The sequence below is a fragment of the Chitinophaga sp. W2I13 genome (assembly GCF_050434005.1).
GTDB lineage: Bacteria > Bacteroidota > Bacteroidia > Chitinophagales > Chitinophagaceae > Chitinophaga.
In genome coordinates, this window is record NZ_JBNPWD010000001.1 from 1,440,565 (window position 1) to 1,498,235 (window position 57,671).

At 45.8% G+C, this 57,671-nt stretch carries 38 protein-coding genes (2 of these 38 only partly in view); 9 read left to right on the forward strand and 29 right to left on the reverse strand.

Translation table 11 applies throughout. The features are described from left to right. The 8 genes from QFZ48_RS05775 to QFZ48_RS05810 form a co-directional block, all read right to left on the reverse strand. Positions 1–1,857, reverse strand: the 5' portion of a protein-coding gene (locus QFZ48_RS05775) for a TIM-barrel domain-containing protein (protein WP_429061538.1). Its footprint begins 1,020 nt before the window's first position; the window shows 1,857 of its 2,877 coding nt (coding positions 1–1,857); the start codon lies at positions 1,855–1,857; its stop codon lies off the left edge, out of view. 128 nt (positions 1,858–1,985) lie between these two features. Then, the gene (locus QFZ48_RS05780) at positions 1,986–6,083 is read right to left on the reverse strand and encodes a two-component regulator propeller domain-containing protein (RefSeq protein ID WP_429061540.1); all 4,098 of its coding nucleotides are present in this window, start codon (positions 6,081–6,083) and stop codon (positions 1,986–1,988) included. A 226-nt stretch (positions 6,084–6,309) separates the two neighbouring features. Next, positions 6,310–8,658: a beta-L-arabinofuranosidase domain-containing protein gene (locus QFZ48_RS05785; RefSeq protein ID WP_429061542.1), complete on the reverse strand. Its 2,349-nt coding sequence runs from the start codon at positions 8,656–8,658 to the stop codon at positions 6,310–6,312. A gap of 110 nt (positions 8,659–8,768) precedes the next feature. Continuing rightward, a complete protein-coding gene (locus QFZ48_RS05790) occupies positions 8,769–9,785 on the reverse strand; it encodes a zinc-binding alcohol dehydrogenase family protein (RefSeq protein ID WP_429061543.1) in 1,017 nt (338 codons plus the stop codon). A 9-nt stretch (positions 9,786–9,794) separates the two neighbouring features. Beyond that, the gene (locus QFZ48_RS05795) at positions 9,795–10,130 is read right to left on the reverse strand and encodes an L-rhamnose mutarotase (RefSeq protein ID WP_370909472.1); all 336 of its coding nucleotides are present in this window, start codon (positions 10,128–10,130) and stop codon (positions 9,795–9,797) included. 14 nt (positions 10,131–10,144) lie between these two features. Further along, positions 10,145–11,161 (reverse strand): aldo/keto reductase, encoded by a 1,017-nt coding sequence (locus tag QFZ48_RS05800; protein ID WP_429061546.1) that lies wholly within the window; start codon positions 11,159–11,161, stop codon positions 10,145–10,147. Between the two features lie 17 nt (positions 11,162–11,178). Continuing rightward, positions 11,179–12,447, reverse strand: coding sequence for an L-fucose:H+ symporter permease (fucP, locus tag QFZ48_RS05805; RefSeq protein ID WP_429061547.1), 1,269 nt, complete (start codon positions 12,445–12,447; stop codon positions 11,179–11,181). 46 nt (positions 12,448–12,493) lie between these two features. After that, on the reverse strand, positions 12,494–14,140 hold the full coding sequence (locus tag QFZ48_RS05810; protein WP_429045030.1) for an alpha-L-fucosidase: 1,647 nt from the start codon (positions 14,138–14,140) through the stop codon (positions 12,494–12,496). Positions 14,141–14,372: 232 nt separating this feature from the next. Between QFZ48_RS05810 and QFZ48_RS05815 the strand changes: the two genes are divergently transcribed. Further along, entirely contained in the window at positions 14,373–15,254 is an 882-nt protein-coding gene (locus QFZ48_RS05815; protein ID WP_429045028.1) for a helix-turn-helix domain-containing protein, read from the forward strand. A 22-nt stretch (positions 15,255–15,276) separates the two neighbouring features. On the opposite strand, the gene QFZ48_RS05820 is transcribed toward QFZ48_RS05815, so the two are convergent. Together QFZ48_RS05820 and QFZ48_RS05825 are read right to left on the reverse strand one after the other, a co-directional pair. Continuing rightward, positions 15,277–16,011 carry a PoNe immunity protein domain-containing protein gene (locus tag QFZ48_RS05820; protein WP_429061549.1) on the reverse strand — a complete coding sequence of 245 codons (735 nt, stop codon included), beginning with the start codon at positions 16,009–16,011 and terminating at the stop codon, positions 15,277–15,279. Positions 16,012–16,022: 11 nt separating this feature from the next. Next, entirely contained in the window at positions 16,023–16,358 is a 336-nt protein-coding gene (locus QFZ48_RS05825) for an immunity protein YezG family protein (protein WP_429045023.1), read from the reverse strand. A 457-nt stretch (positions 16,359–16,815) separates the two neighbouring features. On the opposite strand from QFZ48_RS05825, the gene QFZ48_RS05830 reads away from it, so the two are divergent. Both QFZ48_RS05830 and QFZ48_RS05835 read left to right on the forward strand, forming a co-directional pair. Next, positions 16,816–19,032: a T9SS type A sorting domain-containing protein gene (locus QFZ48_RS05830; protein WP_429045021.1), complete on the forward strand. Its 2,217-nt coding sequence runs from the start codon at positions 16,816–16,818 to the stop codon at positions 19,030–19,032. 97 nt (positions 19,033–19,129) lie between these two features. Beyond that, complete coding sequence (locus QFZ48_RS05835) at positions 19,130–20,191, forward strand: ArsO family NAD(P)H-dependent flavin-containing monooxygenase (protein WP_429045019.1); 1,062 nt, start codon at positions 19,130–19,132, stop codon at positions 20,189–20,191. Between the two features lie 11 nt (positions 20,192–20,202). Here the strand turns inward: QFZ48_RS05835 and QFZ48_RS05840 are convergent, their stop codons facing one another. Continuing rightward, on the reverse strand, positions 20,203–20,766 hold the full coding sequence (locus QFZ48_RS05840; protein ID WP_429061551.1) for a DUF1801 domain-containing protein: 564 nt from the start codon (positions 20,764–20,766) through the stop codon (positions 20,203–20,205). A gap of 157 nt (positions 20,767–20,923) precedes the next feature. Here QFZ48_RS05840 and QFZ48_RS05845 point away from each other — a divergent pair, with 157 nt between their 5' ends. Next, complete coding sequence (locus QFZ48_RS05845; protein ID WP_429061553.1) at positions 20,924–21,910, forward strand: NAD(P)H-quinone oxidoreductase; 987 nt, start codon at positions 20,924–20,926, stop codon at positions 21,908–21,910. Between the two features lie 58 nt (positions 21,911–21,968). On the opposite strand, the gene QFZ48_RS05850 is transcribed toward QFZ48_RS05845, so the two are convergent. Beyond that, complete coding sequence (locus QFZ48_RS05850) at positions 21,969–24,317, reverse strand: TonB-dependent siderophore receptor (protein ID WP_429061555.1); 2,349 nt, start codon at positions 24,315–24,317, stop codon at positions 21,969–21,971. Positions 24,318–24,896: 579 nt separating this feature from the next. Between QFZ48_RS05850 and QFZ48_RS05855 the strand changes: the two genes are divergently transcribed. Then, positions 24,897–26,822, forward strand: a complete 1,926-nt coding sequence (locus QFZ48_RS05855) for a LamG-like jellyroll fold domain-containing protein (RefSeq protein WP_429065468.1) — start codon at positions 24,897–24,899, stop codon at positions 26,820–26,822. 63 nt (positions 26,823–26,885) lie between these two features. Here QFZ48_RS05855 and QFZ48_RS05860 read toward each other — a convergent pair whose 3' ends face one another. The 10 genes from QFZ48_RS05860 to QFZ48_RS05905 form a co-directional block, all read right to left on the reverse strand. Then, positions 26,886–28,166 carry an HAD-IB family phosphatase gene (locus QFZ48_RS05860; protein WP_429061556.1) on the reverse strand — a complete coding sequence of 427 codons (1,281 nt, stop codon included), beginning with the start codon at positions 28,164–28,166 and terminating at the stop codon, positions 26,886–26,888. A 96-nt stretch (positions 28,167–28,262) separates the two neighbouring features. Then, a complete protein-coding gene (locus QFZ48_RS05865; RefSeq protein WP_429061558.1) occupies positions 28,263–30,071 on the reverse strand; it encodes an ABC transporter ATP-binding protein in 1,809 nt (602 codons plus the stop codon). Positions 30,072–30,171: 100 nt separating this feature from the next. Continuing rightward, positions 30,172–30,585 carry a c-type cytochrome gene (locus QFZ48_RS05870; protein WP_429061560.1) on the reverse strand — a complete coding sequence of 138 codons (414 nt, stop codon included), beginning with the start codon at positions 30,583–30,585 and terminating at the stop codon, positions 30,172–30,174. 9 nt (positions 30,586–30,594) lie between these two features. Then, positions 30,595–31,866 (reverse strand): PQQ-dependent sugar dehydrogenase, encoded by a 1,272-nt coding sequence (locus QFZ48_RS05875; protein ID WP_429061561.1) that lies wholly within the window; start codon positions 31,864–31,866, stop codon positions 30,595–30,597. 99 nt (positions 31,867–31,965) lie between these two features. Continuing rightward, positions 31,966–35,064, reverse strand: a complete 3,099-nt coding sequence (locus tag QFZ48_RS05880; RefSeq protein WP_429065471.1) for a lantibiotic dehydratase — start codon at positions 35,062–35,064, stop codon at positions 31,966–31,968. An 86-nt stretch (positions 35,065–35,150) separates the two neighbouring features. Then, positions 35,151–35,525, reverse strand: a complete 375-nt coding sequence (locus QFZ48_RS05885; protein ID WP_370909456.1) for a response regulator — start codon at positions 35,523–35,525, stop codon at positions 35,151–35,153. Positions 35,526–35,887: 362 nt separating this feature from the next. Further along, positions 35,888–36,640, reverse strand: coding sequence for a LytR/AlgR family response regulator transcription factor (locus tag QFZ48_RS05890; RefSeq protein WP_429045001.1), 753 nt, complete (start codon positions 36,638–36,640; stop codon positions 35,888–35,890). Positions 36,641–36,645: 5 nt separating this feature from the next. Further along, positions 36,646–37,443 (reverse strand): sensor histidine kinase, encoded by a 798-nt coding sequence (locus QFZ48_RS05895; RefSeq protein ID WP_429061563.1) that lies wholly within the window; start codon positions 37,441–37,443, stop codon positions 36,646–36,648. Positions 37,444–38,381: 938 nt separating this feature from the next. Then, positions 38,382–38,747 (reverse strand): hypothetical protein, encoded by a 366-nt coding sequence (locus QFZ48_RS05900; RefSeq protein WP_429044998.1) that lies wholly within the window; start codon positions 38,745–38,747, stop codon positions 38,382–38,384. Positions 38,748–38,764: 17 nt separating this feature from the next. Beyond that, positions 38,765–39,502 (reverse strand): glycine-rich domain-containing protein, encoded by a 738-nt coding sequence (locus tag QFZ48_RS05905; protein ID WP_429044997.1) that lies wholly within the window; start codon positions 39,500–39,502, stop codon positions 38,765–38,767. Between the two features lie 104 nt (positions 39,503–39,606). On the opposite strand from QFZ48_RS05905, the gene QFZ48_RS05910 reads away from it, so the two are divergent. Beyond that, on the forward strand, positions 39,607–40,503 hold the full coding sequence (locus tag QFZ48_RS05910) for a hypothetical protein (RefSeq protein WP_370909451.1): 897 nt from the start codon (positions 39,607–39,609) through the stop codon (positions 40,501–40,503). 4 nt (positions 40,504–40,507) lie between these two features. On the opposite strand, the gene QFZ48_RS05915 is transcribed toward QFZ48_RS05910, so the two are convergent. From QFZ48_RS05915 to QFZ48_RS05940, 6 genes are all read right to left on the reverse strand, one after another. Next, a complete protein-coding gene (locus QFZ48_RS05915; protein WP_429044995.1) occupies positions 40,508–41,398 on the reverse strand; it encodes a DUF1266 domain-containing protein in 891 nt (296 codons plus the stop codon). 300 nt (positions 41,399–41,698) lie between these two features. Further along, on the reverse strand, positions 41,699–42,943 hold the full coding sequence (locus QFZ48_RS05920; protein ID WP_429044994.1) for a DEAD/DEAH box helicase: 1,245 nt from the start codon (positions 42,941–42,943) through the stop codon (positions 41,699–41,701). Positions 42,944–43,234: 291 nt separating this feature from the next. Then, positions 43,235–43,642 carry a c-type cytochrome gene (locus QFZ48_RS05925; protein ID WP_370909448.1) on the reverse strand — a complete coding sequence of 136 codons (408 nt, stop codon included), beginning with the start codon at positions 43,640–43,642 and terminating at the stop codon, positions 43,235–43,237. Between the two features lie 743 nt (positions 43,643–44,385). Beyond that, positions 44,386–45,849: a RagB/SusD family nutrient uptake outer membrane protein gene (locus QFZ48_RS05930; protein ID WP_429061565.1), complete on the reverse strand. Its 1,464-nt coding sequence runs from the start codon at positions 45,847–45,849 to the stop codon at positions 44,386–44,388. An 11-nt stretch (positions 45,850–45,860) separates the two neighbouring features. Continuing rightward, on the reverse strand, positions 45,861–49,004 hold the full coding sequence (locus QFZ48_RS05935) for a SusC/RagA family TonB-linked outer membrane protein (protein WP_429061567.1): 3,144 nt from the start codon (positions 49,002–49,004) through the stop codon (positions 45,861–45,863). Positions 49,005–49,393: 389 nt separating this feature from the next. Next, the gene (locus tag QFZ48_RS05940) at positions 49,394–50,602 is read right to left on the reverse strand and encodes an alginate lyase family protein (protein ID WP_429061569.1); all 1,209 of its coding nucleotides are present in this window, start codon (positions 50,600–50,602) and stop codon (positions 49,394–49,396) included. A gap of 122 nt (positions 50,603–50,724) precedes the next feature. Here QFZ48_RS05940 and QFZ48_RS05945 point away from each other — a divergent pair, with 122 nt between their 5' ends. From QFZ48_RS05945 to QFZ48_RS05955, 3 genes are all read left to right on the forward strand, one after another. After that, the gene (locus QFZ48_RS05945; RefSeq protein WP_429044985.1) at positions 50,725–51,570 is read left to right on the forward strand and encodes a bifunctional helix-turn-helix domain-containing protein/methylated-DNA--[protein]-cysteine S-methyltransferase; all 846 of its coding nucleotides are present in this window, start codon (positions 50,725–50,727) and stop codon (positions 51,568–51,570) included. A 713-nt stretch (positions 51,571–52,283) separates the two neighbouring features. Further along, positions 52,284–56,216 carry a Pls/PosA family non-ribosomal peptide synthetase gene (locus QFZ48_RS05950; protein ID WP_429061571.1) on the forward strand — a complete coding sequence of 1,311 codons (3,933 nt, stop codon included), beginning with the start codon at positions 52,284–52,286 and terminating at the stop codon, positions 56,214–56,216. A 19-nt stretch (positions 56,217–56,235) separates the two neighbouring features. Then, positions 56,236–56,718, forward strand: coding sequence for an N-acetyltransferase family protein (locus QFZ48_RS05955; RefSeq protein ID WP_429044981.1), 483 nt, complete (start codon positions 56,236–56,238; stop codon positions 56,716–56,718). A gap of 11 nt (positions 56,719–56,729) precedes the next feature. On the opposite strand, the gene QFZ48_RS05960 is transcribed toward QFZ48_RS05955, so the two are convergent. Then, positions 56,730–57,671: the 3' portion of a DUF2264 domain-containing protein gene (locus QFZ48_RS05960; protein ID WP_429061572.1), read on the reverse strand. 315 nt of this gene lie beyond the right edge of the window; only the last 942 of its 1,257 coding nucleotides appear in the window; the start codon falls outside the window, past its right edge — the gene reads right to left on this strand; the stop codon is at positions 56,730–56,732.

The window sequence follows — 57,671 nt, forward strand, 5'->3', positions numbered from 1 at the left end:
GGATCGTGTCAGCAAAAAGACCCTTTTATCCGGATCCGTTGAGCGTTGTCCTTCATAAATTCCTTTTGCATTCTGCAGCGGATATGCATTCAGGAACTCTGCCGCGCTACCCAAAGCAGTGGGTGTCATTTGCAGCTTTCTTTTTTCCGGGTTTACGTTGGAAACTATATCCGGTTCGCTGGCGTCCATCCACCAGGCGTCAATTCCTTTACTATAAATTTTTTCGTTGATCAGATTCCAGAATCCTTTCCTGGCGGCGTTATTGAAAGCATCGTAAAAAGTAGAAACGTATCCTTTGCCTATCCAATCTTTTTGCTGATCGGCGATGTTTCTTTTATAAAGCCATCCATTTTTATCAAAGTCGTTATAGGCCGGTATACCATCATAAAATTTCGGCCATACAGATATCATAATCTGCGTGTTGTATTTTTTATGCAACAAATCAATCATGCTGTCGGGAGAAGGGAAACGTTTTTCGTCAAACTCCTGGCTGCCCCATTCCGCTTCTCTCCAATAATTCCAGTCCAGCACAATGTTGTCGATAGGAATTTTTCTTTTACGGAATTCATCAACAGTATTCACTATCTCCTCCTGTGTTTTGTATCTCTCCCTGCTTTGCCAGAAACCTAACGCCCACTTTGGCACAATAGGCGCCTTACCTGTAAGCGTACGGTAGCCGGCAATTACCTCGTCCATATTATTGCCATACACGAAATAGTAATCCACCTGTTTGCCGGCTTCGGAACAAAAACCAAAGCTGTTTTGCTGATCACGGCTCAATGGCTCCTGCCATTTTAAAGAAAGGTAGGACTCGCCCCCTTCCGGTAGCCATTCAATTTTCACCGGTACTTTTTCTCCTTTTTTGAAATCCCATGGAATCAATGCAGATGCGGGATTCCAGGCCTTTCGCCAACGATCCAGCACCAATTTTCCATTCAGCCATACTTTTACCGAACCGCCATAAGTGAAGCGGAACTGATGTAACCCCGACAGGTGACTGGAAAGGCTTCCCTCCCAGGTCACCATACCGGAAGCTGGGGTAAATTCCCGGGGCAGTAGAATTTTTGAATCTCCCAAAAACTCCATATCAATATTTCCCTCTGCTCTTTCAATGTTTATCTCCTGCGGTTTATGCATGTTATTGGAATAGGAGGCGGTAAGCCAGCCGGTTTCACCTTTCTTTGAAAAAAGCTGCATGGAAGAAAGCGGGTGAAGCGGCCTGATATCGCCGGCCCTGGTGAGGGAATAATTATCCCAGAGAATGCCATAGTTTTTATTGGAGATCATAAAAGGAATGGCCACTTCGGTATTGTTCTGGAAGAAGGTAACCTGTTGGCCCCGGTAATTCATTATACCGTCCTGGTGTTGTCCGAGTCCATACCATGCGTCCCCGTCGGCCGTCTGGAATGTTTGCGTAATGGCGTAATAACGTTTACCGTCGAATATGGCGGATTGAAAATCCCTGCCAAACGGCTGTTTTTCTGACAGGATTTTTTTACCTGCCAGATCCGTGAAAGTAACGGCGCCGGTTTTCCGGTCTACCGTGACGATTAATTTTTTTGTTTTGAGAGTCAGGTTTTCTTTAGAAGGAATGAAATCCCAGGTGAGCCCTGGTTTTTTATGATAAACAGTAACCAGGCTGATACCGGCCACTATTTCTTTCCCGGGAGCTGCCATCACCCTGATAATATCGTCCGACACTACTTCAAGTTTAACAGCATACGTTGAACCCGTTAGCAGGGAATCCGTAAAAACGATCACCCCATCAGGAAGAGTAATATAGGCAGGTGGCGCCGCAAATAAGTTATTTAGTAACGCAGAAGCCAGCAGGCTAAACAGCAGTAATCGCAATTTCATATACGTGGATTAGATGCTGTAAAACTATTGCTATGCTGTCAGAAACCGGGGCGTCAAATGATTCAACAAGGGGGCACAAATGTTACAAATGACTGAATATCACTGGTGTATTTTTGACAGGCGGTGCGTTAAAGACTTTTGTTTTTAAGATTTGCCACGTATTCGGAAGGGGTAGTTTTGAACTCCTCCTTGAATAACTTACGGAATACTTTCGGATTATTGAACCCGACTTGATAGGCAACTTCAGAAATGGACATCCCGCTTTTGTCCAGCAGTTGAACGGCTCTTTTCAAACGGATGGAACGGATAAAATCCAACGGCGACTTACCCGTTAACGAATGTATCTTTCTATATAAAGTAACCCTGCTCATATACATCTCTTTACTGAACTCATCCACAGAAAACTCCGGGTTGTCTATTTGCTTTTCAATAATTTCCAATGCCTGTTGAAGGAATTTTTCATCTACGGGCGTTATGGTCACTTCTCCGGGGTTGACTTCAATCTGCTTCTGAAACCTCTTTTGCAATAATCTCTGCTGCGCCAGCAGATTATTGATGCGGGAAGCCAGGATCTCAAAGGTGAAGGGTTTGGTAATGTAATCGTTTGCGCCTGCTTTCAAACCTTCCAGTTGTTTTTCCTCACTTCCCATGGCAGTAAGTAAAATAATAGGAATATGAGCAGTGAGTGTTTCGTTTTTAATTTTCCTGGCAAGTTCAACGCCGTCCATTAAAGGCATCATGATATCGCTTACCACCAGATCGGGGTTTAACAACTTTATTTTCTCCCAGCCTTCCTTTCCATTTGTGGCTTCTTCAACATGATATTGCCCTTTCAGGTTATCCTTTAAGTAAAAGCGCAGGTCTTCATTGTCTTCCACTATCATTATCGTCTTCTTCTTATCACCTTTTTTATTTTCCTCCGCCATTATTTGCTCCGTTTCGCCTGAAAATGCGGGATTAGCCAGGGTCCGGGGAGAAGAAACATAAATTTTTCTTGCGGGGAGCAATACCGTAAAACAGGTACCCTGATCCGGTTCGCTTTTTACGGTGACGATACCATTGTGCAATTTTACAAACTCTTTTGTAATGGCCAGGCCGATGCCGGTTCCCTGGTTTACCATACTTTCCGGAACATCCGTCTGAAAAAAGCGTTCAAATATCTTTTCGTGCTGATCGGCCGGAATACCAATACCGGAGTCTTTTACCTCGATAGCAAGTGTGCCATCGGACTCATTATCCGCCGGCTCCTTATAGATCAGGCCAACGCTCACCGTTCCGCTGTCATAAGTATATTTAAAAGCGTTCGACAACAAGTTGAATAAAATCTTTTCAATTTTATCTTTGTCAAAATAAATTTCGAGGCTATCCGTGTCAGATGAGAAAGAGAATTGGATCTTCTTTTTCTCTGCAATATCTGTAAAAGAATAACTGGTTTCCCTGCAAAACCGGACAATATCGCCTATGGAAGGATGCAACTTTACTTCCTGCACCTCCATCTTCCTGAAATCGAGCAGCTGGTTTACCAGGTTTAATAAGCGTTTGGCATTACGCTGTACCAGCCCTAATTGTTTTACCTGCTCTTCATCTGCCGTATTTTTAATGATCTTATCCAATGGTGCAATAATCAGGCTTAACGGCGTGCGGAACTCGTGACTTACATTGGTAAAGAATTTTGTCTTTAACTGCTCCAGCGCATGCGCTCTCTCCGCTTCCCTGCGCTGTTGCTGCACTTCAAAACGCATCCGTATCCGGTCTAATGTAATGCGCCGGATAAGCAGGAACAACGCTGCAGCGATCAACAGATATATAATGTAGGCAACAGGCGTTCTCCAAAACGGGGGTTCAATATTGATCTGCAACGTTTTTACCTCACTCCATAGGCCGGACCTGTTCAAAACTTTTACCTTGAAAACATAGTGACCGGGATTTAGATTTGTATAAGTGGCTCTCCGCTGGTTACCATCTGCATATAACCAGTCTTCATTAAACCCTTCCAGCATATATGCATATTTGTCATATGCGTTATGAGAAAAATCAAGCGCAGCAAAGTCAATGGAGAAAACATTTTCCCTATACTTCAGATCAATATGCTGAAGCTGGGATAAAGAACGTTTGAGCAGCACCCGGTTATTGACCAGCTCGCCGGGTTCAACATCTTTATTTAATATCTGAAAACCGGTGAAAACAATTTTAGGATGATAAACGGGTTTACCAATAGCAGCAGGATTGATAATATTAAAGCCCGAAGGGCCACCAAAGATCAATTCGCCGGTCTTCGTTTTTAGCGCTGCATTATCATTGAATTCGCGGTTCTGCAGGTTGTTGGTGGCATCATAGGTAACCACAGAAATAACCATATCCTTATTTTCCTGGTGGGGAGTAACGTTACATAACCCGTTAGGTGTGGATATCCAAAGCGCGTGGTGATTATCTTCCAGGATATTCAGGATCATATTATCAGGAAGTCCGTTGGACATGGTGAATGTATGAAACTCCTTTTTTTGTTCATCAAACAAATTCAATCCCTCCCTCGTTCCTACCCAAATCCGGCCTTTACTGTCTTCCAGAAGACAGATAATCCCATTATCACTTAAACCATTTTTTTTATCTGTTACCAGGTAAAAAACACTGGTGGCTTTATTCTTTTCCATAACGGCAATACCGTAAGCCGTACCAATCCATAAATTCCCCTTTCTATCCTGCATAATAGCAGAAAGATAATCGGAAAGTAAAACTCCCCGCCTGGCGTTATAATGGCTAAACTGGCTTGTTCTTCTGTCGAAACGATCCAGGCCGCCACCCAAAGTGCCGATCCATAAGTTCTGATCCCTGTCTTCAAATATCTCCCAAACCTTGTCATCTGCCAGACTTGAGGAATCATTATCATGATGCCTGAACCGGGTGAACTTCTTCCCATCAAAACGATTGAGGCCACCCAGGTAAGTCCCAATCCAGAGAACATCTTCATGATCGATCCATAAGCTCACAATGACGTTGTTACTCAGGCTGTTTTCATTTTTTGGATCGTATAAGTATTGTTTGAAAGTATTATTCTTCCTGTCAAAATAAATCAGGCCACCGCCATTGGTACCGATCCAGATGTTACCTGCCTTGTCTTCAACAAAACGGTTTACATCGTCGAATTGCGGACTGTTTTCATTTAGTTCCTGGTGATGGTAATATGGAAACTGAATGATGTTACTATTATAATAATTTATGCCCTGCTTATAAGTTCCCAGCCATATAATCCCCTGGTCATCTTTATACAAGGTGGTGATACTGTTCTGACTGATGCTCTTGGGATCATTGGGGTTGTTCAGCAGATAACTGGTTTTGAATCCGTTCTTTTTGTCGATCAGCGTTACTCCTCCGTGATCGGTTCCTATCCAGAGCAAACCATTACTATCCTGTACAACCTGGCTTACCAGTTCCGCATTCAATCTCGCCGGATAAGAATTCTTATCAAACTGTTTGATAGTATTATCTTCCGGGTGAAAAAGAAAAATTCCGAAGTTGTAACTCCAAAGCCAGATGTCATTATCATGATCTATAAAAAGATGATAGGGGTTATTAGCTTTATTCTTCTTCAGTAAAGCATTGGTAGAAAAAATTATTTTATCCAGCTTTATATCATATTCCTGCAAAAAACCTGATTGGTATACCAACCATAACTTCCCATCCGATGTTTCACTTACGGAAGTAATTTTCCCGGAAGCCGGCGGTGCTTTCTGATTAAATGGTTTTACAATTCTATCGTTTGCTGAATACAGGAACAAACCCTTATCATCATACAGGAACCAGTACCTGTTATTGTTCCCCTTCACTATATTGGTAACACCACCAGATGGCAAACCGATGGAATGCAAATAGTCATCAGCGTTGTCATTAAATTTCTCGGTATCGGGGTTATAAATACAGGGGCCACTCACGGTCGACAACCACATTTTCCTGCCCGGAAGCTCATAAAGTGACACAATATTATTGTCCCTTATTGAAGAGCTGTCATTGTGATCCTTATGAAATATCCTGCAGAAATATCCGTCATAACGATTAAGTCCATATGCAGTGGCAAACCATAAAAAACCATCCCGGTCTTTTAGCACTGCATTTACCTGGTTATGCGACAGACCTGTGTATGTATTGAGCTTCGAAAAATTATAATGCTCACTTTGCGATAAAACAACAAGGGACTGCAGTAGCAAAATAACCCCAAAAAGGTAACGCATTACTGTAGGTTTTAGATAAAAAAGTTTACGCCTCCCAGACATTCATACACTAGCGGCTGTTGCCGCTTTACCTGCCATTCCGCTGATCATTAAAGATGCCCGATAACGTTTTTACTTTTGTAAAAAGCAAAAGGTACTTCATTCCTGTGAGACAGACCCGATTTGGCAAAAAGCGGCAATAACCACGGTAGTGATTATTGCCGCTTTTTTTTTTCAGGATCATGACTTACTTTCTCAACAGGCGTATTTCATACACAGGACCTGCAATTGATCCTTTGTCCGCCAGGAATTTAATCCGCATAGATCCATCCTCTGCATAGTTAATATCCGTAGGCAATTCGTAATCGATGGCATAAAATGTATCGCTCTGCCCTTCCCGGAGATCGACCTTAGCCAGCTGCCGGTCGTTGACCCATATGGAGAACTTATGATTAAATTCTTTCCCGAAATAAGTAACACGTATTTTCTTACCCGTCTTGTTCTTATCTGTTAATTTATAACTGAACCACTCTCTCGCTGACCGCCAATGCCTGTTAAAGCTAACACCGGCAAAGGAACTCTCGTGTAAGATTGCGTGATCCGATTCGGGTTGCTGTTCCCCGGCCGCGATCACATCGATCGTATTGGCGGCGAGGCTTGCTTCCAGCGAATCTTCTTTAGCCAGTTTTGATTGTAAAGCCGCAAAACCGCTGCTGGATTCTTTTCGCCAGTATACGATATAGCGGGCATCCTGTATTTTATAGAACGGCACCAGCTTCAAATCCTTATACTTTGCAGGATAAATTATTTTTCCAGCCGTAAAAGACATGGGCGCATGCTTGTCCTCCTCAATCATAGCTGCGTCGTTTGTGGCATCGCTTACAAAAACAGGCATATCGGTCATTTTGTAGAGTTCACCGCCGGCAATGTGCCCCATCCGGCTGTCGTCGGCCTCGCGTGATTTCTGGAAAAGCGTATCAATTACAGCAGCCAGCAGGATAGGCCCGTGCAAAACAGCCTCATAGGGAGATCCGTCAGGAAGCGCTTCTGTGCTGGTTTGCATAGGCGTCTCCACTGTAATAACATCTCCCTTCTTCCATTTCCGTTTTAAATTTATATAAGAGGAAGGCTTACCGTTGACGGCTACGGATGCACCATTGATCTTTACCTTCAGTGCGCCTTCTTTTACCCACGAAGGATACCTGATGTTCAGGTCAAAACTGTTCTTATTAACACCCACTATTTTCAGCGTGGTAATGCCCTGTTCAGGAAACGCAGTTTCCTGCCTGAACAGCAGTCCCTTATCTTTCCACTTGAGTTCAGATGGAATAAACAGGTTAACAAAGAGCTGGTTATCAGAATGGGTGTAAATCATCTTTCCATATTTGGCGTGATTTTCCAACCCGCTGCCAACGCAGCACCACATACTCGTTTCCGGCTGAGAGTAAACCCGGTAATGACCGGGGCGCATGGGCGTAAAATAAACAAAGCCTCCCTTGCCGGGGCGCTGGGTAGTTAGAATATGGTTGTACAAAGCTTTTTCGTAGTAATCAATATAAGCCACGTCCGGATCTGATAAATATAAATCCTCCGTAAGCTTGAGCATATTGTAAGTATTGCAACTTTCCGGTCCCTCTACGCTGGACATCATGGTGGAGAAATCATTAGAGGGATTAAAATGCTCCCTGACGCTATTCCCTCCTGTTGCTATAGTGCGGTGATGCACGACCGTTTGCCAGAAAAACTCCGCGGCATGGTTATAAGCAGTGTCTCCACTATAATCGGCGATCCGCTTAAACCCGATTATTTTGGGTATTTGCGTATTGGCATGTAAGTTATCCAGCTTATCCTGGTCCCTTTCCAGGGGTTGCAAAATAGCCTGGTGCGAAAAGCTGTAAGCGGCGTTCAGGTATTTTTTATTGCCCGTAATGCCGTATACATCCGCCAGCACTTCATTGACACCGCCATGTTCATTTCCAAGCAGCTCCTGCATCTGCTCCCTGCTGAGTTTAGCAGTCATTTCACAAAACCAGTCCGCAAACCGGATCAGCATCTGACCGGCAGTTTTATTATCTGCATACCAATAAGCATCCCGGAGGCCCGCAAAAACTTTATGTATATTGTAGAAAGGCACCCATTTCCGCTTATAATCCGCGAAATTTCCTTCCAGTACTCCTTCCCAAAGTTTTCTACTGCCCGGAACGCCGCCCAGGTAACCATTGGCGTTTTTGTCCTGGCAAAGTTTCAACTCACCTATCATATAATCCAGGCGGCCGGACATTCTTTTATCACCCGTGGAGGCATACATCATGGCTAACGCAGAAAGATAATGCCCGCAGATATGACCATCCAGCCCGGAGCTTTCCCAGTTTCCATAACTTCCGGATTTTTCAGGAAGACCAGCCTCCCTGCGAAACGGCGCCAGCAGCTTGTCCGGGTTTAGGGCAAGGATATAATTAATGTCAGTTTGCTCCTGCTCTTTGAAAATACCGGGGAGCAGCCGGACATCATTTAAAGAAAAAAATTCCAGCGCTTTATGGCTTTGCGCATGTATGGATAATGGAATTATGAAAATCAATAACAATATACGTTTCATAAAAAACACTTAAAATTTCCCGTGGACAGAATTTTAATAAGTGTCAAAATAACAATAATAATTGTTAAAACCAATGCCTGTTTTATATTAAGGAGAAATTAAATTTGTAATCATTCCAGTTCTATGATAGCCTTAATGACCCCGTTAGCCGGATCCAGTAAACCTTCAAATTCACCGGTAATGTTTTCAAATGCTATACGATGCGTGATATAATTAGCAGGCTGCACCCATCCTTTTTTAATAGAGGCGATGACATGTTCAAAGTCTTCCCGCGTAGCATTACGGCTGCTCATTAATGTGGCTTCCCGCTTGTGGAATTCCGGGTGACTGAAACTGATCTCGCCTTTTTGCAAACCAACAAGCACATATCTGCCGCCATGCGCTATATATTGAAAGCTGTTATTGATCGCCTTCAAACTGCCCGTGGCATCTATTACTACTGCAGGCATATCGCCGTTCGTTATAGCAGCCAGTTGCGCTGATACATCTCCGGTGGATACGTTTATAACATGCTCAACGTTCAGCTTTTCTTTGCAAAATTCCAGTCTTTTTGCATTCATATCCATGGCAATTACCTTCCCGCCCGCAATGCGGGCAAACTCCATGATCCCCAATCCAATAGGGCCGGCGCCAATAACCAATACGAACTCACCTCGCTTTACCTCTGCCCGCCTGATACTATGTGCCCCGATAGCCAGCGGCTCCACCAATGCCAAGTCGTCGTAGCTCAGTCCTTCCCCATGTATTAACGAATAGACAGGCACATTCAGGTATTCCGCCATTCCTCCATCTATATGAACGCCACAAACATTAATTTTAACACAGCAATTCGGTTTTCCTGACCTGCAGGCAATGCAAACCCCACAGTTAAAATAGGGGATAAACGTTACGATCTCCCCATTTGCAAACCCTGCTGCTCCATTGGCTTCCACTAATTCTCCCGAAAGCTCATGTCCTAAAACACGCGGATAATTAAAATAAGGTTGTGTTCCTTCGAACGCATGCAAATCCGTACCGCAAACGCCAATTCTGCGGATCCTGATCTGGGCGTAGCCTTCCCCGGGCAGCGACCGGCTTTCTTCTTTAAGCGTTAATTTCCCGGGCTCATCACAAACTATTATTCGCATATTAGTATTTTAAAGTTGAAATATCTGTTCCATCATCACCCATTTCTCTTCTCCCTTTGCCCAGGGCAAAGGCTGCTGAAACTTCCACATTAACTGCTCCCATTCCTGCACTTTGGGATTGGCAGCATCTGAAGCATTTTTTGCTGTCTCATTATAGAGATCATTGGTTTCCATGATCATCATCAGGCGGTTACCTGTTCTGTAAATCTGCATGTCCACGATCCCTGCATCAAGAATGCTTTTTCTTACTTCCGGCCAACCATTTCCGGCCCTGTGCCAATAATCATATTCTGCTATCAGCTCCGGATCATCCTTTAAATCAAGGGCTAAACAATATCTTTTCATAGTGCTAATTAACTTTACAAATAGCTGGCAGCATAGGACTGGTCAATCAGTCCACGCTTTTCCATTTCTTTCCAGAACCCTTCCGGGATAATGGAGTGGGGCAATGCAACATTCTGTGCTACCCTTTCTGCCTGTGTTGTATTCAAAGCGATACTCCTTACGCCGGGTGCATTCATGCCAAAAACTGCGCAGGCGGCTACCGGTTTTATTTTATAATCCTGGCACAACTGGTAAAACTGCTGTCGCCAGTGATATAAATTTTTGTCTTTTTCCGGGTCTGTTAACTGATAATTATAATAAGCAGATCCTGTTAGAAAACCTCCGTTAAAAACAGAAGAATTTATGACTGTGATGCCCTGTTGCTCAAGTTCCAGCATAAAATCCACCAACGCCGCGGGATGACTGTGAATAGTCATGCTATTCGCAATCATTACCCAGTCGAGCTTTACATCCTTAACTATCCGGGCTATTACCCGCCAGTCTTTTGCCCCCACGCCGATAGCCCTCACCCTGCCCGCTGCTTTTAATTCATGTAAAGCACGGTAAGCATCCAATATATCCTGGTAGCGTTGCTTTTGCTCCTGCTCATCCTTTGATGCGGCGAGGTATTCATCGGGATCATGTACAGATACCAGCTGCGCGTTATAGTTACCGAGCAGTTTATTTCCCTGCTCATAGCATTCCAGGATACCATCATAGCTTATATGCTGAATGGCATCATGTTCCAGGTTTTTCCATATCCCCGGCTCAAAAGTGGGTTCGGTTGTTTTTAATGCCGTGCGCAACCAACCCAGTTTGTTGCTGATCAGCACATCCGAAGGACTGATCAGCAATTGTTCCAGGCTGCGGCCCAGCGCCTCCAGTGCCAGGCCGGCGCCATATTTACCGGCCGAATCAAATACAACTGGCTTTGGAGAGTGTTTGATGCTCTCCTTAACGATAGATAACTTCACTTCATCCGGTAGCGCCACATATAAATTTCCTAACCCGCTGGTACCAAAAATAACTTTGGGCAATATGAGTTCCTGCATATAAAAGCCACTTATTTTCAAAGAATAGTTGAAACAGATAATTGCTCCTGCTTCATTTTTACCAGATGACCTTTAAATCCGAAATAAGCCACCACAGCAAAACAGGCCAATGGCACTGCGTAACCATATTGGATATTACCGGTTACATCGCTTATATAACCGAATATCCTCGGTAACACGGCGCCTCCAACAATAGACATAATGATTAAACTACTTCCAAATTCAGTATCGCCGCGTAATTCCTTTATGCCCAGCGCAAAAATGGTAGGGAACATAATGGACATAAAAAAGCAAATGCCAATAACCGCATAAACAGTGATGATACCGGTTCCCCAGATGGCGATCAAACAAAGCAGCATACTGATAACTGCATACACGGCCAATAACCTTGCGGAACTGTAGTATTGCATTAAATAAGTACCGATAAATCTTCCAATTAAAAATGCCAGTCCGCATAACCCTAAATAATCAGCGGCCTTTACCTCCGATATACCAGCCGCCTTTGGTGCGTACAGAATAAACAAACTAAACACACATACCTGGGCGCCTACATAAAAGAATTGCGCAACAACGCTCCAGGTTAAATGACGGTGTTTAAACGCATGAAAAATATTCTTACTGGCCACATGACCTTCATTTGTTTGAATAGCCGGCAAACGGGTAAAGGCAAAAATCACGGCGATTAATACAAGTACGCTTCCGAGAATAAAATAAGGCATTTTTACGGTGGCCGCCTCGGCGGCAAGGGCCAGCTTCCGGCCTTCTTCCGTCATGGCACTTAACTGCGCCGCTGTGTAGCCTTTGGTTAGTATCACACGCGCACCAATCACGGGCGCGAGTGTAGTAGCCAGGCCATTAAATGACTGTGCGAGATTAAGCCGTTGGGTAGAGGTGGCAGGATCTCCGAGTGAGGAAGCATAAGGATTCGCCGCCGTTTCCAGGATAGTTAATCCGCAGGCGATTATAAACAGCGCTATGAGAAAAAACGCATACTGCTGCGTATTGGCGGCCGGAATAAATAAAAATGAGCCCAATGCAAACACCAGCAGACCGGTGATAATGCCCGCTTTATAGCCATATTTTTTCATGATAAAACCGGCTGGCAGTGCCATCAGGAAATAAGCGATGAACACAGCAGAATCAACGAGCGTAGCCTGAACGGTTGTCAGCGTAAATGATTTCTGCAAATGCGGGATAAGTATGGGATCCAGGTTATGTGCAAAGCCCCATAAAAAAAACAGGCTTGTAATCAATATAAACGGGAAAAGAGTATGGGACTTTGCCATATGAACGTCTTAAATTTTACAGGTAACTGGTTGGGTGAAAAAACATCTATACAATCGCTCCTTCAATTTTTAACACAAATGCCTCTTTGCACGGCGGTTGTTCCGGCAACTGCACCTTCAACCCTTCGGATGTTTGTTCAAAACTCAGTCGGTCATTTCCCAACAGGCTTACCTGGCTTACTTTTCCAACCTGACCATTCGCTAATGTTTTAACCAATGCAGTTTTATCTGCCGGCCATCCCAGCATCACCGCATAAAGCGTTTTGCCTTTCGCCGTAAAGCGAATATCTCCCGGTCCAAATGGTTTGCCCTTTCCTTCGTTAAAGCCCTGTGCGCTCAAAGCTACCACCGATTCCATGGCAGGCCCTTCGCCAAATACTTTCCAGGGACGGGTGCTGTAAATGGCTTCGCTGTTGACCTTCATCCATTCTGCCACCTGTTCCACTACAGCCTGTTCTTCACTATCGATGCTGCCGTCACCACGTACAGGCACGTTCAGCAATAGGTTCCCGTTCTTACTTACCACATCGGCAAGCGTATGTATCACCGTTTTGGCGCTTTTATATCCTTTGTTATCATACAAACGGCGATCGTAGTGCCACCCGCCAATACAGGTATCCGTTTGCCAGGGCAGAGGCTCTATCTGGTTACTCTGTCCACGCTCAATATCCCAGATCATGCATTTGCGTTGCTGTTCGTCTAACATTTTACCGAACAACGCAGCCTGCAATTTTCCGTGTTTTTTGATACTGGTGTTATAAAGATGTGCTGCTACTCTTAATCCGGCATCACTCACCGGCCAAAGCGGCAGCGCATTATCATCAAAATAAACGAGTTCAGGACCATACTTATCGATGAGGTCAATAGTCCGGTTTACAAAATTATCGCAGTACGCCTTGTCAGGCACACTTGCTCCATTCCCCCAATACCAGCGGTCGCCCATACTGCCATCATTCAGGCTGTCCTTACTCAACGCATGATTTTGGGCATATAGTTCCTGCGGATCATAACCATTCCACCATTTATTGCTGCCATCGGCTTTAGTCAGTTTGCCATCATAAGGCACACCTGCATAAGGACCGGATTTGTCGGAACGCTGCGCCACCTCATACCAGGTCCACGCGTGAGAGGCATGAACCGTTACGCCAAAGGGCAGTCCCTGTTCTTTCGCTGCTTTTGCCCAGCCTCCGATAAGATCTTTTTTGGGTCCCAGTTTAGTGGAATTCCACTTGTGATATTTGCTGTCGTACAGATCAAAATTATCGTGGTGATTGGCCATGGCCATAAAATATTTGGCGCCGGCTTTTTTGTATAAGGCAACCAATTCTCCCGGGTTCCAGTTCTCCGCCTTCCAGTCGTTTATGACATCCTTAAAACCAAATTTTGAAGGGTGTCCATATTTCTGCAGATGAAATTTATACTGATCGCCACCTTCCTGGTACATACCACGGGCGTACCAATCGCCGCGTTCCGGCTGGCATTGCGGCCCCCAGTGAGCCCAGATCCCAAACTTTGCATCCCTGAACCAATCCGGTACCTGGTATTTCCCCAGTGAATCCCAGGTAGGTTGAAATGGACCGGGCGCCATACGTGGAATAGACTGAGATGTTAACAAACGGTGAGCATAAAGATTAGATAGATATAAAGATGACAAACCTGTAGCCAGGCCCTTTATCAGCGTTCTTCTTTTCATGGAATTTATTTTTTATTAGCTCAACACAAGCCTTTAATGGCGAATGATATTGATAAATCAAACTTACTCCGAAATACTTATCAAACATTTGGCTTAATAGGACTTTTCTTTATACAAAACCGACTATTTGCTTATTATTGTGGTGGTGAAACCGAAATATTGGGAAAAACAGGATACCGGAAAAGTGAAAGCAGCTTTCCTCGACAGGCCATTCAACAATTAATTGCACGGTATGATTAAAAGAGCACTAAAACATACATTCACGTTATTGAACGTTGATCACGTAAAGCTCGACTCCAGGTGGAATTACAAAAATGTGATCAGCCCGTATTTCAGGCTATACTATATCGACGGCGGAGAAGGGGAAATCTGGGATGTTTCTGCGAAGATCAAACTTGAGCCCGGTTTTCTGTACATCATACCAAGCTTCACATTATGTAACCTTGTTTGCCCCCACCATCTCAGCCAGTTTTTCGTCCAGTTTTTTGAGGAATCATCGGATGGCATTTCTTTGTTTGAGAATAACAGGTCCATTCTTAAAGTAAAAGCAACTGAAATCGATATACTGAATTTTGCGCGTTTGCTGGAAATAAACCCCGGCAGGGGCATTAATCGCTCTGACAATCCAAGGGTGTATGAAAAAAATATTTTCTACAAAGAATACCAGGAATTGAATAACCGGCAAAGCATGTCCACATTCGCGGAAACACACGGTATTCTGCTCCAGCTAGTTTCACGCTTTCTGACACAGGAAATACTTACACACAAAGACGGCGGTCATGTGCCGGTTAAAATTCTAAACGCCATCAGTTATATTCAATTAAACCTGAACCGCGATTTATCGGTCACCTCGCTGGCAAAAAGAGCGAACCTGCATACAGATTATTTTTCACGCCTTTTTCATCAACACACCGGAGAAAGGCCGGTAAGGTACATCCATGAAAAAAGAATTGAAAGAGCGCAGTACCTGATTGTAACCACGCAGATGACCTTTGCTGACATTGCTACGCAAACAGGTTTTGAGAACGTATTTTATTTCTCTAAAATTTTTAAAAAAATTACGGGAATGTCTCCGGGGAATTACAAAAAACAAATGGATATGATTGGTTTTTAGATGTTGGAGAGTGAGGCAATATTCATCTTCTAACGGCAACTATATCTTTCGGATAAAAATCCATGTCCCTGAAACTGCTATCATCAATATTATACAATATAACCACAGCAGCCGTTTCAAAACTCCAGTATCCTTCAAAACCTCCTTCACCTTTGGCTTTGTGTGCATCATAGTTAATAAAGTCCTTCTTACCCTGATACCAGCTGCTCAAATATTCTTTGATTAGAGCTACCTGTTCCCCGCCCCTGACCTGCGTCGCTTTGTACAAAAGCTCAAAAGACTTTGGGTAAATAAGTTGATCAGTTGCGACTCTGTCTGTTAGCTTAGTTATTAACAGAGCTTCAATCAAAGCATCCTCTCCGTTGCTGTGAAGATGATTAGCTATTTGCTGAAACAGCTCAACAGGCGCATCAAAGATAATGCCCCAGCTAATAAGGGTAAGCACCCGGTAGTAATCATGTGTCAATAATAAATGCTTTTTATTATCCCCTGTACTGATATTCCGGTTGTAGGCTACCCATGCTTCTATTAGTTGGGGGTAATCAGCTTTAATATCCTCTATTGGGCTTCCGCCAGAGTATTTTAAAGTGATAAGTCTTTTACAATCATAATAGAGATTTTGGGTGATGCTATTTTTCTTCCATTTTTCCGGGAAAGGTGTCACGTTCAGCTTGCCCTGCCGTTCATGAACAGCTTCAATACAATCGTCCATCCATTTTTGCCAATAGGCGCTATCTCTTAACGGTTCTCTATGCATATTTTCATTAACTAGCTTAGTTTTTCAACCTGGTCATGTAACTGCTGATCCCAGATAAACTCCATATTGAATTTACCATCGGACTCCAATCTAAAAATAGCTTTGTTCCATTTGTTGTTTTCACCTTCGGTGGTAATACTGCGGAGTTCAAGAATATCAAATGTCAACTGGAAATCAAATTCGTCGACATCTATTTGCTTTTCCTCATGGGAGGTATTTATGTAAGTTCCGGTATTACTAACCATTCCATCCAGTACTTCCAGGTTTAATACGGCGCTTTGCCAGTCTTCTTTTATTACGCTGGAAATATTCTTTGCAATGGCCAAATAAATCTCATCTACCGTCATAATCTGTTTTTTTTGATAATTACATTTAAACCGTCAAACAGTTCTTGTAATTTAAACATTAAAAGGATTAGTACAAACAATAATCACGGAATAAAAGACCTTAAAAAACACACCTTACCACGCTAAATAATTTTATACCACAAATTTGGAAAGCTGCTGCCAGATGAAATTGTAAGAAAATGAAAACAAGATTTAACCGTCGATAATAAAAATTGAAAAATCTGGTTTAATTACCCTATTTTATGTATGTGCTGCACCGGCACTTTGTTAACAGAAACAGGCAGGCTACCGATGCCGGGGATACCGTGAGCGTGACGGATCGCAACCAATAAACCCTTGATATTCTGATTTTTATTCTATGACCCAAATTCTATCCACGATGACCCACAAATTGAACCCTTATTTAACCCGCAGAGCATTGCTCTTTTCTTTATTGATGCTGATGACAACGACTTCCATGGCTCAGATAACCTGGCCTGCGGGTCAGCTGCTGCCTTCGTTTCCGGCAACGGCAAGCAGCCTGGATTTATTTTATAATAACGGCACCTCTCAACGGTCCTGGCGTTGGGAAGGTGAAGGCCCGTCTCTCAGCCATCATACGGGGCGTTTAGAAAGCGATGGCTGGCTTTGCCAGGTAGGAATCGATGCGGCGAATGAGCATATGATTTACGGTCCTTACGACAACAGCGTTACGGCAGGAGCGAATATTGCCGAGTTCAGGATGAAAACGGATAATAATACGGCTAATAACGACTCTATCGTCGATATCGATGTGAGGGATGCTACCACCGGTGCGATCCTGGCGTTTAAGGCTATTACCCGTCAGCAATTCCCTGTAGCATCCAATTACACAAGTTTTAAATTGCCCTTCACTATGCCGGCCGATAGTCACGCTATTGAATTGCGTGTGTTCTGGAGAGGAGGCGCTTATATAAAAGTGGACTGGGTGGGTGTACAGCAGGATAACGCCACCGCAGAAACCTATTTATTCACTTCCCTGAAAGGCATCGTCAACCGCACGCAGCCGCGGCTCTTTTCCTATGAAGGCGATGCCTTTGCAGAAGGGCCATACACCTGGATGCAGTCATTGGGTTTAACCTGGACAGAATATACCGACCGGTGGGCGCTTATCACCAAGTACCGTACGGAGATATCCGGCCTGATCGTGTATGATCCGGCGCAGACGGCCACCGTTAACCTGGCCACTATGCTGGCAAAAAATAAAAAGGCGCTCATCGCCTCCCCATCCTTATTATCACGGTTAACGGCTGCCCCTTATAATTTCCCCGTATTGATGGATTTACGTGGCCAGTTTACCAGTAACCTGCAGGTATACCAAACGTTGTATAACACTTACTGGCCCACACTGGATCACCGGCTGTTAATCGGGTTAAGCCCGGAAGTACATCAGGGTTCCCTGCGGGAATATGCCACTGCCCTTGGCGCCGCAGTAATATGGCTGGACCCGCGGGTGGCAGGTGAAAGTGAACTGCTGAACAATTTCTTAGCCTCCATGCCGGCGGGGGCAAATTTCATGGGCTGGTGGCCTGAAGAAGGCTCCGGTGTAACAAGAGCATCTACCTATGGAATAGCCACCATTGCCAGCGATTATGCTACTAATTTAACGGTTCATAGCGGTATGCCCAGAACCGTTAATGTTAAACCTATACCGCCAAAACCAATCCTGAAAAACAAAATTTATGTGGCGTTTATATTAAGTGACGGCGACAATCTTCAATATGTTGAACACCTGATGCGCAAGCTCTGGAACAATCCTGACCGTGGCTCGGTTCCCATCGGGTGGACGCTTTCTCCGGCGATGCTGGATGCCATGCCGGGAGCGTTGAACTTCTATCATCAAACTGCTACGGATAATGATAATCTTATTTCCGGTCCGTCCGGGTACGGTTATGTATACCCCAATAATTTCCCGGATCAAAATACACTCAATCAATTTGTTGCTAAAACCGAAGATTATAATAAAAGAGCAGGGTTCCGGGTGGTCACTATCTGGAACACCATTACCGGTGGCATTAACCAAAATGTTGGAGAGAGCTTTGCCACCTACGCGCCATCATTACTTGGGTTAACAGCGCAGAATACAGGCGGCCCCCTCAGCATCTACAATCAAACACTGCCCGGGTTGCCCCTTTCGTGCAATTACTGCACCGGGGAACAAGCCATGAAGGATGCTATTGCCGCTGCCTCTGCAGGGTGGAATGGAACATCACCGAGGTTCATGATTATACAGGCGCAACCCTGGCAGGATGTGAAGCCTACGAACTTTAAGAACGTAATGAATTCACTTGATTCAAACCATATCGTGGTGCGGCCGGATCATCTTTTCCAATTGCTCCGCGAAAAAAATGGTCTTCCGGATGTTGATTCCACCGATAGCCTGGTAGCAGGCATGAACCATGTGCGCATCAATATGATGAACACCGCCAAAACTGCAAAACAGCACATTTCCCTGTATCCCAACCCGGTGGGCAACAGGCTTTATATCAGGGGGCTGAACAACAACGCTAACCTTGAGGTGTACGACAACGACGGTCAGCGAATGAAAACGGCATTAGGTATGTCAATTAACATCGCCGAACTAATACCCGGCACGTATTACTTAAAGGTTACATCCACAGAAATAAATCATACCTATAAATTTATTAAACATTAATTCCGGCCCGGCCAGGTTTGAAGGAGCCCGCTCAATGAGCGGGCTTTTCTTTAAAGCAAATCGTTAACTTAGATATTACTACTGACAGGAAATAAGCATGACAGACGACAAGCAAAACATATACGACGTAATCATTATCGGCGGCGGACAAAGCGCTTTATCCGTGGCCTATTATCTTCGCAGAACCACGCTGAAATATATCCTCCTGGATGCCGCCCCTCTTCCGGGAGGCAGCTGGCAGCATACCTGGAAATCACTTGCGTTATTTTCCCCGGCGCAATGGAGCTCACTTCCGGGCGTTTTTATGCCGGGAGGCCAGCATCATTATCCCAGCCGCGCAGAAACCATCAGGTATTTGCAGGAGTATGAGTTGAGGTATAAATTCCCGGTAGTGAGGCCGGTAAAGGTTACATCTGTAGAGAAAGAGGAAGGAACTTTTATTTTAACCACCACTGCCGGTCCATATCACGCAAAAGCAATTGTGAGCGCCACGGGCAGTTATGCCAATCCGTTTATTCCTGCTATTCCCGGAGCCGGCTCTTTTAAAGGTACTATACTTCATTCGGCGCAATACCAGGAACCGGGAAGCTTTTCAGGAAAACGTGTGGCCATTGCAGGCGAAGGCAACTCCGGCGCACAAATCCTGGCGGAGGTTTCCAAAGTAGCATCTACCCTGTGGATCACAAAGCAACCGCCCGAATTTTTACCGGATAATATTGATGGCAAATATCTTTTTGATGCGGCCACTCAACAATATGAAGCCCGGCAGCAAGGCAGGGATTACCAGCCTCCATCACTGGGACATATTGTAATGGTGCCTGCTGTAAAAGAAGCAAGGGAAAGAGGCGTGTACGAACATTTTCTTCCCGCATTTGATCATTTCTATCCCGATGGAATAGCGTGGAACACAGGCCAACAGGAACCCGTAGATGCCGTTATTTTTTGTACCGGGTTCCGGCCGGCGTTAGCGCACCTGGCCCCTTTGGGAATCATTCAACCGGATGAACGGATTAAAACAAACGGAACAAAAGCAACGGATATTACCGGTCTTTGGCTAACCGGCTATGGATCGTGGACCGGCTTTGCTTCTGCCACGCTTATTGGTGTAGGCAGAACCGCCAGGCAAACCGTGGAGGAACTAAGCAGCTTCCTGCAGTAATAAACATCCTTCTACACTCCCTTAAACGACAATCCTTTTTCTTTCAGCGCATTCCGCAACTTCGGCAGGGAACTTTTTCCCATGCCATGAAGCGCCAGTATATCGGCTTCGCTGAATTTAGAAAGCTGCTGTACGGTTCTTATTCCTTTACTCTCCAACGCGCGGCGGGCGGGGGCAGCCAGCGAAGCAAAAAGCTCCCCGGGAGCGCTGGTATGCCTGCTGGTATTTTTCTCCTGGCTTTCTTTCACCCTGAATTTTACTATTTTATTGATCAGGGAAATAGGAAGAGGTTGATCCAATGGAAACTGCACGGCGCCTTTGGAATTCTTATAAACGGAAAGTTCTTTTTCAAATGCTTTAATACCAGAAGGAGCAGGATAAAAACCGATGTGATGTTTATATCCTGCGAAATGGACCAGGTTGCCGTTTAACGCAAAAGTTGGAATACCATAACTTATCTTCTCTTCTGCGGCAGGCGCAATTTTTCTGATAGCCGCCCTTATTTGCTGCAACAGCGCCTGGGTTTCCTCCGGAAAACCGGCGATATACTGATCAATGTCGTTACCTGTTTTCATATCGCTGAATTCTTTCTTAAAATTAGCATAATCCGGGTGTTTGCACAAGGCATTAACGCGACATTATACAGGGCCATTTGCGACTTCCTGGTCGCAGAACTTCAATATTTTAACCCCGGATAAAAGAAGCATAATCCAAAAGAAACACCGATTTTTGATGAAATCATTCGTCATGAAAGCCATCGTTATTACCCAGCCGGGCGGACCTGAGGTATTGCAGTTACAGGAATATGCCACACCGGCGCCGGGGCAGGAAGAAGTATTGATTGAGGTGCGTGCTGCCGGACTAAACCGGGCCGACCTGTCGCAACGCGAAGGCAAATACCCGGCGCCTCCCGGCGTGCCGCCGGATATTCCCGGCCTGGAAGTGGCCGGCACGGTGGTGAGTTGCGGTGCGGGTGTTACCATGTGGTCGCCCGGCGACAAAGTATGCGCACTGCTGGCAGGCGGCGGATATGCAGCATATGTGACCGTAAAAGAAGGGCAATGCCTGCCGGTTCCGGAAGGTCTCAGCTTTGCCGAGGCTGCCAGTTTACCTGAAACTGTTTTCACCGTGTGGAGCAATGTTTTTCAACGCGCTAAATTAATGCCGGGAGAAACGTTGCTGGTTCATGGAGGTTCCAGCGGTATTGGTATTACCGCCATACAACTGGCACATGCATTAAACAGCAAAGTATGGGTAACAGTAGGTACAGAAGAGAAAGGACAAGCCTGCATCAGGCTGGGGGCTACGCAATATATCAATTATAAAAAACAGGATTTTGAGGAGGAACTGGCCACAACGGGCATAGATGTTATACTGGATATGGTGGGAGGAAAATATCTCGGTAAAAATCTTGCTGTCCTTAACCCGGAAGGACGGCTGGTGTACATCAACTCTATGGGGGGCAACCTGGCAGAAGTAAATATCTCCACGGTCATGCAGAAACGTATCACCATCACCGGTAGTACACTCCGGAGCAGGGAATACAATTATAAAAAAGCATTGGCGGCTGATATCCGCCAGCATGTGTGGCCATTGATAGCAGCTGAAAAATTCCTGCCATTGATATACGCTACGTTCCCTTTTAAGGAGGCTGCGGAAGCGCACCGGCTAATGGCCAGCAGTGAACATACCGGTAAAATAGTGCTGGTAAATGAATAAAAACAAAAGGTGTACTATGAGCAGTACACCTTTTGTTTTTATTCATTTTAGTAAGATATCAAAAGCGGTAACCGATCGTCATCCTGAAGTTACGACGGGCCTCTACTATATAATTATAAAACCCGGTAGCAGTAGTAGGTATAGAAGCAGCAGTGAGCAGCCGCTGGTTATCGAGCAGGTTATTCACCAGTAATGAAACACTGTACTTTCCTTTAACGTAGCTCAAACCCGCATCTGTACGGAAGTAATTGGGAATAGAGAACACTTTTGTGGCGCTTCCTACGTAGCGATCAGCCATCCACTGAATGCCGCCTGTAACACCGAGGCCATTCAAAACTCCTTTGCCAATACGGTAGTTCAGCCAGGCATTGGTAATATGCGTAGCCGTATTAGGCGTGATATTACCTACTGTTTTCGTTGTGGCTGTAGGTGATTCCTTGGAGATCTTTGAATCGGTGTAAGCATAGTTCAGCGTGGCATTTAATCCAGGTAGTATTTCCCCGGCAATGTCAATTTCCACACCTTTGGTGAGTGTTTCACCAAGTTGCTCCTGTACATCTGCACCGCGACTGTCTTTCATATTCAGGCTTACGAGCGAGTTTTGCCTGGCAATACGGTATACCGTAGCTGATGCTACCCACCTGCCTTCAGACCATTCCTTCTTCACACCAGCTTCCACATCCACTCCCTTAATAGGCTTAAATGCGTTCTGGTTGGAATCAGCTCCAGGCACAGGTACAAACGACTGATCAAACAAACCGTAAATGGTGGTGGATTTATCTACAGAATAGCTCAGGCCAACGCGGGGAGTAAACACATTATCCTTAATAGCAAGCGCCTTGGTTTTGCCAACCGTTTCTGCGTAGGTGAAACGCCCGGCTAACGATAAACGTAACCTGTTGTTAAAAAAGCCCAGTTCATCCTGTATGTAAGCCGAGGTATAGTTTACTGAGCTCACATAGTTACTGCCACCTGCTCTTGTTTTTACACTCTGGCTGCGGTCTATAGCAGGCAGGGTACCAATAGGAATGCTGTATACAGGGTTATATACATTGAATTTTTTATCCCCCACCATATCGATATTGGCCAATGTTCTGAAATCTCCCCAAAACTTTTTATTCCCCATATCTACACCCGCCAGTATCCTGTGCCGCACCGTACCTGTATACTCTTCGCCGGAAATGGAAGCCTGCGCAAAACGGTTCTCCCCCGCTTCATCTGCCACACTGAAAGTTCTGCCCATATTCCCTGCACTATCTACTTTGGAAGCCCATATACTGTTTGCCTCCATACCGAAGTTGAAATAAGCTACCTGCGCATGCGCTTCCCACTTATCATTCATCTTATGATCAAAGTACAGGTACACACTGTGATCCTTCAGTTTACCAGGCGTGAGGGATGGATCTCCGTAAAAGAAATCATTCGAGATATCTTCATCCAACAATTTTTTGCCGGAGAAAACATAGTTACCATTCGCCAGGTAGGTTGATCCCTGGTAGGTATATTCCAGCGTAACAGAAGTACGATCGTCTACCAGGTATTTTAATACCGGCGCAAACAGGTAACGGTTGTTGAAGTTGTATTTGGTATAATAATCCTTTTGCTGACCGGCCACATTGAGGCGGTACAGCAGTTTACCATCTTTGCTCAGTTTACCGTCAAAGTCGAGCGCGGCGCGGTAAGTACTGAAACTTCCCATGCTGATGCTGGCTGCACCTTTGGTAATCCCGGTCGGTTTTTTGGTAACCACGTTATAAAAGCCACCCGGCTCACCACCTGCCAGCATAAAGCCTGCCGGTCCTTTTACAAACTCAACACGGTCAATCATAGCGGCATCTTCTGCTGTGGGTCCCCAGCTGGCTTCTATATTCATACCATTACGGAAAGCGGGGATCTTGGAACCGCGCATCCTGATATTCGCATACTGATTATCCCAATGGCCTACACGTGTGGCCCCGCTTACATTACGGGTGATACCATCTACCAGGTCAAATGCCTGCTGATCGGCAATTACATTGGCAGATATTACCTGGATATTCTGTGGCACTTCGAGGATAGGCGTTCTCAGTCGCAGTGATCCGGAAAGACTGTCGTTCTTATACCGGTTTCTTGCACCGCTTACAATTACTTCTTTCAATTGTTTATCGGAAGCTTCGAGCTGCAGTTTCATCTGCACAATCTGGTCCTGTTCTACTATTACTTCCTGCGACATTGTTTTGTACCCGATCAGCATCACCTGCAAGGTGTACTTTCCGGGCGCCAGTTTTTTGAATACAAATTCGCCCTTTTCATTGGTGAGTGTGCCCCTGTTTTTTTCTTTGATCTGTACAGCTACATAAGCGGCAGGCGTTCCGTCGGAGGTAACTACCAGGCCGCGGATAGCGGATAAGGGCTCAGTATCAGCCATTGCATTCACGGAAAAGCAAACAGTACATAGAAAGCATAAGTACACCGTTATCCGGTTGATAAATAAAAACATATAGGTCGGTTATTTCGGTTTAAAATTCAGGCGCGAAATTAACGGCGATACTCCGGGCGAGGTTATGAATTCGGGAAAAAGGTTTACGCAATACGGAAAAAACGTTTTAGCGCAAGCCACATAAAGTAACAGGAAGCAGATATAAATACCCGCTATATCTCCCTAAACAGGTATAAATACCTGTTTTCAAAAACACTCATTTACGCTCTTATTCAGGCCGCCAGATCAATGGACATTTGTGGAGAAGAATGTGCAGCTGCAGCACAGAAAAAAACAGGTCTGCCTGGCTTGACAATAAGCAGGGGGTGAAACCGAAAAACCATAACAGAGTAGGACCAAAAAATACACTTATGAATCTTGGATTAACAATGCGCTGGGGATATAGCGCGCTTCAATTCAATGGGACCTCGTATGCTTATTTCCCATCCAACCACCTTAACAACATGAGGTCGTTTACGCTTGAAGCAACGATCTTTTCAACGGCATCAACAGGGACCATTCTTTGCAGTGCATCGCCGACTGCCGGCGCTTATTTTAACTTCGGCCTTTTCCAACGGTTTTTTGTATTTGGAGACCATGAATAATACTGGAAAGCCGTTTCAGGTAACGGCTACAAAAAAGCTACCCCTGCTGGAATGGCATCAGGTGGCAGCTACTTTTGACAGTGACAGGAAATTGATCACGCTGTGCCTGGATGGAATAGAAGTAGGCAGTAGCCCCATACAGGGAATTCCTTACCAGGTCATACCACTTCAGACTCATATTGGCGCCGGAAAATACCAATCCCCATCCGGATACCAGAATTTATTCTATGGGCATATAGCACGTATAGCCATCTGGAAATCGGCCCGGGACATTTTTGAGATCGCGGAAGATGCATTTGCGATTGTTCCCCCCGCGGCAACAGGAACTGATCTCGTTTTATGGACAGACTTCACCGAAATGCCCACTGAAGACCGTTCCGGTAATGGCATTGAGATCTCCTACAGTACGCCGCCACCCAACTATGTTTACAGTATCCCTTCGGCAGGGGTAACAGAAAATGGTTATATTGATTGCGGTGTATATCCGGAGTATAATTTCGGCGGCTATCAGCCATATACCATTGAGGGTTGGTTTAATCCCACCTCCACAGCGGATATGGCCGTATTAGTCGCCTTTGAAAAAGACCTGCATTGGCAATACTATATTCAGTATGATAAAGTCAACAGCCGCCTCATTGCAAAACGGAATTCAGATGGACAAGCCATCTACTCCAAGGAACAAATCACTGAAGGACGTTTTTATCATTTTGCCGTTTCCTATAACGGAGATTCAAAAATGATGAGCCTCTACGTAAACGGGAACCTGCAAACAGCTGAATACTTTCCCGGTGGTGTAGCGAATGTTGCCCAGGGGAGACTGGTAATAGGCGGAACCGGCTTTACCGGTTACATTCAAAACGTCCGTTTATGGAAAGATTGCCTGGAGCAGGCAGAACTCCGTCAATGGATACTGAATGATGTGATCACCGATCCAAGACTGGTAGCCAACTTCGATTTCACTACTACCCCACCGATGGATTCAATGGGCCATACTGTTCAACTACTGAACGGTGCTGCCAGCGCGCTGGCAACAACAACCCTTGAACTGGCAGACAGAAAAGCCCAGCTGGGTGTTTCTATGCCTATCAATTCCAGCTACTTTAATAGCGTGGAAGAAGCACCTCTTCCTCCTCCAAAAGTCATAAAACCTGCTGATCAGCGGGAACTATCCTCCGCCGATCTGAAGGAGAAAACATTTACAGACCTGGTTAGTTTCTGGAAGGTGGATGGAGAAAAACAACATGCTTTCCGGGAAGAATTTGAAAAAGCATATGCACGGGCAGAAAAAATGCTCTCAGAGAATGAAAATCTCCGGAAAGTTTATACCAGAACAGATGAAAATGGAAGAACAAAGATCATATACCACGACCTTCGCGGCGACGCACTTATTTATGACCGTCCAATAGGAGAAGTAACTGACTGCACTATCTGGTGGATAGTTTTTGTCTACAGCATCTCTGTTAAATTTTTGGGCATATTCCTCCCGCTTCCGGTTTTCTCTCCCTACAACCAGATTCCCGGTAAAATTTTCAATCTCGCTATCGCGAATGCAAAGGTGTTGGCAAAAATTACTGCTGTAGTCGGCACTACGATCACCGTTATGTCCGGGCTGGATATTATAACAGAAATGCATCGTGAAAAGATTTTATGGCCCATTTTAAAATTCATTGTAGTCTCGGCGGGTTGGTTTGCCCTGACTGCTATCATTGCAAGAGCTTTTACAATGGCTACCGGCCTGGTAGCAGCAGAAATAATGGCGAAGTTTATTGTATGGGCTGCACAGTTGACGAAGCTTTCAATGGAATATGACGGGAACTGCGAAAAATTAGCTGAGCAGGGACAGGGTTAAAACAAAAGAGGCTGTATCAATAGTCATTTGATCCAGCCTCTTTAATATCGTAACTCCACTTCCTTAATATAACACCCGGAAGCTGATGGTGTCTTTAATCTTCTTCAGTTCTTTCAATATCTTTTTATCGTATTCGCTGCTGGTATCGGTGATCACATAACCGATAGCGGCATTCGTCATCAGGAATTGTGAAACAATATTAATGCGATGATCTGCCAGCACCTGGTTTACCTTTGCCATCACGCCCGGCACATTGCGGTGAACGTGGATAAAGCGATGAGCATTATTTACTTCCGGCAATTGTATATTCGGGAAGTTGCTGCTTTTAAAGGAGTCGCCATTGTTGATAAACCTGGCAATTCTTTTTGCCACAGATTCCGGCTTGCGCATATTATCAAAGATCACGATTCCCATTTCTGTACAAAGCTCCTGCGGGATATGTTTTTTACTATTGCCCAGGTAACCGATCACTTTCAGTTTGGCCGCTTTTTTCAACTGTTCTGCGCTGAGCTTTTCTCCTTCCCCCATTAACAATATCCCGGCGGCCGACAGCTGTTTATCGTCTGTTCCGGCATGTTTAATGGTAAAGCCATCCTTCTTCAGGTATTTTACTGCTGCTTCCGGCACATCGCCTGCTACCTGGCAAAGAATGCGGTTCTTTGGGTAGGAGATGGCTGAGGGCAGGTTGTTCACATACAGGAATTCATCAAGACTTGGCGTAATATGGTCCGCTTTTTCGGTGACGGACTTACGCTCTATATTCTCTGTAAAGGCATAAAACTTCTTGATCATGCCGGACTCTTTCAGCTGAAAATCGGAATAACCATCGCCAATACCGTGAATTTCGCCCTGGAGCTGCAGTTCATGCAGCAATTTTACTTTGCCGCCTTCGTTGGACAGCGGGTTTGCGGCATCATAGCCAACTATTTTCCCTTCGTCGTTAAACAAAAAGGTATTGGCATAAATATTTTCTTTTTTGATATGGAAAGGCAATACTACCGGTGTAATAAACTCTTTGAATCCGCCGGAAACGATCAGCACATCCTCTGCATGATGTTTAAAAAAGTTTTTATTCCGGGAGAAAGAAGTGGATACCAGCTTCTTCAAATGCTTCACCAACAGTTTCAGATGGTCCTTATTTGCCTCCAGCAGCTGCACCCGGGCTGCAAGGCTTTCCCTGAAAGAAAGCCTCCCTTCCATGGCGAGGTTGGTCAGATCTTCAATTTTTTTATAGATCTGTTCTCTTTCCGGATGGTCCTGCAGGGATATGCGCGCCAGTTCATCCAATGCTTCCACCTGCGTGAAAGTGCTGTCAAAGTCAATTATATAGTATTTTTTGCCCACGGAACGATCAAATTTGGAGCACAAAAATATAAGTTTAAATAAGATTTAGCAGACAATCTTGTAATTCCGGGGAATTTATGGGGGTTAAAGCCTGGACTATAAAGCGTCCCATTCGGTTTCATTTTCCTCTTCCGGCGCTTTCTTTTCCACCGGTAAGGTGGCCGTTCTCCTTTCTCCTATCTGCTGGCGCCACATGGCATAGTATAATCCCTTATGCTCCACCAGCTCGTCATGTGTGCCGGTTTCAGCGATCTTTCCTTTTTCCAGTACAATGATCCGGTCGGCATGCATAATGGTCGACAACCGGTGTGCAATGAGCACGGTGATCTGTTCCCTGCGGGCGGAAATACTTCTTACCGTATCAGTAATCGCCTCCTCTGTAATAGAATCCAGTGCGGAAGTAGCCTCATCAAAGATCAGCAGGCGGGGATGACGGATCAATGCACGCGCAATGGAAATACGCTGCTTTTCCCCACCCGATAATTTTACGCCGCCCTCTCCCAGCCGGGTATAAATGCCTTTACCGGAACGGGCCAGCAGGGCGGTACAGGAGGCCTTCTCCAGTGCTTCAATCACTTCTTCATCGGTGGCGTCAGATTTTACAAACAGCAGGTTTTCCTTAATGGTGCCGGCAAACAACTGTGTGTCCTGCGTTACAAAGCCAATTTGCCTTCTCAGCGCATTATACCGGATATCGCCGGAGGGCACATCATTGAAATATATTTCTCCTGCTACCGGTTTATACAACCCCACCAGCAATTTCACCAGGGTGGATTTACCGGAGCCGGATGGTCCTACAAACGCAATGGTATCACCGGTTTCCACGGCAAACGAAATATGGTCGATCGCATTGGTGGTAGCAGTTTTATGTCTGAACACCACATCCTCAAAACGCATCTGCTGCAAATCCCCGATTTCCACCGGCTCTTCGGGGCGCTCTTCTACCGGGCGTTGCATGAGTTTATGAAACAACTGCAGCGATGCTTCTGCTTCCCGGTACTGGATAATAATATTCCCCAGGTCCTGCAACGGAACAAAAATGGCCGTGGTAATAAACTGCATGGTGATCAGCTCCCCTGTAGTGAGTATATTCCTGAAGATCAGCCACAACAGGATAAAGAGGATGCTCTGTTTTAAGATATTAAGCGTAGTGCCTTGTAAAAAAGACAGCGTTCTCACCTGCCGTGTCTTTTCCATTTCCAGGTCGAAGATCTCTTTGGTAAAGGTTTTTAACCGTCTTATTTCCGGGAAGGTTAACCCCAGGCTTTTTACCAGTTCTATATTCCGCAATGATTCTGTAATGGCGCCGGAAAGCTGCAGCGTTTCGCGGTTGATCGCCCGCTGTACGGTTTTCATTTTTTTGCTGAGCAAACCGGTAAGCCCACCCAGGAAAATAATCCCGATCACAAATACAGGTATCAGTGCCCAGTGTTTGGTAATGGCATACCAGATCAGGAATCCCATACCCACCAGGGAAGTAAAGAGGATGTTAATAAAAGCAGTAATAAAACGTTCTGTATCTGTTCTTACCTTTTGCAGTACGGCAAGTGTTTCCCCGCTCCGCTGTTCCTCATATTCCTCAAACGATAGCCGGAGGGTTTGTTTGAGCCCGTCGTTGAAAACCTGCATCCCGAATTTCTGCACTACCAGGCGAAGAAAATATTCCTGGAAAGATTTTGCGAGCCGTGCCATCAAAGCCACCACTACGGCAACGCCCAGCCAGAACAATACCCCGTGCACCAGATCCTTCTCCGGTATACTGTTTACCTTACCGGCATAATCGTCGATGATCTTACCGAAAATCAACGGATCCGTCATCACCAGCACCTGGCTGATGCCGGCCAGTAATAAAGATAAAATGACCAGCCATTTGTGTGGCTTCAAATAGTTCCAGAGGACCTTCATATTTTAAAAATACGATAAACGGGTAACATATATCTTCCCGGTACCAAAATGAAAAGAGGCCGGATCATGTGCTGATCCGGCCTCTCTTTTCCATTACGGATTAATTCTTTGCCCTGATGGCCTTTACTTCCGCAGCGGTAACCGCACTGGCTTTGTTGCCGAAATTATTTCTCACATAAGTCAGCACATCCGCTATTTCCTGGTCTTTCAGAAAATTATGCGGCGGCATATTATTGGAATAATACTCGTCATCTATCGGAACAGACGACTGCATGCCCTTTAATATCACCTGCACCAATGCGGGTTTATCTCCCAGCACAAAAGTGGTTTTAATCAGCGGCGGATTTAAATGTGGTACGCCACTGCCATCTACCTGGTGGCAGGTAAGACAATATTGCTCATATACTTTTTTACCGCGGGCCATCGCAGGATTGGCGCCCGGCTTTTTGGTCTGCGCAGATAAAAAAGAAAGCATGGCACCAAATGCAACACCTGTTAAAATGATCCTCTTCATACCATATCATTATTTACCACTGTAGGTAATTTTATAAACCGTTCCTTTTACATCATCTGTTACATACAGGGAACCATCGGGACCCTGTGCCAGTCCGCAGGGGCGGTGCTTTGCCTGGCCTGGCGACTGGATATCCGGTACACCCGCAAAATCATCTGCAAAAATTTCCCATTTACCGGATGGTTTACCATCTTTAAACGGCACAAATGCTACGAAATAACCCTTCTGTCCTTTCTGACGGTTCCAGGAACCATGAAAAGCCACAAAAGCGCCATTCTTATATTTGGCCGGAAACTGGCTGCCGGTATAAAACAACAAGCCATTAGGCGCCATGTGGGCAGGAAATGCCACTACAGGGTCAATGGCGTTTTCACCACCGGTTTTCTTTCCGTCGCCGCCATATTCGGGCGCCAGCATTTTCTTTTGCTGTTGTCCGTCGTAGTAAATATAGGGCCAGCCGGCATCATCTCCTTTCTTTAAGGCATACATACATTCCGCTGGTAATTCATTACCCTGTTGCAGCGTGTAATATTCCGGGTACATGTCAAACAACCCGTCTCTCCCGTGTTGCATTACAAATAACTGGTTATCCGCTGTATTCCAGTCGAGCCCCACCACATTACGCAGCCCGGTGGCATAGCGAGTACCATCGCCATAGGTCTGGTTTTGTTTATCTGCCCGGAATTGCCAGATGCCTGCTGCCGAATCGCGGATAGGACATCCTTCTATGCCTTTGGAACCTTTCGCGCGATCCTGTTCCTGGCAGGAGTTGGAGTAGGCGCCGATGTTCACATAAATGTTTCCTTCGTTATCCAGCGTTAAAGCTTTTGCTTCATGCTGGTGGCGGTTAATCAATCCTGTTACGATCTTTTCCGGTTGTTCAGGGTTGATCACTTCAAATTTATCATTCAGTGCATAACGGAATACTTCCTCATCGGAGGAGGTATACAGGTAGTTTCCTTTGATTACCATGCCGGTACCGCGGTAAGTGCCAAAGGTTTTTACGTCCTTGCCGTGTATCACTGCAATGGCTTTTCCCGGTTTTGAAGTCTGGATTTTTACATAGACATCCCCCAGTGGTGTTACCGCTATGTGGCGGGCTGCGCCCAGGTTTTCCGCTATTGCCTGCGCCTTGAATCCTGCGGGCAGTTTCAACCCTGCATTGCCGGGATCTGCCACTGTACGGCGAACAGCGCTGCTGTCGCCGTTATTGGCCAGGCATTGAACGGACAACAGCGTCATCACAGACAAACATCCCAGGAGAACTACTCTTGTTTTCATATTTCTTTTATTTACAATGATTGATGAGGGGATATTTAAACTTACCGTGTAAAAATAGTAATGGTTTTTATGGAATTCCTAATTTATGGATGAATGGCATCAGCTCCTGGCTACCAGGGAAATGTAATACTTCATCAGGTAATGATAAATCACCAGCTCATGCAAACGGGCGTTGGCCGTAAACATGCGGTTCAGGAACATGTGCAGGTAATGCGGCACCAGTTCCGTTACTGCCGCCGGCTGTATGACCCGGAGTTCCAGGATTATATCCTTCCACCTGGCCGCCCGTTCCGCCAATATTTCGCGGGCGCCATCGGGTAACGTGTAATCGTTTACGTTATCCGACAGCACATCCGTAATTTGCCTGCTGTGCGCACGGTATTTATTATTCAGTTGCCGCAGCAATGAAGCATCTCCGTGATGCTCCGCAAAGTACTGCTGTTGTAAATGCTGCAACAGCTTCATTTTCATCAACGGCGTATAGCCGAAACCGTTTAACAACTCATCTGCTCCTTTTAACGCCAGCAGCCAGCGCTCCTGGCTTTCAGCGCCGCTGATGGTCAGTAACAGTCTTACCGCTGCCTCGCTGTCGTGGAAAAAGAAAGCCTCGCTATGTTCCATCAGCGCTGGTCCGTACCGCTCCAGCTCCCGCACATAAGTATCCAGCTGTATCTTCTGTACAATATCACTGTTAAGATAAGGGAGCAGTAGTGCCTCCACTTCCTGCATCACAGCGGCGCTGTGTTCCCGGTGCTGGGGCAAATGAAAGCGGATACGAATATGATGATCCGGGTCCTGGTACCGGACAAAAAACCAGCGATCCGTTACCCCTGAGGATTGCAGCCTGACGGTGAGGGGCAGCAATACTTTCAGCAACAGTTTATCCATCCATTTAGGGCCACAGTATATTTTTATATACATCCATTCGCTGCCCGGGGCAAAGCTGCGCGGCACCCCTGCCGGCGCCTGCGTGGCGGGCAATTCAGCCGATGGCTGCCACGCGGCGTTACGCAGCGGTATTATAATTTCATTGCAGAAAGCACCCTGTCCGTTCGTCGACAAACGGGTAGCCTCGTTAAATAAACATTCATATAATACTACATTTCCTTTCTTCAGTTTATCTGTTAACAGCATTCGACCAAAAGCACTTGAGAAATCTATTAACAGGTCGTTGTCTCCTTCGGATAACAGTACATGTTCCGGCAGCCGGCACTGCGCTTTTAACAGCAGCAACGCCTCATCTGCGGAATGGGCTTCCATGAGTGATTCAAACGCGGCACGGGTCAGATACCACCTGGCCGGCGCCAGGATTACCTCATGGTATACCACCCTGGGCAGAAAGGGTTCTTCCTGTAAAATTCCCCAGTTCCACTGTACCGATAGTGCGTTCTGCTGTTGCAGGTCGCACAGGAATTTGTAGGCCGATAAGCCACGGCTGTAGTTATGGGCGCTGGTGAGCCGGGGCATCACCTCTTTTCCCCACCGTTGCGAACGCAGCACTACCCTGTTGTTACGTACGCTTACCAGCAGATCGCTCACGGGCAACTGATAGTTTTCCGGCAGGCTGCTTTTTCCCAGGAACGGTATTTCATAATCGTACAGGGATGGCCGTAGTAACACGTTGCCGGAACGGCCTTCCGGTAAATGAATAACTTCTGCCAGTATTTTATCTTTCTCCAGTAACTGCTCGCGGCGTGTAAAATCACGTAAGAGGCTTTCCAGTTCCCTGTTTCCGGCAGCAAACCGGCCCAGCAGGGCCAGGGCATTGGGGCCATGGCATGCTTTCAGCAAAAATTTGAAGTCGCCGTTATCCATAGCAGCGGCCGAAGCAGCTGCCAGCGAACCCATGACGCAAAAAAATGGTGGTATTTCCTGTTTATCGGTATCCGCGGCCAGTTCGTCCAGGTCAGCATCCGTGAGGGAAATGGCCATGGCTCCGGTGGCTCCGGCAGCAAGAAAGCGTTTCAGCACAAACTTCGTTTGGGCGTTCCAGTGAATGGTATCGTTCTTTTTACCGGCCGGCATTACCAGGTCATCTATGAGGGGGGTATAGCTCGCGTCTTCACCGGATACCACCCCGTACCCTATTCCGGATTCGCTGTCGAGGGCCATCATCAGGGGTATTTCGCGCTGATCATATTTTTGAAGGAACTGTTCTTTAAAATGCTGAAGGTCGCCGCCTTCACCGGAGGCGCCAAATACCAGCAGCCGCTCCAGCCGTTGCAGCAAGGTACTGGTAACGGATGCAGCCAGGCGGACTTCCGGCGACGGAAAAAAAAGATCCACCTGTACCGGCTCTTTCGCGTCGATGCCCGGGAAATTTGAGGCTAATATATTTTTAACCTCCTGGTAGCTGTTTATACCAATGGCAGGTTGCTGTAAAATCTGCCGCACTTGTTGCAATGCAGGCAGGCAGTCCGGTGCCGGATGTAACGCCAGCAATTCACGGATCAGTCCCTCCAGGTTATCAGTACCGGCAATTTCCGGAGATAATCCGGCTACCAGGATCTGGTTCCGGATCAATGTTTCGATAAAGCCCCGGGCCTCGTCGGCCGGGATATCCAGGTTGGTGAGTACGCCGGTGAGCCGGGAAGTGCTGGCCCCCCTGCCGGCTGCCGCGAGGATGGCTTCCATATATTCATTTTGCGGGAAGGCGCTGAGGAAATAATGCCGCTTCTTATCCCGCAGCTGGTATTCAAAATACCGGAAGGCATCGCCGGAATGATATAAACTGCTGTTGGAAAAATAAAGCAGTTGCGGGCCTATTTCAGGCCGTTGGGCCAGTTCGCTCATCAAGCCGGACAGGTATCCCATGTCCAGTCGTGCTACTGCCTGGCGCTGTGCTATAACAGGGGCTGGTAAGCGGGTAGGCCCGGTACGGATGTAACCGGTGCTGCAACCGGCAAATAAGCCGTAAGGGGTGCAGCGTGTGCTCATCCTCAGCAGGTAACGGTAAAGCGCCAGCGGCAGTTTCAGGGAGGTATCCGCCGATGGCAGCCACTTCAGCATTTCTGCGTAAAGCGTTGGACTGGCCAGGAAAACGGCTTCCTGCAATAACGGTTGAGAATATATTTTCCGGAGGGCAGATACAAAAGAGGGCTGGTCATTGCGGGTGTTACGATGCAGTTGTAACACTTCCTCATATGACAATAGTGGCATTCTCGATAAAAAGAAATCGCAGGCGTTCAACACGGACATACGCGACAATGGCATACTTACTTTAGTGGGAAAGCCATGCTTTCCGGTTCTGTATGCTTGAATAAAGATAAAATGTTTTTAGGATCTCAGGTAACAGCTATTTTGATACCTGGAATAACCCGTTCCATTTCATCTACAAACTTCTTGTAACTGGCAGGTTTACCCAGGTAACCTTGCCTTTCTTCCTGGCAAAGATGCTGGACCTCACGGCTGGAATAAGCGGTAACAAGAATAAAAACGCAGTCCTTTTTAAGGAACTTTGCTATGATATCTCTTGTATTGCCTCTCAGGTTAACATCCAAAAAAACGACGTCTACTTTTCTTTCAGCGATCAGGCTTTCCACGGTGTCCAACTCTGATGCTTTTTTTACGAGTTTTAGATAGGATGTTCTTTGGATATAGCTTTCCAGTATATCTAATGCCAGAGGCTCGTCATCTACTATGGCACATCTGTATTGCATTTCTTACCAAAGGGGTTAATCAATTAGGAATAATAAACAAATTTAAAGATCTAGCGTAAAAAACCTGTCCCTGTTAAAGTAGTGGGAGTAGTAGGAACACTCGAAAGTATTGATGTTACTCCTTCATAACTGGACGCCCTTATGTTCTCTATTGTCCTTACATCAGCTTTTGAAACAATTTCTTTTTCTAAAATTAACACAGGGCGGCGATTCACAGACAATTTGCATTTCAACATAAAACATGCATTTAAGATGATCTCTTAAACAAATCACAGGCCGAATCTCGCCCAATGCTTATAAATATCATATTTTATTAGACATAATTGCCTTTTTCTTCGACCAACAGCCCTCATTGTTGATAACTATTCATCGTCTTCATCATTATAGTTGGCAATGCCAAGCAAGCGCTTGAGGTCCTGCCGCGACGCTTTGGAAATAATTACAGACTGGCCGTTAACAACTTCCACGGTATTACCCATGATGGATTTAATCGCCTGTAATCTTACAATGTAGGATTTGTGGATACGCATAAACTGATCGGGCGGCAAAATATCTTCTATCGCTTTCATCCGCATATAGGTAATGATATTTTTTTCCCTGCAAACAATTTTAATATAGTCTTTCATCCCTTCCACGTAATAAATATCATCGAAGATAATCTTCGTCAACTTGTTATTGTCTTTTACAAACAGGTGATTGGCTGGCTGAACTTTCGACTTGGTAGTTTCCACAGCTGCCGGTTGCCAACGCTGACTGATATGCGCACGCGCTTTATTTACCGCTTTGAGGAACCTGTCAAATGAAATAGGCTTTACCAGGTAATCCACTGCATCCAGCTCAAAACCCGCAATAGCGTGATCTCTTGAGGCGGTAGTAAAAATAACAACAGGTGGATTACTCAGGGAACGGATCATTTCGATGCCATTAATATTGGGCATCTGGATATCGGAAAACAGCAGGTCCACAGGCTGCCGTTGCAATTCATTAATTGCGTCAAAGGCATTTTCGCAAAAGGCTACAGGTTGCAGATAAGGCACCCTTCCAATGTAATTTTCCATCAGATCCCTCGCAAACGGCTCATCGTCCACTACAAGGCAGGTAATTACTTGATCCATATTTTCTAGTTCAACTTTAGTGTCAAGACAACTTTGTAATATTCGGGATTATTTTCAATAAATAAAATGTGTTGATCAGGATATAACAGAATAAGTCTTTTGCGGGTGTTCGTTAACCCAATTCCCCCGGATACCTTTTTACCTTCCGGGAGCTCCCCTTTGCTGTTCGAAATTTCAAATCTCAGCTGGTTATCCGATACATCCATCGACGCATGAATCCAGCATCTATCTGCTGTAGTGCTATGTGAATATTTAAAAGCATTTTCTACAAAAGGAAACATTAGTAATGGCGCTATCTGGTAGCTACCCATCTTTTCCGTATCGCAATCGAAATGTATACTGGCATTTTTTCCATAACGCACACTTTCCAGTTCTACATAATTTTTCAGGAACTCCGCCTCCAGGTGCAGCGGTACCATTTCTGTATTCGAATCATAGAGCGTATACCGCATCATCTCCGACAGGTGCATGATCAGGTCTGATGCCAGCGCGTCATTTCTGATAGACAATGAATAGATGTTATTCAGTGTATTAAACAGGAAATGCGGGTTCAGCTGGGAACGTAGAAAATCAACCTCCAGGTTCAGGTTATCCCGCTCCAGCCTCAACGTACGGGTGGTGGTGCGGATAATGTCCAGGACCAGTTTCAACGACATGGGCGGCGCTACTGTCATCAATACAGGAAAGAAGATCTTCAGTAAATGGTTAGGTGAAAAAGTATCTTTCCATCCGCTGCCAACCACCCGCCCCAGGAATTCCTTCACCGGAACATCCGTGATCTCCAGAAATGTAACTACATACAAAGAGCATAGGTAATTAATAACAGACCAGAACAGGAAAGGTATTATTAAACATACAATCGTAAGAAAAAAATACCCCTTCAGTAAAACCTTCGGTATCGTAAAATAAAAAACGGAATAAAAAAAGAACATGGCGCCCAACATGTTCCGGATAACAAATACAAGGCTGGCGCTGGCGGAAACAGCAAAAGTACCACTCACTAATAAGGCATAAAACATTGCCATGCATCCCCACATGAGCACATGCGCCCATATTCTTACTCTCCTTCGATAATACTTATCAGACAAAAAAAATGAAATCCATTCCATGAATTTCCGGCTGATGTCAGGCGGCTCTCCATTGGTTTTACTTCTGAAAAAAGCTAGCATTGTATCCCTGAATATAAAAAATTTACCGTAAGCAGCAGCAAGTAAAATAAAAATACTTTACCAATTTTAATTTTCTTTTATCATATAAATATAAAATGATATACAAATAGCCTTTTTAGTCTATAACTTACACATTATGAATGCCTTCCGACAGCAGCTAAAGTACACGATGTTGGATACAACCGCATTTTCATCGCGTTTATAGGTCAATACGTCTAATAAGTTTAACAGGCTGCTATTTAATGCTGACTTTTGATATGCAAGCCTGAATATGTTCGCTGGCTTAAGCTCTTTGCCGTTAAAAATTCTACAAAAACAAGGATGAAACGTGCATAAACTGCACAAAAGATACTTTCATCCATTGTTGTTACCATTGTCACTTAAATAGATTGACATTTAATTTATTAATAATATTACACCAATCTGGTCAGAAAACCTAGCGAATTTTGTCCTTTGTGAACTCCAAAAAAAGATTTTAGCTGAGGGTATGAATATCTACCTGCTAATACTATTCTATTCTATGGAAACACTATGATTTCCCCCTTACAGCTCTAAAGGAGATAGGCATCAGTCTATCTCTTTTTATTATACAGCCACTGCACCCACCGCCACAAAATCAACAAACACATCATCAGCAGGATCAGGTAGCCTACCGGCTTCCCGTTATACACTCCCTGGCACAACCGGGCTACCCCGGCGACCAGTAAGGTTATCACCATGCCTCTTGCAAAAGGGAAAAAACCAGCATATTTCCGGAACAATAAGGTGAGGTAACCAATGGTAATAAACAGGCCATAGAAAACCAGGAATGTTTTCCCTTTAATAGCAAAGGGATTCCACTGCGAGGTAACGTGGTAAACATACAGGAAGGGTAACGAGAAGGCACAGAGGACCAGGATGGAAAAAAAAAGGGGCCGTGGAGTTGTTTCGTTTTTCATGTTATCATTTTTAAAGATCAGGAACCGCAACCACCACATCCACCTCCGCAACTGCTGCCACAGCTACTTCCACAGCTGCTGCCACTACTACAGTTGCTGCCGCCTGCATCATTTTCACTCCCGGCTTCCTTCTTCTTTTTGTCGCTTTTCGCAATAAGAAGACCCATAAACAGCAGTACCATTGTAAATCCAAAGAAAGGGCCGCTGTCGGCCGAACAACCGGTAAAGAAGAAGAAAGAAAAGAAGAGAAGGGGTGTTATAAAGCGACGGGGAAACAAGCTAATACGCTTTATCAGGGAGAAGGAAAGAGAGGGGGATTTATTTGACCAGATGGCTTCCGGCGGATCTTCTCCAAAGCATTGCCGGTATAACTGCAGCGTATCTTCCTGCCAGGCGGCGTGTTTTTGCTGTTCTGCCTTCCCCCCGCCGGAAGGGTGATGGTGGATCTTTTTACCCAGCGTTTTCTCACAAAATGCCTCCCAGTAATTCTGCGTGTAAAGTAAATGCTGGTGCCATACTTTATCTACAATTTCAGAAGGGGAAGCGCCCGTTGGAGAAATACAGCAGAGATAAATAAAGCGCTTGTACTCCTGTATAGCCCGCTGTGTAAAGTCTTCACTCCAGCGCTGTTCCCGGGCCAGCTTCTTTGAAAAGGGGAACTTGATATCCGGTTCATCCAAATGGAAGTTACTGATCTGCTCCCAGAGCAATTTACCCGGTGACAAGGCTACAAATTCGTTGTTTTTCATCATCATAATTTCATTTTTTATTTGTTAATACCAAGATGAAATTATTTCAGAATACTAAAGTCTTGTGCGTATCTTACATCGACCTATTTTCGTATTATAATCGTCTTATTATGAGTAAGGAAGAACTGCTTAACCTGGAACGATTGATGAATTATATTGCTTATCAGTATCTGAAAAAGGTAAGCTGGGAAGATGTTTCAAAAACAGAATGGAGCCATGTGGTACATGAGTTCAATACCGTTATTGAGAAGCAACAGCGCTTCAGGAAATTAGCCACGCCCCCTTCCCTTTTCGGCGACAATTATTTCTATGAACACCTGGTGATCCGGAAACTGAAAGCAGCCAAAAACAGTGCGGGTATTGCAGCGCTGAGCAGCCCTAATTTCTCCAAGCTGAATGTAATGGCCGTAGCACTGGGCTTTACCAGCTACATTGATTTCATCAACAATTCGGCAGAAGTATACCCTTTTCATGAACTGAAGATCGGTATCCCCCTGTCGGAAGTGAATCATAAACTACTGGATCACCTGGTAGGTTACTGGTATTGCTATAACCGGAACCTTCCGTTTAAGTCGGGTAAGAAAGCGGCGGAACGCATCTGGAGGTCTTCCCTGGAGATCTATAAGTCGGGCGATGAATACCTGGTGGAGCGCACCGGCAGGGACAATCATATGTATTACGGCAAAATAACCTCTTATGCCAACTACATTTTTATTATCATGAACAGTACTACGTTTATCCGTCAACGTCATTTCATAGGCCGGCTGAAAGATATGGAAGACAATATCAAAAGATCCGGGTATGCCATCAACGAATTAAACTTTGTAAGCACCTGTGTGAGCTTTAATGAAGAACCTATCGCGCTGTATGAGATCTTTCACCGGGTGGCTAAAGTGAAGGACTTCCAGCGAACGTCTGTAGACCTGGCCTTCGACAGCCCCTTGCTGCCAAAGCATATCCTGGTACACCTGAAAGACAGTGAGCAGAACAGGATCATGCAGCATTAAATAACTAGCTGTTGAAAGGTAACCGCACCCAGGGGCTTTCCGGCGTTACCAACAGGTATTCCATATTATTATGCAGGATTTCGAAGCTGCCCATTTCCACGCCATTCCACACGCAACGTGCAAACTGGTAGGAAACGGAGAGATGTTTCCAGGAGGTATAGGTCCTTTTAAGCAGGGGTACACAAGCCTGGATATATTCCTGCGCCTCCCCGAAGCTGATGTAACCGGCCGCATAGCCCGACCGGCTCAGGTTAATAATGCGGCCAAAATCCCAGATCAGCATATCCGGCTGGAGGCTTTCAGTTACCAGTTTCCTTTCCCTGAACAGTTCCAGCGCTTTACGGGTGTTGCGGAACCGCTCCATTACCACCGCCTCTTCCAGCTCGTTGGTAGCAATATGTTCCCTTAGAAAAGCTTTACTCTCTTTTATGGATACGGCATTGATCGCCTGCCAGATGATGTCGTATTCTATCCGGTGACCGCTTTCCTGGAGCCAGGCCAGCGTTTCCTGTAGTTCACCGGCATTGCTGATATCCCACCACTCCGACAAATGTTCGCGGGCTGCCTGTTCATTGGCGCCTGTAGTCAGATCGTTCAGGTATTGGCAGTTTACAAAGGCGATATCAGCGCCGCAGGCTATTGCCCATTGCTGCGGGGCATCCAGCTGGCTGTGGGGATTCAGTAATATGGCCAGCGGATGTTCATCTCCATCAGTTACATCTGCATCGTCACCGGAAAATAATTGGTTAAACTGTTTGACGTTATCCTTCAACAGGGCAGGCCAGTCGCTTACCGGGCTGGTAGTTTGCCGTAACTGCTGCTTATACAGGGCAATTTCTTCTTCGCTGAGTCCCATATTGCGCAGTTGCTGCTCCATATAGTGCTGCTGATTCATCAGGATTGGTTAAGGGTTCGGTTAAAATGAGCTAATACCTGGTATTTACGCATAAAACCAGGTTAAAGTTTTTCTTTAGGTATACGGCACAAAGATAGAGAATGTTCTGATACGAGCGCATGATAAAGCAAAAGCAATATCAATAATAGTTAGGGGAGCGATTTAAAAGGGGATTGCCGGCGCCTGGAGGGAAAGTCAAATACACGTATACCCGTTACCGGTAGTGCTTTTGACGCTGTAGCACAAATAAAAAGGGATGTTGCGGTACAACATCCCCATCACTATGACGATCTTCTAATATTAAAAAGTTCTGTCGCGTTTATCCAGTTTTCCTCTCCTGTTTTGCGGTTTGGGTCTTCTTGGAAGCGCTTTTGGCATATCCGGGTTGGCGCTGTTGGCTTCCATCAGTGCTGCTTCCTCAAACGGATGCGACACGGAAGGAATGGTTTGCCGGATAAGTTTATTGATGCTGTGGAGGAATGGTCTTTCTTCTGTATCACAGAAAGAAAGGGCAAAACCTGCCGCACCCGCTCTACCGGTTCTGCCTATACGATGTACGTAAGTTTCAGAAACATTTGGCAGATCGTAGTTGATAACGTGTTCCAGTGAGTCCACATCGATACCTCTTGCAGCAATATCCGTAGCTACCAGCACACGCAGGCGGCCATTTTTAAAGTTGTTCAGGGTATTCTGACGGGAAGCCTGTGATTTATCACCATGCAGGGCATCTGCATCGATGTTACGTTTCTTCAGGTTTTTTGCGATCCTGTCCGCGCCATGCTTGGTTTGGGTAAACACGATGGTGCGTTCGATACGGTGGTCTTTCAGGATAGTTTCCAGCAGTGATTGTTTATCTTTCTTCTTTACAAAATAAACGGATTGTTCAATCCTTTCTGCGGTGGAAGATACCGGTGTAATAGTAACTTTCTCCGGTTTGTAAAGTAAGGAGTTAGCCAGTTGCGCGATGCTTGGCGGCATGGTAGCCGAGAAGAAGAGCGTTTGGCGCTGCTGTGGCAGTTCCCGGATCACCTTTTTAATATCGTTGATAAAGCCCATGTCCAGCATGCGGTCGGCTTCATCCAACACAAATATTTCCAGGTGGTTCAGGTAAATGTAACCCTGGTTCATCAGGTCGAGTAAACGACCCGGTGTGGCAATCAATATATCTGTTCCATTACGCAGGGCAATGGTTTGCCTGTGCTGCGGAACACCACCAAAGATCACATCGTGTTTCAGACCGGTGTGTTTGCCATAGGCGGCAAAACTTTCATCGATCTGCACCGCCAGTTCCCTGGTGGGCGTGAGGATCAGTGTACGGATATGTTTAAAACCTTGTTTTTCCGGCGTACTGTTATGTAATAACTGTAAGATGGGGATAGCAAACGCAGCCGTCTTACCGGTGCCTGTTTGCGCGCAGCCTAAGAGGTCTTTACCTTCCAATACAATGGGAATAGATTGTAATTGTATAGGAGTAGGTGTAGTGTACCCTTCAGTTTTCACTGCTTTTAAAATGGGCTCAATAAGCCCTAATTGCTCAAATAACATGTTGATATATCTGATGTAATAAATATAAAATAACGCTTCTTCATCTTTAGCGTTATCACAATTGAGGAGAGCAGTAAAGAAAAGATTTCCGGACTGGAGAGAATAGATATTTCTGTGCTTTATGCTTTTAACTCAACAGACGGAAGCAAAGATACTGATTTTCTGGTGAAGATGTTGATAAATTAAAAAAAAGCCATATGAAAGGGGTATTTTAAGTGTCAAAACAGTCCATAATTGCCGTTATGAGGGCTTAAATAAAAAAAAGCCGCTTTCCGGCGACTTTTTAGAAATTTACTTTGCCGCTTCCGGTGCAGCATCAGGTTTGGTTTTTGGCTCTTCATTCCCGTGGTGACAGGTGTAGCAGGAAACCGCCATTACCTCGCTGCCCTTAAAGAATTTCTTGTTGATGCGTTTGGTCATCTTCATCATATCCCTGGCAACGCCCTTATGCGGATTAGCGTCGCTGGCGAAATCCAGCTTCTTGGCATCATCTTTCCGCGGCTCATGACAGAAATTACATTTTACGCCCAACGCAGCATTAAAGCCACGCATTACTTTGATCAGGTCGTCGTGACTGATATCTTTTGGCAATACTTTCAGATTGGTAGCCTTCTCCGGCTCCTGGGGCAGTGCGAGTGAACATAGGGTGCCGGCAGCCATAAATGCCGCCACCACTACAAAGCTTTTCCTGATTTTCATTGATCTTGGGTTTAAATAAGTCTTTAAATGCTTCCTTTAGGAAGGAATCTACAAAAAAGAATAATAGGTTGTAGGTGGGTGGGGCCGCTTTTTTCCGCGGATGGAGCGGAGGGTGAGCGGAGGTTATCTTAGCGGAGGTTGTCTTGGGCACTGATTACGCTGATTTTACTGATTTCTCTTTTGTGATTTTTTTTGATTTGGGGAGATTGGAGTTTTGATTGGAGAAGGTTGTTTTGATGATTAGCAGATGCTTCGCATCTGCTTAATAGATGCCTGGTACATGCTTAATATATGCTTAGTGTATGCTGATGACCCGGAGGTGATGTGGAGGTGATGTGGACTTGAAGCTAAGATCTTTTACTACAGGGCCTTACAGGCGAAAAAGTACAAGGCGGTTATACACATCAGTGCCATCTAAGTGAAATGGCCTTGCTGATACATGAGGGAAATGAATGCCGTATTCAACTATTGTAAAACCATCCTAAATTGACTGAATTTTCCGGAAATTCTATAAAAAGACAAAAATAATTCAATTTTCAGTAACCAATGAAGGCTATTAAATAAAAATCTATCATTGCTCCCATCTTCCAAAATCACAGAAAAATCATAAAAAAAATCACAAAAGAGAAATCAGTAAAATCAGCGTAATCAGTGCCCAAGACAACCTCCGCTCAAGACAACCTTCGCTCGCAAAACAACCCCGCACCCAGATGGATGCGGGGGCTTTTTATAATTATGAGGACTTAGTTATTGTCAACACAAAGCTTGTTGTAGATCAGTTCGTCTGAAGAGATCGGCCAGATGTACTGTGCAACGGTTGGCGCAATTACCGGAACGGTGCTGCTTTTGGCAGGGAATGGAATTCCCAGGCGGGTAATTTCCATACTCCTGAAGCCTTCTCCCAGCAGTTCAATATGCTTTTCCCGGGTGATGGCGGCCAGCAATGCTGTTACGTTGGCAAAATCAGCAACGGTATAAGTAATGGTGGCATCGGAACGGTGTCTTACGGCAGACAATAATGCTACTGCTGTAGGATCCACTGAATTGGTTTGCCGTGCCCTTGCTTCTGCCAGGTTCAGTAACACTTCTGCATACCTGATCACGGGAATATAATCTGTGAAGGGGCTTGGCGTAGGGAATTTAGTCCAGAAATTCTTCCCGAGAGATTGTACAATAAACTTCCTACGCGCATCGGTAGCTGGCTTCCAGGAAGAATCAGCGATCACCCCATTAGGATGCATGGAGTACTCTCCGTTGCCGGTGAATGGCTTTGCAGCAGGTGTAAAATAATATCCCAGCTGGGTTTGCGTGCCCGGGAAATCATCCGTAGACCCGGTAAACGGCAATGAAAATATAGATTCCCTGGTAGAATAGGGCGGCGCAAACACCTTCTGTACATCCGCTTCCAGCGCATGCCCCGCAGGCGATACGAACGGCGCACTGGCTGACACCAGTTTTGCCGCTTCTGCTATTACTTTATCATACTGCTCCATATACAGGTATACACGGGTTTTATAAGCGATCGCGCTATAGGCATTGGCGCGCGTAATGGAGGTTAAGGCCCCTGCTGCCGGTTTGGTCAGTAACGCTTCAGCAGAATCAAGATCGCGGATAATCTGCGCATATGTTTCATTCACCGTACTGCGGGCGCGCGCATAACTGCCAATTTTAGCATGTCCTTCGGTGTGAATAATTAACCCTGGCCTGCTGCCGGCGCCATCCCAATGCGGACGTGCATATAACTGCAGCAAGGAGAAATAGCTTACACCCCGCACAAACTTGGCTTCCCCGGCGTACAGCTTTGCGATGGAGTCACCTACGATCTGGTTTCCAACCGCATTCATACCGGTAAGGAAAACATTGACGTTGTTAATGGTAATGTAACCCTGCGACCAGATCTCTTTCACCTCCTGCGCTTCGCCTGTAGGCACCATTCGCCAGGTGGCATTCAGCGTTACGTTGTTGGCCTTTTCATTCACAAAATCTTCCCCTCTTACTTCGTTGGCAATGGCATATTTTCCTCCCAGGAACTTGCCGTGCTTCATCACAGAGTACAAGCCATTCGCCTGGCTGGCGATCCGCTCTTTGGTTTCAAAGGCCCTGAAATCAGGAATATCTGTGGAAGGTACCGGGTCCAGTAATCCTTTCTGACAAGCACCCAAACCTATCACGGTAACCGCCAATATATTTAACACATATTTTTTCATCTTCTTTCAATTTAAAAGTTAACATTAAGACCCACTGTCAGCGTTCTTCCATTACCAAGCGTGTTACGGTCAACACCCTGACCGGAAGCATTATTACCATTGGAAGAAACTTCCGGATCGGGGCCGGGGTACTTTGTAATCAACGCAAGGTTTTGTCCACGCACATAAACTTTGGCGCCCTGCAAACGGATAGCACTTGCAACATTATCAGGGAGGCGGTAAGTGAGTGCGGCGGTACTTAACTTTACAAAGTCGCCTTTGAAAACGTTGGCAGCAATCGCAAAAGAAGAACCATTGGAAATGTTATCGCCATATACTACGCGCGGCATATCTGTCTGATCACCCGGGTTCTGCCACCTGTTCAGCACATCGGTACTGTTATTCCAGTAGCGTTGATCCCTTAACCCTGCATTACTGCCGTAGTACACATAAAATCCTGTTTGATAGGTAAGCAATACATTCAGCTCAAAAGCTTTGTAGCGGAAAGTATTCTCCAAGCCACCGAGTATTTTCGGATTGGTATTTTTATAAGCCACGGCATCTTTCACACCTACTGTAGGAGCTGTTTTGCCATCTTCATACTTATACTTAACGGCATCCGCATTATTAAAATACACCTTGTCGCCGTTGGCGTTGATAAAGATCCTTCTGCCGGTTGCAGGATCCACACCATCCGTACGCACTACATACAACATACTGGCAGGATAGCCTACTTTGTTGATACTGGTTTGTTCCAGGCTGCTGGTGACAAAAGGAATGGCAGTAATATCGCCGGCCAGGGATGTTACTTCATTTTTGTTATGTGCAATATTGAAACCGATGTTCCAGGAGAAGTCGCGCTTATCAATAGCCACTGCGTTTACGCTGAATTCCATTCCTCTGTTGTACATGCTGCCTACGTTGGTAGGAATGGTAGCAATGGTAGCCGTGATGCTGGTGATAGGAATGCCCGCAGATGGCATTTGCGGCACAAACAGGATTAAGCCGTTAATATCGTTATAGTAATAAGAGAACTCACCACTGATCCTGTTATTCAGGATACCATAAGTAAATCCTATGTCTGTTTTCTTACTGGTTTCCCAGTTCAGATCGGGGTTACCTGCCTGGTTAAAATAAATAGAAGAACTGCCACCGTAAGGAGCAGGCTTATACAGTGATAATGCATCGTAGTCGCCCAGGCCCGCGAAGTTACCCACTTTACCATGACTGGCCCTGATCTTGAAACTGCTGAATACATTATTAAGACCTGCATTGGTCCAGAAAGCTTCTTTCGTAATTTCCCATCCTGCGGAAAAACCATAGAAAGTACCTTTCTTAAAGTTGGGACCAAAAGCGGAATATTGGTCCTGTCTTACATTGGCGCTTAAATAATATTTCTCATTGTAATTATAATTTAAACGGGAGAAAGCAGATAACAGGTAATTTTCCCTGCGCAGCAAATAACGCGACAGGTCTGTGAGCCAGCCGCCTTCACTATTGTTGAAATAGTTATCCATTTGTTTCTGGCGACGCAAACCATACCGTTCGCGTGCATCCCGTTGTTGCTCAAAACCAGCCAGCAGGCTGAGGTTATGCTTGCCGAAAGAACGATCCAGCTGCGCTGTATTTGTCCATACCCAACGTTTGTTTTGTGTATAAATACTATTAACATCCCCGTTAGAAGAAACGCCATCGCCCGACATGTTATTGAGATAAATATCGTTGTTCATCAGGATGTAATCGGCGCCATACTGGGTTTTTAATGTCATCCACTCAAAAGGTTTCACCTGCAGGTAAATATTGCCCTGGATGTGACTGGCCTCTGTATTGGAATGGTCCATATCCAGCAGTACCTGCGGATTGTAGATACCGATAGGCAAGGTGTTTTTTCCGCCACTCATACCGGAACCACTGATATTATAACTTCCGTCGTTGTTATAGGCGGACACTAACGGGGAAGTGAGGAAAGCAAGACGGGCAAGACCACCGGAGTTAAAGGCTTCTCCTTCCAGCGAGCCGGAAGATCCCGAGATCAGGCTTTGTTCGTTGGAGTAAGACATCCGCGCACCAATGGAAAATGATTTCCCCAATTGCTGGTCAATGCTGAACAGGAGGCTTTTGCGCGCGAAGTCATTCTTTTTCAGAATACCCTGTTGTTTGGTATATCCTGCTGAAAAATAATAGCTGGTATTTTCAGAACCCCCGGAAACATTTACGTTGTGATTCTGCGATATGGTTTTATCGCGGTACACCACATCCATCCATTTGGTATCAATCACTTTACCGTTGGCATCGAGGTTGGCTACATAGCGATCAGCATTACCGGCATTTTTCAGCGCCTCATTTTTCATTTCAAGAAACTGTTCCGTATTCAATACGGTGGGCAGGCGTGTGGGCCTGGTAGTACCTACCCAGCCATCGTAGACTACTTTCGGGCGGCCTGCCTTTCCTTTTTTAGTAGTTACAAACACCACTCCATTGGCAGCGCGGCTGCCGTAAATGGCTGTAGCAGCAGCATCTTTGGCGATATCTATGGAGGCAATATCAGCAGGATTAATGCTTGATAATGGATTCAACGGAGAGTTGGAAATACCTGCGCCTACATCACCGGAAAATGCAGGTACTCCATCGATAACAATTAAGGGATAGGCGCTCATGGAAATAGAATTGGAGCCGCGGATCCGGAACACCGGCGGGTTATTCACGATTCCGTTAGGCACCGTGATCTGCACACCCGCGGCACGACCGCCTAAACCTGCCTCAAAGCTTTGCACCGGTAATTCAGCGATGGCGCTACCTTTAACGGAGACAATGCTGCCGGTTACATCTTTTTTACGTTGTGTACCATATCCTACTACCACCACTTCGGAAATAGCTTTTGAATCGGGCAACAGGATAACGGTGCCTGTGGTATTACCTGTGACAGCCAGCGTTTTTGTTTCGTATCCTACAAAAGATACTTTCAATGAATTGATGTTTTCAGGCACAGCAAGCGAGAACTCGCCTTTTCCGTCGGTAACGGTGCCTGTTTTGCCTCCGGGTAAGCTCACAGAAACACCGGGTAATCCATTACCGGTATCGTCTGTTATCTTTCCTTTCACAGTGCGGGAATGCTGTGCCAGCAGCGAGGTTGCTATCAATAGCATACCTGCCAGCACGAGTAGAAGTTTCCTCATGTCAGTTTAGATTTAATTGTTGATAAAAATTACAATGGTGGTATCGGGATTTTTGGCAATAAACACCCTGCTCCGGCTCATGAACCGGATTGGCATGCATTAACAAAGACCAGGTTATTACTTAGCTAAAAGACTCTACAGTCCCGAATTTTAAGATTTTAGTTATAATAATAAAGGTTTAGATTCAGAACTTTGGTTGCTACTACAGTACAAATACTCACAATAAGGTTTGTTGCCAGATTTACTGGTTACTTAAAAATAAAAAAGAAATTTAACTTTTCATCGCAGTGATAAATATTACTTTGCATTCATCTCTTCAAAAACGATTTTCCAACACTCTAACATTTAGCTATCAGCGGCTTATATATTCAATTACCGACCGGAAATTTTTATTCTCCCCATCCGGTTAACGTATAGGCATAACCGGTGTCTTTCGGATGTGCTTTCCAGAGAGGCGTCAGATCGAGATCCGGATATTTTTTTTCTGCGATGGCAGCGAGTTCCAGGTAGCCATCTGCCTGCATCGGCTTAATTTGCCGGTATTGCCAGGCGGCGTTACCTGCAGCAAATGGAAGCATCCATTGGAAAGCCTTGCGCAGGCTTTTCTTACCGGGGCTTTCATAATTCCAGAGATCTACCTCTATCTTTTCCGCCATCAGTGCCAGTTCAAAAAAAGCTTTCAGGTTAAAGTAAGAATAATTCCAGGAAAGGGTGCGCTCGAGTTCCAGCGGCTGCCGGCCATCGGCTTCAAATTGTTGTTCCATCCGTTGCTTGGTTTGTGTGAGCAGCAATTGTTTTGCCAGCGCCTGTTGTCCGGTGAACAATGCCATGGCTACTGCCTGTACATCGTACCAGGTACCATGATTATTTTTTGCTGCCAACTCCTCCTTCCCTATTTTACTGGTACGCATCCAGGTAAGGAACTGGCGGAACCAGTCCTGTATACTTTTGTATTCCACCACCGGAAAGGCGGGCGAATCTTTCAGCAACTGCATTCCATCCATCAATGCAATTACAGCATGTGTATCTATTAAGCCAATACCCCGTCCTTCTGTAATACCTGGAATGGCCTGGCCGTAGTTGAGATTGGGATTCATCCGGGTAGCCGGATCGAGGAACCAGGTATGTAATAACGCCACTGCTTTGGTGGCGTATTGTTCCTTACCGGTATAAAACCAGGCAAGACCGAGCACATTTACATCGTTGCACAAGGCATTGAAATAAGAATCATCTTTAATCGTATATCGTTCCGGATTGGTCACTCCATCGCGACGGATGTATGGCAATCCGTTTGCTTTGGCGGAATCCGGCCACCAGTAGGGGCCTACACTCATGTAATCATGTTTGTCGCCACTCGGGGGGACTTTACTTTTAAAAGTAACCGCATACGGACCGTGTTGCAGCGCACGGTCAGCGCGCGTGAGTAATTCATGCAGCGCCTTTTCAGCTCCGGGCTGATGCGTTGCGATGGCTGCTTTCTGCGCCGTGAGCACGGCAGGGTCGAATAAAAATGTGCCAGGCGCGGCTTGTTGTGCGGCCGTATGTACGGGCAAACAGGTGATCAGTAAAATAAAGAGGGTACGGGTCAGGTGTAGCATAGTTAATACTTCCTTTCTAATTTAATCAATTTTCAACTCTTATTAAAAATCTTCTTCAATCGCAATAACCGGGTTTTTTACCGATATTCACGAGGCTACCTTTGTTTAAAAACATTGATGCTATGAATCATTATAACACCGTTGCCACGGCAATAGACTATATTAAAGAGCATTTCAAAACGCAGCCCGACTTACAGGAAATTGCTGCGGCCGTACATATGAGCCCATTTCATTTTCAGCGTGTATTTGCAGAGTGGGCAGGGGTAACACCTAAAAAGTTCCTGCAGTACCTTACGCTGGATTACGCCAAAACTATATTGAGAGAAGAAAAGGTAACCGTGTTCGATGCTGCCTTTGAAGCGGGGCTTTCGGGCACCGGCCGCCTGCACGACCTGTTTATCAATATAGAAAGTATGACGCCGGGAGAATATAAAAACGGCGGCAAGGCATTGCGCATTAATTACAGTTTTGCAGAGAGTCCGTTTGGTGATATCATTGTGGCATCTACCTCCAAAGGTATCTGCCATATGGCTTTTGCAGACGATCAGCAACTCGCCCTGCAGGCGCTGACCGCGCAGTTTCCCCATGCACAGTTTACCCAGATGGTGGACCTTATTCAGCAAAACACCCTGTATATTTTTACGCAGGACTGGAGCCGGCTGTCTGAAATAAAACTGCATTTGCGGGGAACGGACTTTCAACTGAAAGTATGGGAAGCCCTGCTGAAAATCCCGATGGGTAATTTAACTACCTACTCACAGCTGGCAACAACCCTTCAAAACCCAAATGCTTCCCGCGCAGTAGGCTCAGCGGTGGCACAGAATCCGGTGGCCTTCCTGATTCCTTGTCACCGTGTAATTAAAGCCACCGGCGACACCGGGCAATACCATTGGGGAAGCACACGTAAAAGCGCCATCATTGGCTGGGAAGCCGCCAAAAAAGGAAATACTGATGGATGGGAGATATAAACTGCCCGGTATTCCGGCAGCGTCCAAAAAACAAAGGGCTGCCCGCTTGTGTAGGACAGCCCCGTTTTTGCTTATGAAAAAAAGGACCAGCACTAAATAGTGCCTGCCGGTTAGACGAGGAAAAAAAAGTTTATCAGAAAAGTCAAAATATCACCATTGTATAAACGTCGTCAAACATGCCTGCAGGGCATGAGCATTAGTTCTCTCACGAAGATCAGCGTCCGGTTTAGATGTTAATCAAGTTAGTTTATCGTTTGTGATACTTCTTCTTCAGATTTTGGTTGCTATAAACACATCCTCCCGCAGATGCTTAGTAGTGCTTAATAGGTTACCTTAAAAATAAAAAATAATTTTGCATTTTCATATATAAATTTCCTGTTTGTTTAGAGTCCGCATTAAAAAACATATCGATATTTAGTATCAATCCTTTACATATACCAATATCCATGCGTTTTCTGACCTCCCCATAAAAAACAATGAATCCGGAAAGAAACCTGCCGGTAAACCGGTGATATGGTGTGACCGGAGATGGCTGATCAATGTGTGCTGGAATGCCCGTATATACTTATCAGTGAGCGCTGGAATCTTACCAGATAATACGCAAATTTTGCCAAACAATCTATTTTTTTTAAGCGTATTATAAGGCGGCGCTCCGATTCTTACACCTAACTTTGCTATACCAAACACCAAAGTACCTACGGGAACGCGAACTTATGAATGTTTACAGTATAGTTAAAGGACCCCAACAGCCAGAGCTGCTTCATCATGAAACGCTGGCCGATATTTTTTCACAATCGGTGCAGGAACATGCCCATCAAACCGCACTGATATTCCAGCAACAAACACTTACTTATCAACAGCTGGATCACTGGAGCGATGCCATCGCCGTATTCCTGCAATCCAAAGGAATAGGTCCCGGCAGTGTGGTTGGGATCTGGTGGCCACGCAGCCTTGAACTGCATGCCGCTATACTGGGCATCATTAAAGCCGGTGCGGCTTATGTTCCCCTCGACCGGGAGATGCCGGCAGAAAGAGTAGAAGGTGTATTGACAGAAGTAAAGGCGGCGGCCTGCTTCAGCCAAGTTCCCCTCCAGCTGGAAGCCCCGGTGTTATCAGTACCACCGGTACCTGGCAGCACTGAAATATTCACCCTTAACGCCGGACCACAACCCGAAAATTTTGCTTACATATTATACACTTCCGGCAGCACCGGCAAACCCAAAGGCATCCCGATCAATCACCGGCAGATCTGCCACCTTATCAGGGCAGAACAAACCGTTTTAAATATCCGTGCCACCGATAAGGTGTACCAGGGTTTCTCCGTATCTTTTGATATGTGGTGCGAAGAAACCTGGCTGAGTTACTTTGCCGGCGCCACGCTCTGGGTGGCCGATGCCACCACCGCCAAAGCCATTGATGAACTGGGCGATGTATTGCGCCGTGAAAAAATCACCGTACTACATGCCGTTCCCAGCCTGCTCGCTATCATGGACGATAATATCCCCACGCTGCGCCTCATTAATGCCGGCGGCGAAGCCTGTACGCCACAGGTACTATCCAGGTGGGCTGTACCCCCGAGGCACTTTTATAACAGTTACGGGCCTACGGAAACAACAGTAAGCGCCACTTTTGCGGCGTTAAAGCCAGGAGATTATATCACCATCGGACAGCCGCTGCCCAATTACAACATGGCTGTGGTAGACGAAAAACTGGATATCCTCCCGGTAGGCGAACGCGGAGAACTGGTTATTTCAGGACCCGGCGTAGGCGACGGGTATATCGACCGCCCCGAGCTGACCCGCGAAAAATTTGTGGATAAGCCAGCTGCCATGACGGAACTACCCGGCTCACGCCTGTACCGCACCGGTGATGCCGCCATTATTTTACCGGATGGCAGTATCGACTTCCAGGGCCGCCTCGATGATCAGATCAAGCTGCGGGGATACAGGATCGAACTCGGGGAAATTGAAAACCAGCTCCATGCTATTGCCGGCATTGCCGCAGCAGCAGTGGCGGTGAAAAAAGACAGCAACGACCAGGATCAGCTGGTAGGTTATATTGTACAGGAAGATCATGCTCCTTTTGATGAATCCTTCCTCCGTGCAGCACTCGCCAAAGTATTACCACCCTATATGGTGCCCGGCACCATCGTAGCGCTGGAAGATATGCCCCGCCTGCCAAGCGGCAAAATAAACCGTAAAGCACTACCACTGCCTGCGGCCTTTGCACAGGTAACCACTCATGAAGCCATTGATCCGGACGCCCCTGTAGCCGACAGGATCAGTGCTATCCTGTCAAAGGTATTTCCGGATAAAACAATCGATCTTCAACAGGACTTTTTTACCGACCTGGGAGGACACTCCTTACTTGCAGCAGCTTTTGTATCACGACTGCGCCGTGAGGCCAATGTGCCTAATGCATCTCTCAAAGATATTTATATACACCGCCCCCTGCAGGAACTGGTAAATGTATGGGCCGCACAGCCACAGTCGGCCCCTAAGCCGCCCCGCGTTTTTAATAAAGTGCCGTGGTGGCGTCATCTCAGTTGCTGGATAGCACAAACTGTTGCCATACTGGTGATCTTCGGATTATTTGCCATGCAGATATTCCTCCCTTACCTGGGATATTATTACGTGGAACAGGATACCAGCCACCTTGGATATGCGATCCTTACCGCTCTTATCATGTTTTGCCTGTTACCGCCTCTCTTTTCCATGCTTATTATCAGTACCAAATGGCTGGTAATAGGCAAAATGAAAGCAGGAGATTATCCTTTATGGGGTACTTATTACTTCCGCTGGTGGCTGGTAAAAACAATCCAGCGCCTTATGCCTTCACAATTCCTCAATGGCACGCCTTTATACCCGGCTTATCTCCGGTTGCTGGGCGTGAAAATAGCACCGGATGCGCAACTCGGCGCGGTAACCATTGGCGCAGAAGATCTTGTTACCATTGGCAGCGATGTAAGTATCAGTTCACAGGCTGTCATCAATAATGCGTTTGTGGAAGATGGATGGCTGAAACTACGCAGCGTGTATCTTGGCGATCATGCATACGTAGGCAGCAGTGCAGTTATTGGCGGCGACACGGTAATGGAAGCCTGGAGCGAATTACAGGACCTTAGTTTCCTGCCTGCCAACAGTACTGTGAAATCTGGCGAGGTATGGCAGGGTAGCCCGGCTGTACTAAAAGTAACTAAAAATATCAGTGAGCTGCCACAGCCCCTGCCGGTATCAAAAGCTACCCGCAGAAAATACAGCGCTATCTTTTCGCTGTTCCTGCTGGTATTTCCATTTACGGTGCTATTGCCGTTGTTGCCTACCATCATTACCCTCAACCAAATGGATAATGCCGCACCGGATTATAACTTCAATTATATGGTGATCACACCGGCGCTGGCGCTGAGTTATATTATTTTATTTACTGCGCAAACCGTGCTGCTTACCCGTTTACTGCAATGGGGAATTAAGCCGGGCACTTATCCTATTTACAGCGCATTTTATGCCCGTAAATGGTTTGCTGACCAGTTGATGTCGCTATCGCTGATTGTAATACATCCTATTTTTGCCACAGTGTATATCTCTTCGCTGTTCCGCGCACTGGGAGCCAAAATAGGCCGCAATACCGAAGTATCTACCGCCAGCAGCGTTACCCATCCTTTACTCGAAATAGGCGACGGCGCCTTTATTGCAGATGCGGTAACACTCGGCGAATCTGATGTACGCGGACAACAGCTGATACTCGAAAAAACGATCATACATAATACCAGCTTTGTTGGCAACAGTGCCCTGATACCACAGGGTTATGAATTGCCGGAGAATATGCTGATAGGCGTGTTATCCACACCACCCTCCAAAGAACAGCTGGCAGCAAGTACTGCCCGCGACTGGTTCGGCTCCCCGGCTATTGCGCTGCCACGCCGCCAGGAAAGTCATTTCTTTCCCCCGGAACTCACTACCCATCCATCGCCACAACGCAAACTGGCCAGGGCTACGGTTGAATTTATACGTATCCTCATCCCGGAAACAGTGGTGATCTGCTGCAGTATCCTGTTCATTGCCTATGCCCATGACCTTGTAACAGATGAACCCTGGTGGATGATCCTGTTGCAGTTCCCCTTCTATTATCTCTTTTTCCTGGGGCTGCCGGCATTCTTCTTTACCGTGCTGCTCAAATGGATTCTTGTAGGCAAATACAAGGCTTTACAAAGCCCCATGTGGACATCCAATGTATGGCGCAGTGAAGCGATTACTTCTACCTACGAAGCACTCTCTATTCCATTCCTGCTGGAATACCTGAAAGGGACTCCGTGGCTGCCGGTAATACTCCGCCTGCTGGGTGTAAAAACAGGCCACCGCGTATTACTGAATACCGCAGATATCACGGAATTTGACATGGTGGAAATAGGTACTGATAGTGTGTTGAATGAAGACAGCGGCCCGCAGACACACCTGTTTGAAGACAGGGTGATGAAGATAGGACCCATTAAAGTAGGCCGCAGAAGCAGCATTGGCGCAAGGTCCATTATTCTGTACGATAGTGAAATAGGCGATGATGTAAATATTGCGCCGTTGTCGTTGTTAATGAAAGGAGAAAAATTACAACCTGGTACCAGCTGGACAGGCAGCCCGGTTAAACCGGAATAACGCTATCAACTATACGAAAATGATTAACATCCAATCCATACAAATAAAAGATCACTATGCTCTCATCAGCAACATGATGGAGCAGCTGCATCTTTCGGAAAAAGCATTTTTCCCGAAAACGGCCACCTGGGAAAGCATTGCATCCAACTATATGCAACATGTGATAGAAATGCAGGAAACCTGCGGTGGCACTTGCCTGCTGGCCTATGCAGGTGATAAACCAGCAGGCTTCATCTTTGCATATCCGGAAGAACCGGACGACAGCCGGATTGAAGATTATACAGGTAACACCCTCTATGTATCTGATGGTTATGTAGCAGATGAATTCCGCCGCCAGGGTATTTACAGGATGCTGAATGAAGAACTGGAACGGATATACGTAGCAATGGGTATTCGCAGGATAGTCAGATATACGCTGGCGAACAACCATCGTATGCAACGGTTCCTGGCATCGGAAAAATATGAGCCGGTACGGCTGGTATATGAGAAGTGGCTGACTTAACAGCCCCTTCTCTAATAGTCGATAGCATGGTCCTTTTTCACAGAAGCTCCGGCATATACTTTCTTTGAGGTCCATGGCTGCGCCGGTTCCGACCAGAACGGACTGCCGTAAGGTAAGCCCAATGCCAGGAAACCGGTGCTGCATAAATACAGGCTGCCGGTAGAGGTATAGGTATCTGCAATCTCCGGCTGATGCCCGCAGAAACCAATCTTCAGCCATCCTTTTTTATCAAAAGTACCGGGCACCTCAAATATTCGTTTATTCACTGCCGTTAGTGCACACCTTACCTGTGCGGGCGATATTTCTTCCGGCAGTTTTTCTTCCAGTGCAATTTGCGCAAGTGCCTGGAAAGCCGCGTTGCGGTAAGGCATGGAGCGACCCACTACCGGGAAAGTTCCTTCAGGAGAAATTTGCCTTTCAAGAATAGCGGCATAACGCTGCATTCGTTTTAATGCCAGTTCATAGTTTGCTTTACTTCCCTCTTCTTTTTCAGCCATCACCTTTAGTACGTCTACCAGCATGGGCTGGATCACAAAAGAGTTGTAATAGTCGTAATGAAAATGCGCGCCGTCGCCATACATACTGTCACCCTTATACCACTCCATCATTTTTTGCACGGCCAGGTCAATTGGTTTGCGGTCCCAGTCGGCGCCGAATTTCAGCAGCATGGCTTCAATGATGGCGGAGAACAATACCCAGTTGTTGGTAAATGCTTTAATGCTGCGTAAACTGATTAATCCATCTATTACCTGCTGTTGTGTTTTGGGAGTGAGCCTGCGCCATACATGCTTTGGTGCGCGTAATAATCCATGCGCGAGGAAAGCGCCGTCTACCAGTGGTTGTGCATCAAATTTGCCGGTAAAGTTCATATAGTCCGGGGATGCAGGATCTACTGCCATCGCTATTGCTTTGTGGGTCATTTCCAGCATGGCAATACGCTTGCTTCCCTCCAT

Coding starts and splice junctions, on each gene's coding strand:
- QFZ48_RS05905 (WP_429044997.1), bottom strand. CDS start 39,502: ATGATGATGAAAAACAACGAATTTGTAGCCTTGTCACCGGGTAAATTG.
- QFZ48_RS05790 (WP_429061543.1), bottom strand. CDS start 9,785: ATGCGAATAATAGTTTGTGATGAGCCCGGGAAATTAACGCTTAAAGAA.
- QFZ48_RS05880 (WP_429065471.1), bottom strand. CDS start 35,064: ATGTCCGTGTTGAACGCCTGCGATTTCTTTTTATCGAGAATGCCACTA.
- QFZ48_RS05785 (WP_429061542.1), bottom strand. CDS start 8,658: ATGAAACGTATATTGTTATTGATTTTCATAATTCCATTATCCATACAT.
- QFZ48_RS05820 (WP_429061549.1), bottom strand. CDS start 16,011: ATGCATAGAGAACCGTTAAGAGATAGCGCCTATTGGCAAAAATGGATG.
- QFZ48_RS05825 (WP_429045023.1), bottom strand. CDS start 16,358: ATGACGGTAGATGAGATTTATTTGGCCATTGCAAAGAATATTTCCAGC.
- QFZ48_RS05845 (WP_429061553.1), top strand. CDS start 20,924: ATGAAATCATTCGTCATGAAAGCCATCGTTATTACCCAGCCGGGCGGA.
- QFZ48_RS05925 (WP_370909448.1), bottom strand. CDS start 43,642: ATGAAAATCAGGAAAAGCTTTGTAGTGGTGGCGGCATTTATGGCTGCC.
- QFZ48_RS05950 (WP_429061571.1), top strand. CDS start 52,284: ATGAATGTTTACAGTATAGTTAAAGGACCCCAACAGCCAGAGCTGCTT.
- fucP (WP_429061547.1), bottom strand. CDS start 12,447: ATGGCAAAGTCCCATACTCTTTTCCCGTTTATATTGATTACAAGCCTG.
- QFZ48_RS05815 (WP_429045028.1), top strand. CDS start 14,373: ATGATTAAAAGAGCACTAAAACATACATTCACGTTATTGAACGTTGAT.
- QFZ48_RS05890 (WP_429045001.1), bottom strand. CDS start 36,640: ATGGATCAAGTAATTACCTGCCTTGTAGTGGACGATGAGCCGTTTGCG.
- QFZ48_RS05935 (WP_429061567.1), bottom strand. CDS start 49,004: ATGAGGAAACTTCTACTCGTGCTGGCAGGTATGCTATTGATAGCAACC.
- QFZ48_RS05800 (WP_429061546.1), bottom strand. CDS start 11,161: ATGCAGGAACTCATATTGCCCAAAGTTATTTTTGGTACCAGCGGGTTA.
- QFZ48_RS05930 (WP_429061565.1), bottom strand. CDS start 45,849: ATGAAAAAATATGTGTTAAATATATTGGCGGTTACCGTGATAGGTTTG.
- QFZ48_RS05900 (WP_429044998.1), bottom strand. CDS start 38,747: ATGAAAAACGAAACAACTCCACGGCCCCTTTTTTTTTCCATCCTGGTC.
- QFZ48_RS05915 (WP_429044995.1), bottom strand. CDS start 41,398: ATGAATCAGCAGCACTATATGGAGCAGCAACTGCGCAATATGGGACTC.
- QFZ48_RS05850 (WP_429061555.1), bottom strand. CDS start 24,317: ATGGCTGATACTGAGCCCTTATCCGCTATCCGCGGCCTGGTAGTTACC.
- QFZ48_RS05865 (WP_429061558.1), bottom strand. CDS start 30,071: ATGAAGGTCCTCTGGAACTATTTGAAGCCACACAAATGGCTGGTCATT.
- QFZ48_RS05885 (WP_370909456.1), bottom strand. CDS start 35,525: ATGCAATACAGATGTGCCATAGTAGATGACGAGCCTCTGGCATTAGAT.
- QFZ48_RS05840 (WP_429061551.1), bottom strand. CDS start 20,766: ATGAAAACAGGTAACGACATTGATCAGTATATCGCCGGTTTTCCGGAG.
- QFZ48_RS05940 (WP_429061569.1), bottom strand. CDS start 50,602: ATGCTACACCTGACCCGTACCCTCTTTATTTTACTGATCACCTGTTTG.
- QFZ48_RS05875 (WP_429061561.1), bottom strand. CDS start 31,866: ATGAAAACAAGAGTAGTTCTCCTGGGATGTTTGTCTGTGATGACGCTG.
- QFZ48_RS05780 (WP_429061540.1), bottom strand. CDS start 6,083: ATGCGTTACCTTTTTGGGGTTATTTTGCTACTGCAGTCCCTTGTTGTT.
- QFZ48_RS05920 (WP_429044994.1), bottom strand. CDS start 42,943: ATGTTATTTGAGCAATTAGGGCTTATTGAGCCCATTTTAAAAGCAGTG.
- QFZ48_RS05955 (WP_429044981.1), top strand. CDS start 56,236: ATGATTAACATCCAATCCATACAAATAAAAGATCACTATGCTCTCATC.
- QFZ48_RS05795 (WP_370909472.1), bottom strand. CDS start 10,130: ATGAAAAGATATTGTTTAGCCCTTGATTTAAAGGATGATCCGGAGCTG.
- QFZ48_RS05835 (WP_429045019.1), top strand. CDS start 19,130: ATGACAGACGACAAGCAAAACATATACGACGTAATCATTATCGGCGGC.
- QFZ48_RS05870 (WP_429061560.1), bottom strand. CDS start 30,585: ATGAAGAGGATCATTTTAACAGGTGTTGCATTTGGTGCCATGCTTTCT.
- QFZ48_RS05945 (WP_429044985.1), top strand. CDS start 50,725: ATGAATCATTATAACACCGTTGCCACGGCAATAGACTATATTAAAGAG.
- QFZ48_RS05910 (WP_370909451.1), top strand. CDS start 39,607: ATGAGTAAGGAAGAACTGCTTAACCTGGAACGATTGATGAATTATATT.
- QFZ48_RS05830 (WP_429045021.1), top strand. CDS start 16,816: ATGGCTCAGATAACCTGGCCTGCGGGTCAGCTGCTGCCTTCGTTTCCG.
- QFZ48_RS05810 (WP_429045030.1), bottom strand. CDS start 14,140: ATGAAAAGAAGAACGCTGATAAAGGGCCTGGCTACAGGTTTGTCATCT.